General features: G+C 59.1%; 51 protein-coding genes (1 of these 51 running past the window's edge). 10 read left to right on the forward strand and 41 right to left on the reverse strand.

Annotated features, from left to right (window positions below):
- Positions 1-29 precede the first annotated feature (29 nt).
- The 8 genes from yqeH to spoVAC all read right to left on the reverse strand — a co-directional run bounded on the left by yqeH (position 30) and on the right by spoVAC (position 9,319).
- Positions 30-1,151, reverse strand: coding sequence for a ribosome biogenesis GTPase YqeH (yqeH, locus tag GE107_RS02710; RefSeq protein WP_219637916.1), 1,122 nt, complete (start codon positions 1,149-1,151; stop codon positions 30-32).
- Entirely contained in the window at positions 1,148-1,678 is a 531-nt protein-coding gene (locus tag GE107_RS02715; protein WP_219637917.1) for a YqeG family HAD IIIA-type phosphatase, read from the reverse strand. The genes yqeH and GE107_RS02715 overlap by 4 nt, the downstream gene beginning before the upstream one ends.
- Before the next feature lie 1,133 nt (positions 1,679-2,811).
- The gene (locus GE107_RS26960) at positions 2,812-5,052 is read right to left on the reverse strand and encodes a transglutaminase TgpA family protein (RefSeq protein WP_219637918.1); all 2,241 of its coding nucleotides are present in this window, start codon (positions 5,050-5,052) and stop codon (positions 2,812-2,814) included.
- A complete protein-coding gene (locus GE107_RS02725; protein ID WP_219637919.1) occupies positions 5,049-6,290 on the reverse strand; it encodes a DUF58 domain-containing protein in 1,242 nt (413 codons plus the stop codon). Before GE107_RS02725 ends, GE107_RS26960 begins: the two co-directional genes overlap by 4 nt.
- Before the next feature lie 2 nt (positions 6,291-6,292).
- Entirely contained in the window at positions 6,293-7,246 is a 954-nt protein-coding gene (locus GE107_RS02730; RefSeq protein WP_219637920.1) for an AAA family ATPase, read from the reverse strand.
- A gap of 183 nt (positions 7,247-7,429) precedes the next feature.
- A complete protein-coding gene (spoVAE, locus tag GE107_RS02735; RefSeq protein ID WP_219638021.1) occupies positions 7,430-7,780 on the reverse strand; it encodes a stage V sporulation protein AE in 351 nt (116 codons plus the stop codon).
- Positions 7,780-8,823, reverse strand: coding sequence for a stage V sporulation protein AD (gene spoVAD, locus GE107_RS02740; RefSeq protein WP_255570100.1), 1,044 nt, complete (start codon positions 8,821-8,823; stop codon positions 7,780-7,782). The genes spoVAE and spoVAD overlap by 1 nt, the downstream gene beginning before the upstream one ends.
- A 1-nt stretch (position 8,824) precedes the next feature.
- Positions 8,825-9,319: a stage V sporulation protein AC gene (gene spoVAC, locus GE107_RS02745; protein WP_219637921.1), complete on the reverse strand. Its 495-nt coding sequence runs from the start codon at positions 9,317-9,319 to the stop codon at positions 8,825-8,827.
- A 196-nt stretch (positions 9,320-9,515) separates the two neighbouring features.
- Between spoVAC and sigK the strand changes: the two genes are divergently transcribed.
- A complete protein-coding gene (sigK, locus tag GE107_RS02750; RefSeq protein WP_219637922.1) occupies positions 9,516-10,217 on the forward strand; it encodes an RNA polymerase sporulation sigma factor SigK in 702 nt (233 codons plus the stop codon).
- Positions 10,218-10,301: 84 nt separating this feature from the next.
- Here the strand turns inward: sigK and GE107_RS27370 are convergent, their stop codons facing one another.
- Entirely contained in the window at positions 10,302-11,000 is a 699-nt protein-coding gene (locus GE107_RS27370; protein WP_304516408.1) for a hypothetical protein, read from the reverse strand.
- Positions 10,994-11,560 (reverse strand): hypothetical protein, encoded by a 567-nt coding sequence (locus tag GE107_RS02760; protein ID WP_219637923.1) that lies wholly within the window; start codon positions 11,558-11,560, stop codon positions 10,994-10,996. Before GE107_RS02760 ends, GE107_RS27370 begins: the two co-directional genes overlap by 7 nt.
- A 573-nt stretch (positions 11,561-12,133) precedes the next feature.
- Here GE107_RS02760 and GE107_RS02765 point away from each other — a divergent pair.
- Together GE107_RS02765 and ilvD are read left to right on the forward strand one after the other, a co-directional pair.
- Positions 12,134-12,811: a 3'-5' exonuclease gene (locus GE107_RS02765; RefSeq protein WP_219637924.1), complete on the forward strand. Its 678-nt coding sequence runs from the start codon at positions 12,134-12,136 to the stop codon at positions 12,809-12,811.
- Positions 12,812-12,944: 133 nt separating this feature from the next.
- Positions 12,945-14,633: a dihydroxy-acid dehydratase gene (gene ilvD / locus GE107_RS02770; RefSeq protein WP_219637925.1), complete on the forward strand. Its 1,689-nt coding sequence runs from the start codon at positions 12,945-12,947 to the stop codon at positions 14,631-14,633.
- 174 nt (positions 14,634-14,807) lie between these two features.
- Here the strand turns inward: ilvD and GE107_RS02775 are convergent, their stop codons facing one another.
- On the reverse strand, positions 14,808-16,310 hold the full coding sequence (locus tag GE107_RS02775; protein ID WP_219637926.1) for a polysaccharide deacetylase family protein: 1,503 nt from the start codon (positions 16,308-16,310) through the stop codon (positions 14,808-14,810).
- 165 nt (positions 16,311-16,475) lie between these two features.
- Between GE107_RS02775 and GE107_RS02780 the strand changes: the two genes are divergently transcribed.
- Positions 16,476-17,627, forward strand: coding sequence for an AI-2E family transporter (locus GE107_RS02780; protein WP_219637927.1), 1,152 nt, complete (start codon positions 16,476-16,478; stop codon positions 17,625-17,627).
- Here GE107_RS02780 and GE107_RS02785 read toward each other — a convergent pair.
- The 15 genes from GE107_RS02785 to cymR form a co-directional block, all read right to left on the reverse strand.
- Positions 17,554-19,395, reverse strand: a complete 1,842-nt coding sequence (locus tag GE107_RS02785) for a peptidoglycan D,D-transpeptidase FtsI family protein (protein ID WP_219637928.1) — start codon at positions 19,393-19,395, stop codon at positions 17,554-17,556. The two genes, GE107_RS02780 and GE107_RS02785, sit on opposite strands and share 74 nt — an antisense overlap.
- A 140-nt stretch (positions 19,396-19,535) precedes the next feature.
- Positions 19,536-21,647 carry a methyl-accepting chemotaxis protein gene (locus GE107_RS02790; RefSeq protein WP_255570101.1) on the reverse strand — a complete coding sequence of 704 codons (2,112 nt, stop codon included), beginning with the start codon at positions 21,645-21,647 and terminating at the stop codon, positions 19,536-19,538.
- A gap of 301 nt (positions 21,648-21,948) precedes the next feature.
- Positions 21,949-23,205 (reverse strand): peptidase U32 family protein, encoded by a 1,257-nt coding sequence (locus tag GE107_RS02795; protein ID WP_219638024.1) that lies wholly within the window; start codon positions 23,203-23,205, stop codon positions 21,949-21,951.
- A 26-nt stretch (positions 23,206-23,231) separates the two neighbouring features.
- Positions 23,232-24,170: a peptidase U32 family protein gene (locus GE107_RS02800; protein ID WP_219637929.1), complete on the reverse strand. Its 939-nt coding sequence runs from the start codon at positions 24,168-24,170 to the stop codon at positions 23,232-23,234.
- A gap of 113 nt (positions 24,171-24,283) precedes the next feature.
- Entirely contained in the window at positions 24,284-25,333 is a 1,050-nt protein-coding gene (mltG, locus tag GE107_RS02805; protein ID WP_219638025.1) for an endolytic transglycosylase MltG, read from the reverse strand.
- 293 nt (positions 25,334-25,626) lie between these two features.
- The gene (locus tag GE107_RS02810; RefSeq protein ID WP_255570102.1) at positions 25,627-25,938 is read right to left on the reverse strand and encodes a DUF1292 domain-containing protein; all 312 of its coding nucleotides are present in this window, start codon (positions 25,936-25,938) and stop codon (positions 25,627-25,629) included.
- Positions 25,939-25,960: 22 nt separating this feature from the next.
- Complete coding sequence (locus GE107_RS02815) at positions 25,961-26,281, reverse strand: DUF1292 domain-containing protein (RefSeq protein WP_219637930.1); 321 nt, start codon at positions 26,279-26,281, stop codon at positions 25,961-25,963.
- A gap of 9 nt (positions 26,282-26,290) precedes the next feature.
- Positions 26,291-26,704: a Holliday junction resolvase RuvX gene (gene ruvX / locus GE107_RS02820; RefSeq protein ID WP_219637931.1), complete on the reverse strand. Its 414-nt coding sequence runs from the start codon at positions 26,702-26,704 to the stop codon at positions 26,291-26,293.
- 4 nt (positions 26,705-26,708) lie between these two features.
- On the reverse strand, positions 26,709-26,984 hold the full coding sequence (locus GE107_RS02825) for an IreB family regulatory phosphoprotein (protein ID WP_219637932.1): 276 nt from the start codon (positions 26,982-26,984) through the stop codon (positions 26,709-26,711).
- Between the two features lie 232 nt (positions 26,985-27,216).
- A complete protein-coding gene (gene alaS, locus GE107_RS02830) occupies positions 27,217-29,847 on the reverse strand; it encodes an alanine--tRNA ligase (protein ID WP_304516450.1) in 2,631 nt (876 codons plus the stop codon).
- Between the two features lie 412 nt (positions 29,848-30,259).
- Complete coding sequence (locus GE107_RS02835) at positions 30,260-31,330, reverse strand: AI-2E family transporter (RefSeq protein WP_219637934.1); 1,071 nt, start codon at positions 31,328-31,330, stop codon at positions 30,260-30,262.
- Between the two features lie 199 nt (positions 31,331-31,529).
- Positions 31,530-31,736: a hypothetical protein gene (locus tag GE107_RS02840; RefSeq protein ID WP_219637935.1), complete on the reverse strand. Its 207-nt coding sequence runs from the start codon at positions 31,734-31,736 to the stop codon at positions 31,530-31,532.
- 6 nt (positions 31,737-31,742) lie between these two features.
- Positions 31,743-32,282 carry a PRC-barrel domain-containing protein gene (locus GE107_RS02845; protein ID WP_219637936.1) on the reverse strand — a complete coding sequence of 180 codons (540 nt, stop codon included), beginning with the start codon at positions 32,280-32,282 and terminating at the stop codon, positions 31,743-31,745.
- A 27-nt stretch (positions 32,283-32,309) separates the two neighbouring features.
- Complete coding sequence (locus tag GE107_RS02850) at positions 32,310-33,461, reverse strand: cysteine desulfurase family protein (protein WP_219637937.1); 1,152 nt, start codon at positions 33,459-33,461, stop codon at positions 32,310-32,312.
- A 13-nt stretch (positions 33,462-33,474) separates the two neighbouring features.
- Positions 33,475-33,894: a cysteine metabolism transcriptional regulator CymR gene (gene cymR / locus GE107_RS02855; protein ID WP_219637938.1), complete on the reverse strand. Its 420-nt coding sequence runs from the start codon at positions 33,892-33,894 to the stop codon at positions 33,475-33,477.
- Positions 33,895-34,113: 219 nt separating this feature from the next.
- Between cymR and mnmA the strand changes: the two genes are divergently transcribed.
- Positions 34,114-35,244: a tRNA 2-thiouridine(34) synthase MnmA gene (mnmA, locus tag GE107_RS02860; protein WP_219637939.1), complete on the forward strand. Its 1,131-nt coding sequence runs from the start codon at positions 34,114-34,116 to the stop codon at positions 35,242-35,244.
- Positions 35,245-36,057: 813 nt separating this feature from the next.
- On the opposite strand, the gene GE107_RS02865 is transcribed toward mnmA, so the two are convergent.
- From GE107_RS02865 to GE107_RS02880, 4 genes are all read right to left on the reverse strand, one after another.
- A complete protein-coding gene (locus GE107_RS02865) occupies positions 36,058-36,720 on the reverse strand; it encodes a hypothetical protein (RefSeq protein WP_219637940.1) in 663 nt (220 codons plus the stop codon).
- A gap of 231 nt (positions 36,721-36,951) precedes the next feature.
- On the reverse strand, positions 36,952-37,665 hold the full coding sequence (locus tag GE107_RS02870) for a YebC/PmpR family DNA-binding transcriptional regulator (RefSeq protein WP_219637941.1): 714 nt from the start codon (positions 37,663-37,665) through the stop codon (positions 36,952-36,954).
- A 161-nt stretch (positions 37,666-37,826) separates the two neighbouring features.
- Positions 37,827-38,024, reverse strand: a complete 198-nt coding sequence (locus tag GE107_RS02875) for a cold shock domain-containing protein (protein WP_027091239.1) — start codon at positions 38,022-38,024, stop codon at positions 37,827-37,829.
- A 113-nt stretch (positions 38,025-38,137) separates the two neighbouring features.
- Complete coding sequence (locus tag GE107_RS02880) at positions 38,138-39,079, reverse strand: methyltransferase domain-containing protein (protein WP_255570103.1); 942 nt, start codon at positions 39,077-39,079, stop codon at positions 38,138-38,140.
- Positions 39,080-39,289: 210 nt separating this feature from the next.
- Here GE107_RS02880 and GE107_RS02885 point away from each other — a divergent pair, with 210 nt between their 5' ends.
- From GE107_RS02885 to pepF, 3 genes are all read left to right on the forward strand, one after another.
- The gene (locus tag GE107_RS02885) at positions 39,290-39,523 is read left to right on the forward strand and encodes a hypothetical protein (RefSeq protein WP_219637942.1); all 234 of its coding nucleotides are present in this window, start codon (positions 39,290-39,292) and stop codon (positions 39,521-39,523) included.
- Between the two features lie 30 nt (positions 39,524-39,553).
- Entirely contained in the window at positions 39,554-39,733 is a 180-nt protein-coding gene (locus GE107_RS02890) for a hypothetical protein (protein WP_219637943.1), read from the forward strand.
- A gap of 175 nt (positions 39,734-39,908) precedes the next feature.
- Positions 39,909-41,705, forward strand: coding sequence for an oligoendopeptidase F (gene pepF, locus GE107_RS02895; protein ID WP_219638028.1), 1,797 nt, complete (start codon positions 39,909-39,911; stop codon positions 41,703-41,705).
- A gap of 72 nt (positions 41,706-41,777) precedes the next feature.
- Here the strand turns inward: pepF and GE107_RS02900 are convergent, their stop codons facing one another.
- Positions 41,778-42,281 (reverse strand): DNA-deoxyinosine glycosylase, encoded by a 504-nt coding sequence (locus tag GE107_RS02900; RefSeq protein WP_219637944.1) that lies wholly within the window; start codon positions 42,279-42,281, stop codon positions 41,778-41,780.
- A 76-nt stretch (positions 42,282-42,357) separates the two neighbouring features.
- On the opposite strand from GE107_RS02900, the gene GE107_RS02905 reads away from it, so the two are divergent.
- Positions 42,358-43,689, forward strand: a complete 1,332-nt coding sequence (locus GE107_RS02905) for a TrkH family potassium uptake protein (protein ID WP_219637945.1) — start codon at positions 42,358-42,360, stop codon at positions 43,687-43,689.
- 153 nt (positions 43,690-43,842) lie between these two features.
- Here GE107_RS02905 and GE107_RS02910 read toward each other — a convergent pair whose 3' ends face one another.
- The 3 genes from GE107_RS02910 to GE107_RS02920 form a co-directional block, all read right to left on the reverse strand.
- Entirely contained in the window at positions 43,843-44,673 is an 831-nt protein-coding gene (locus GE107_RS02910) for a carbohydrate ABC transporter permease (RefSeq protein ID WP_219637946.1), read from the reverse strand.
- Positions 44,673-45,554, reverse strand: a complete 882-nt coding sequence (locus GE107_RS02915) for a carbohydrate ABC transporter permease (protein ID WP_219637947.1) — start codon at positions 45,552-45,554, stop codon at positions 44,673-44,675. The genes GE107_RS02910 and GE107_RS02915 overlap by 1 nt, the downstream gene beginning before the upstream one ends.
- An 82-nt stretch (positions 45,555-45,636) precedes the next feature.
- Positions 45,637-47,034, reverse strand: coding sequence for an extracellular solute-binding protein (locus GE107_RS02920; RefSeq protein WP_219637948.1), 1,398 nt, complete (start codon positions 47,032-47,034; stop codon positions 45,637-45,639).
- A gap of 215 nt (positions 47,035-47,249) precedes the next feature.
- On the opposite strand from GE107_RS02920, the gene GE107_RS02925 reads away from it, so the two are divergent.
- Positions 47,250-48,365, forward strand: a complete 1,116-nt coding sequence (locus tag GE107_RS02925; protein ID WP_370636220.1) for an HD domain-containing phosphohydrolase — start codon at positions 47,250-47,252, stop codon at positions 48,363-48,365.
- Positions 48,366-48,458: 93 nt separating this feature from the next.
- On the opposite strand, the gene GE107_RS02930 is transcribed toward GE107_RS02925, so the two are convergent.
- From GE107_RS02930 to mobB, 7 genes are all read right to left on the reverse strand, one after another.
- Positions 48,459-49,088, reverse strand: a complete 630-nt coding sequence (locus GE107_RS02930) for a fumarylacetoacetate hydrolase family protein (RefSeq protein WP_219638029.1) — start codon at positions 49,086-49,088, stop codon at positions 48,459-48,461.
- Between the two features lie 9 nt (positions 49,089-49,097).
- Positions 49,098-49,931 carry a glycerophosphodiester phosphodiesterase gene (locus GE107_RS02935; protein ID WP_255570104.1) on the reverse strand — a complete coding sequence of 278 codons (834 nt, stop codon included), beginning with the start codon at positions 49,929-49,931 and terminating at the stop codon, positions 49,098-49,100.
- Positions 49,915-51,303, reverse strand: a complete 1,389-nt coding sequence (locus tag GE107_RS02940) for a CapA family protein (RefSeq protein ID WP_219637950.1) — start codon at positions 51,301-51,303, stop codon at positions 49,915-49,917. The genes GE107_RS02935 and GE107_RS02940 overlap by 17 nt, the downstream gene beginning before the upstream one ends.
- Before the next feature lie 700 nt (positions 51,304-52,003).
- Positions 52,004-53,587, reverse strand: coding sequence for a beta-N-acetylhexosaminidase (nagZ, locus tag GE107_RS02945; RefSeq protein ID WP_219637951.1), 1,584 nt, complete (start codon positions 53,585-53,587; stop codon positions 52,004-52,006).
- A gap of 2 nt (positions 53,588-53,589) precedes the next feature.
- Positions 53,590-55,230: a response regulator gene (locus GE107_RS02950; RefSeq protein WP_219637952.1), complete on the reverse strand. Its 1,641-nt coding sequence runs from the start codon at positions 55,228-55,230 to the stop codon at positions 53,590-53,592.
- Positions 55,220-57,085: a sensor histidine kinase gene (locus GE107_RS02955; RefSeq protein ID WP_219637953.1), complete on the reverse strand. Its 1,866-nt coding sequence runs from the start codon at positions 57,083-57,085 to the stop codon at positions 55,220-55,222. The genes GE107_RS02950 and GE107_RS02955 overlap by 11 nt, the downstream gene beginning before the upstream one ends.
- Positions 57,086-57,267: 182 nt before the next feature.
- Positions 57,268-57,671, reverse strand: partial view of a molybdopterin-guanine dinucleotide biosynthesis protein B gene (gene mobB, locus GE107_RS02960; RefSeq protein ID WP_219637954.1) — the 3' portion only. It continues 109 nt past the right edge of the window; only the last 404 of its 513 coding nucleotides appear in the window; the start codon falls outside the window, past its right edge; it ends in the stop codon at positions 57,268-57,270.

The raw sequence follows: 57,671 nt of genomic DNA on the forward strand, positions 1-57,671 counted from the left end.
CCTCTCTGTCCTGCGACTCGCGCCGCGCTTCAAATCATGGAGTCCCGCAGCATCACCTTGATGCCTCTCGGGGCGAACACGTCCACTATGGCGCCGGAGGAGCCGTTCGCTTTGATCCAGCCCAGTCCCGAAATGAAAATATCCTGTTTCAAGCCTCTCGGAATCCGCAGCCGGTGCCGGGTCCACGGAGGCAGGGATGCCAGGTCTTCCAGGGCCGGCGGCGCGAGCATGACGCCTTTATGCTCGGCGTACAATTCGTCCGCCCGTTCGAGTTTCGTCCGATGGACGGGGATTCCGGATGACGCATAAACCGTAAAAGACTGGTGCTCCCCTTCCACGAAATCGAACCGCGCCAAAGCGCCGAAAAACAGCGTCTGCTTCTCGTTAAGCTGGAACGTGAGCGGCTTCAGCGGTTTGTCCGGCAGCACGGCGGCCAGATCGCCGCGCGGAATGATTTCGGTCAGCCGGGATTCGTAGACGATGCCCGGCGTATCGACGATATGCTTGCCATCGTCGAGCGGGATGCGGACCGCGTCGAGCGTCGTGCCCGGATAGCGGGACACGGTCAATTCCCGGCGCAAATCGCTGTAATCCGCGATCAGCCGGTTGATGAGCGTGCTCTTGCCGACGTTGGTTGCTCCGACGACATAGACGTCGCGGGTTCCCCGCAGGCGGGCCACCGATTCGACCACGCGGTCGAAACCGGTGCCTCTTCTCGCGCTGCACAGCACGATGTCGGCCACCTTGAGTCCGTTCTCTTTGGCCTGCTTCTGCACCCAGTTCCGCAGCCGGTTCCAATTGGTCACGCGAGGAAGCAGGTCGATCTTGTTCACGACGAGCAGCACTTCGTTATGGCCGACGAAGCGCTGCAGCCCCGAAATCAGGCTGCCTTCGAAATCGAACAGGTCGACGATATGGACGACGAGGCTGTCGGTCTGCCCAATGCTTCCGAGCAGCTTAAGGAACTCGTCCTGGTCCACCGTGACCGTCGACGCTTCATTGTAGTTCTTGATCCGGAAGCAGCGCTGGCAGATCGCCGGATCCCGTACCGCCGACGATTCCGGTATGTATCCGGGCTTGTCCCTGCTGACGGTTTGGAGCGGGATCCCGCAGCCGGAGCAGCGGGACAGCTCGGAAGCGGACGGGGTCATTTGCGCTCTCCCCCTTGGACCGGCCATTTGCCCTCGCGGCGGAGAACGGCCAGCGCGATTTTCTCGATCATCCGGTTGAAGCGGGTGAAAATGCCTTCCTCTCCCCGCGCGATCGGAGTGACGAGGATCGTATGCAGGCCCATTCTTTTGCCGCCGAGCATGTCCGTCATCAACTGGTCCCCGACCACGACCGCGTCGTCCGCCTCGAGCTCCAGCTTCTGCAACGCTTTCCGGAAGGCCCTGCCTGCCGGTTTGCGCGCCATGGGAATGTAAGGAATCCCGAGAGGGTCCGCGAACCGGGATACCCTCGTCAGGTTATTGTTGGATAAAATGACGACTTTGAAGCCGGCATCCTTGACTTTGTCAAGCCATGCCGCCAGCTCCGGCGTCGCGAGCGCGGTCTTGGCGCTCACCAGCGTATTGTCCAAATCGGTGATGATTCCCCGGACTTTCCGGGCTTTCAATTCGTTCAAATCGATATCGAAAACGGTGTTCACGATTTGATCGGGCAGCAATCGCTCGAACATCCACCAATCTCCTGTCGTTGCCATGAATTCCGCAAAGGATGAACAAAATATACCATACCCCATCGGGCAAGTAAAACGGCTGCGCCGTCCTTTTCGGGCGGATGGGCGTGTTATCGAAGATCAATCCGAGATGAATAACCAATATTAATAAATTGCGTTTGATCAAGTATAACCGCTTCGCTATCCTTTTCGGGCGGCGGATGGGCGTGTTATCGGCGTGATTCAGAAAAGTATGGCCTGTTTTCGGCTGTTTGAATCGTATTGCAAAAACGTCGGCTGATTCCATTCGTACATAACGCTCATGCCAACGCAGCTATCCGATCAAACTGTGATCACGATGACTCTCGTATTAAATTCATATAGAATCAACGCCCGCCCGTTTAATATCATTCTGCTTGAGGGCGTAGCCCAAGCGAAGGCGCGGGAGCGAGACTTGTCCTTTACACTGGATAGCGTTCGTTCCACATTTCCCCAAACACAACCTTCGTATCAGGATCTACTACCCCCTCGAACCTCTGTACTCGCACGTTAAGCTCCTCCCGCAAGCTTATCTCATCCCCGGCACTCCCACGCCCCACGTTAAGCTCCTCCCACAAGCTTATCTCACCCTCCACACCTCCGTACTCGCACGTTTAGCTCCTCCCGCGAGCTTATCTCATCCCCGGCACTCCCACGCCCACGTTAAGCTCCTCCCGCAAGCTTATCTCATCCCCGGCACTTCCACGCCCCCACGTTAAGCTCCTTCCGCAAGCTTATCTCATCCCAGGCACTTCCACGCCCCCACGTTAAGCTCCTTCCGCAAGCTTATCTCATCCCCGGCACTCCCACGCCCCACGTTAAGCTCCTCCCGCAAGCTTATCTCATCCTCCACACCTCCGTACTCGCACTAAGCTCCTCCCGCAAGCTTATCTCATCCCCGGCACTCCCACGCCCCACGTTAAGCTCCTCCCGCAAGCTTATCTCATCCCGGGCACTCCCACGCCCCACGTTAAGCTCCTCCCGCAAACAATCACGACCATGACCTTATTCCCCGAAAACTTATAAGCTCTTTCATTTCAACAGAAAAAACGGGAAAGCCCCGAAGGGCTTTCCCGTTCGCCGCAGGCGCCGCGGATCACCACGTCCGCCGCGGATCACAGCGCTTTGCGCAGTTTGGCAACCGCAGCCGCGAATTCGCGCGCATCCGTCTCGCCGCCATCGTCCTTGCCGTAGCGTGCGCGCTCGAAGCGAACGAGGATGCCGTCGAAATCCGTCCGCAGCGAAGAGAATTTATCCCCCCAGCGCCGGAAGGATTCGCGCATCGTCTCGTGCGCTTCCCGCTTGAGGCCTCGCCGTTTCAGGAACTTCAGCAGCCGTTCCATGTCGCGGATGATGCGCTGGTCGGGAGACGCCCCGGCGTAGCGGATCCGGTTCCACAGGAGATGTCCCTTGCGTTTTCTCGCGAGGAAGAACGCGGCCGCGGCGGCAAGCACGACGCCCGCGCCGGCGGCGGGAAGCCCCCAGCCGATCGATTCCGGTTCGTCCGCGGCGGCTTCGGGCGCTTTGGAGGCTGCCGGATCGGTCTCGAGTTCAAGCGGAGCATCGGCCGGTACCGGCAGCGGCACGGAGAAGCCCGCCGTCGGCTCGAAAGGAATCCAACCGTAGCCCTCGAAGTACACCTCCGCCCAAGAGTGGGCGTCCGCGTTGCGGACCGTGTAGGTGCCCGGTCCGTCCGGGTCATCCGGAACGCCGCCGAATCGCAGGCTTTCGGTCTTGGCCGGGTCGACGCCGGACGCATAGCCTTTGACCCATCGCGCCGGAATGCCGAGCGAGCGTGCCATGACGACGAAAGCGGTGGAATAATAGTCGCAATAGCCTTCCCGGATTTCGAACAGGAAAGCGTCCGTTACGTCGGCGCTCTTGCGCTTGCTCAAATCCGGCTTATTGTTGTACGGATACGTTTTTTTCAAATAGCCTTCGAGAAGCTCGGCTTTGTCGAACGGATTCGTCCCGGCGGCGGTGACCTTGGCGGCCAATTCCTTGACGCGGGAAGGCAAGCTGTCCGGAAGCTGCAGGTACGGAGAGAGGTCGATCGATGCGGCTCCCTGCGCCGGGACGGCGACGCCGCGGAGCGCACGGCGGTCCAGCATCGTGACCTCGGATTCGACCGTATATGTCTGGACGCGCGCCGGCCTGCGGAACTTCAGCTCCCATTCCTCGGGGTTCAAGATAAGGCTGCCGTTGGCGTCGCTTTCGAGGTCTCCTACGCGGGTCGCCGGTCCGGCCGCGAACAGGACAGGCAGCCGATCCTTGCGCAAAATCGTGACCGTTTGCGTGATCTTCTCGGTTTTCGCGTTCTCCGAGCGCCCAGGGATGAAGAAATTCGTCGCTCCCCCATTTCCGAGGGGAAAGGAGACCGGTTGCCGGAGGTCCCCCCAGCCCTTGCCGGTATAGACGGCTTTCGTCTCTCCGCGCCAGTAGCTTCTCCGGTTCGTCTGCACGGTCATGACGGGCGAATAATCGAAGTCGAAGCCCCCGCCGATGTTGCGGTCGTCCCTTCCGTAGCCGGAAGACGCGGAGCCGCTCTTCACCGACGATCCGGAGCTGCTGCCCAGAACGCCGCCTTCGCCGGCCAGCGAAGGAACCTCGCGTCCTTGGGCTTCGGACCAGATCGTATAAGGATCTTCCAGGAGCGCGGGCGCCCTTGGCATGAAGACGCCGGAAAGCAGAAGCAGGGAAATGACGGCCACCGCCGGCAGCGCGAGATCGATCGGCCTTTCCGCGAGCGCCTCCCAGCTGTCGGGATGGCGCGCCCGGAGCTCCCTCAGGTGAAGGATGACCAACCAGCCGAGCCCCGCCGAGACGATCCAGGCGATGTTATGCCACAGCTCTAGCGGGAAGAAGGAATCGACCGTCGCCATGACCCCGATGGAAGTCATCAGGACGGTCAGCATGAGACTGCGGTTCCGTCCGATCCGTGAGAGGAAATGGACGGTCAGCACGGCCCCGACCGCGAGCTCGAAGAATGGATGGAGCGAAGCGATATGGGATTCGTAAAACAGGTTCCATTGCGCCGCTTGCTTCCAGTTGTCCGGCCAGCCAATCCATTGGTAGAAGGGAGAATATGCGGCCGCAAGCACGATCGCCGCCGCCGTTTCCAAAGCCAGCCGGACGCCGTACCAGCGGGTAAAGGCGAGCTCGCAAACCGCGGTCACGGCCAGAACGCCGTACAGAACCGAATACGTTTCCTCCCACCAATAATCTCGGAAACATTGGAAGAGCTGCAGCAAAATGACGATGACGAACAAACGGTGGACCCGGTCCAGGACCAGCTGCCCCCAGAATCCGGAGCCCCACCTCACGCCGGGCCGGACGCCTGAGCTCCCTCTGTTCACGCAGACACCACCCCTAGCGCCGCGGGCAATTCTTCCAATCGGGACACCGAATTGCAATCCCATTGCTTGGCTTTGCTCAGCTGCTGCCAACCGCGGAGCTTGCGTTTCTGCTCGTCGCTCGGCGCCGCTTCGGCGATGTGCAGCAGCGAAGGGATCATCCGCTTGGCTTCGAGCGCGGTGAACGCCATGGACAGCTGCTCGTCGGCGATCGGGCTGATCACGACGACCTGCACGCCGGGCTCGAATCTCTCCGCCGCTTGGGCGATCCATCCGGCGAGCGGCATGGTGCCGTCCGCTTCCACGTCCACCAGGTGCCGGAGCACCTCATCGCGGGAAACCGGAGCCCGTTCCGCGCCGAACCAGCCCGGCTTGAGCCCGGCCGATACGAACCCGAGCGGCATTCCTCTCTGTACGACCAGCTCCAGCAAGGAGGCCGCGACCGACACCGCCAGCTCGAACTGATCGGCGGACCGGTAGGATCCGACGCTCCGGTCGAGCAGGAAAACGATGCGCGGCAACGCTTCCCGCTCGAACTCCTTCGATTTCCAATGGCCGGTTTTGGCCGTCGCGTTCCAATGGATCCTCGAAAGCCGGTCTCCGTGGATGTATTCCCGAACCCCGTCGATCTGCGTCGTTTCCTTCGCCCACTTCGAAGTGAACGTATGCTGGAATACCCCTCTCTGCGAACGCCTCAGCATTTGCCAATCCTTGAGCGCGATCATGCGGGGATACACTTGCAGGTCCAGCGGTTCGGTGAACTTGCCCTGGTGCTCGAAGAGCCCGAAAATATCACGCGTGGAGCACTCGGTCGTCTGAAACCGGTATCGCCCGCGCCGCAGCGGTGCCGTTTCGTAGAACACTTCTCCCCGGCGCCGGTAGTCGGGCACGAAGGAAAGCTCGTAAGTTTGCGACTCGTCCGATACCGGCCGAACGAGACGGTCCCGAACGATCACGTAAGGCACCGGCCAGAAACCGGGAATTTGCATGCGCAGCTTGACTTGCACCCGCATGCCGGCCGTGAGGTAAGCCGTATCCCCGGCGTTCGAGACGATCGTTCTCGTTCCCTGGACGCCGCCGATGCCGCTCCAGCGCCCGAGCAGCAAGTACAGAATCAAGGCGTTCAGCATGACGAAAAGCATAAGCGACGTTTTGCCGCCCTGGAACAGCACGTAGAAGGCGGAACACCCATACAGCGCCGCTCCGGGAAGCCATACGCGCGATAGAGGTAAGCCTCTCATGGTCAGCGCTCCAGACCGACCGGAACCGGCAGTCGTCCCAGGATGTCCTGGAGCACGCCGACCGCCTGATTCCCCTGCATGCGGGCTTCGGAGCGAAGGTGCAGGCGGTGGCTGAGCACAAGCGGCGCCATCGCCTTGATGTCGTCGGGCAGCACGAACGTGCGGTGATGCAGGAAGGCGTAAGCCTTCGCCGCGGATGCAAGCGCTACCGCGGCACGGGGACTTGCGCCGAGCAGGACGGAAGCATGCGTTCTCGTTCCCCTGACCAGGGAAATCAAATAATCGGCCACGACGGCTTCCAAGTGGATGTCTTCAACCATTTTCTGCATGCGTGCCACGTCATCCACCGTTGCCACTTGGCTGAGCGATTCGGCCGCCCGTCCGGCATGGGGCTCCAGCACAAGCCGTTTCTCGGAGGCTTCGTCCGGATAACCGAGCTTGATTTTCATCAAGAAGCGGTCGAGCTGCGCCTCCGGCAGCGTGTAGGTGCCTTCGAAATCGATCGGATTCTGGGTGGCGAACAGAATGAACGGATTCGGAAGCGCATACGTTTGTCCGTCTACGGACACCCTGCGCTCCTCCATCGCCTCCAGCAGGGCGGATTGCGTTTTGGTCGTGGCCCGGTTGATCTCGTCCGCGAGGAGCATGTTCGCCATGACCGGCCCCGGACGGAACACGAATTCTTCCTGTTTCGGGTGATAAATGGAAACTCCAGTAATATCTGTAGGAAGCAAATCCGGGTTGCATTGGATTCGGTGGAACACGCCGCCGACCGACATGGCGAGCGCTTTCACCAATTGGGTTTTGCCGGTGCCCGGCACGTCTTCGATGAGCACATGGCCTCCGGCGAGCAAAGCGGTAAGCATCCAAGCGATTTCGTCTTTTTTGCCGTAAATGCAAGATTCCATATTCGTTCGTATCTGATCCAATAATTGCGCAGCTTCGCGATGATCCATTTTGCCGCTATCCTCCTATGGAATCATGTGATGAAAAAACGGTTTCCCTCTCATTATACCGAAATTTGGATGTGACCGTAAATTTTAGAATCCTACAAAAAACAATAGCAAAAAAGCCAAACCGATTGAACCGGTTTGGCGGATTTCCTGCAAATTCCTTCAATAACGAGCCCGTTTGGCGCGCTAACCTTTCGGTCTCACGACCAAGGCGGCCAGGAACGAGAAGATGATCGCGGCCGAGATGCCCGCGCTCGTGACCTCGAATATCCCCGTGATCACGCCGATCCACCCGTCCCGCTGAAGCTCCGTGAGAGCCCCGTGCACGAGGGCGTTGCCGAAGCTGGTGATCGGCACCGTGGCGCCGGCGCCGGCGAACTTGATGAGCGGATCGTACCAGCCCAGGCCGTCCACGACCGCGCCTAGCACGACCAGCAAGGACATCGTATGCGCAGGGGTCAGCTTGCCGACGTCGAACAGCAACTGGCCAAGCAGGCAAATGCCGCCTCCGATCAGGAATGCCCACAGGTATTGCATCATGCGTTAGTTCCTCCTTGTCCGGCGCCTGGCGCCTGCGCTTCGATAGAGACCGCGTGCGCGATGCACGGAATGGATTCTCCCTGCTGGTAGGAAAGCGGACTGAGCAGCGCTCCCGTCGCCACGACGAGAATCCGCTTCAGATCCCCCCGGGCCATCCGCTTGAGCAAATGTCCATACGTGACCGCCGCCGAACAGGCGCAGCCGCTTCCTCCCGCCTGCACGTTCTGTTTGGCCGTATCGTAAATCATGAGGCCGCAGTCCAGAAACCTGGTTTCCTCCATCGGCACTCCATTCCGGCGCAGCAGCTCGGATGCGATCGGATGTCCCACCCCGGCCAAATCCCCCGTGACAATCAAATCGTAATATCCCGGGCTCCTCTCCATGTCCTGGAGGTGAGCCTGGATCGTATCCACGGCGGCCGGCGCCATCGCCGCCCCCATGTTGAACGGATCCTTGATGCCCAAATCGACGATTTTGCCGACGGTCGCCCCGGTAACGAAGGGACCGTCGCCTTCGCGGGACAATACCGCCGCGCCGGCTCCCGTTACGGTGTACTGGGCGGTTGGCGGCTTCTGCGAGCCGTACTCCGTCGGATATCGGAATTGTTTCTCCGCGGTACAGTTATGGCTGCAGGTCCCCGCAAGCACCCGGTCCGCGGCACCGGAGGCGACCAGCAGGGCGGCCAAGGCCAGCGACTCCATTGAAGTGGAGCACGCGCCGAAAACCCCCAGATAAGGAACGCCCAGCTTGCGGGCGGCGAACGTGTTGCTGATGATCTGGTTCATCAAATCTCCGCCGATGAAGAAATGGATTTCTTCCTTGGCTGTGTTCGCATGCTGCATCGCGATATCGGCGGCCTGCTCGAGCAGCACCCGCTCGGACTTCTCCCAGCTGGGCTGACCGATTTCGAGGTCCGGGTGCACGAGATCGAAATCCCCGGCGAGCGGCCCTTCTCCCTCGTCGGGACCGACGACGGTACCCGTTCCGATGATGACCGGCGGCTGCGGAAACGACCAGCTTCTCTCGCCCTGCCGGATCATGTCAGCTCCATATTCCGATCAGCCAGTGAACGATGCCGATCAGGAAAGCCGCGACCACGCCGAATACGATGACGGAACCGGCAAGCTTGAACATGTTGGCGCCCACTCCGAGCACTAGTCCTTCGCTCCGGTGCTCGATCGCCGCGGAAGCCATGGAGTTGGCGAATCCGGTCACCGGCACGGCCGTGCCGGCCCCCGCCCACTGCGCGATTTTGTCATAGACGCCCAAACACGTCAGGATGACGGAGATCAGGATCAAGACGGCTACGGTCGGGTTCCCCGCTTCCTTGGACGTCATATCGAACGCAGTCATGAAAAAACGCTGAATGCCCTGACCGATAAGGCAGATCGTACCGCCGACCAGAAACGCCCGAAGCGCGTTCGCCAGGACGGACCTTGACGGCTCCCGGGCTTTGGCGAAAGCTTTGTACTCCTTCGGGGACATGGACAGCGGTTTGTAAGCTTTGTTGCCGCTCGGCGCGGACTTCACGGCCATGGCGAAACGCCCCCTCTGCAGCGATGGTTACCCCATCATTATCTGCCGTGGAACTACGTTCTATGTAAGACTTGCCGCCGTTCCGCCGCTTAGGAGCGCGTCCGGTAAATTAACTGGCACGCGTGGGCCTTTATCCTCATAGAATGGTAACAATTCTCCTCGCAACATCGATCACACTGCCGGAGGTGGCTTCTGCGTGCCCGGTTTCATCGCTTCCGTTGCGCTGTTCCTCAAACAGCTCTCGCTTCTCGTTTCGTACGTCAAGAACAACGCGTTTCCCCAGCCTCTGACCGATGAAGAGGAAGCCCTGCATTTGCAGCGGATGGGAAATGGAGACCCGCACTCCCGAAACCTCCTGATCGAGCACAATCTCCGGCTTGTCGCCCACATCGTCAAGAAGTTCGACAACACCGGGGAAGACCTGGAGGACCTGATCTCCATCGGCACGATCGGACTCATCAAAGCGATCGAAAGCTTCCAGGTGGGCAAGGGGACGAAGCTCGCGACATTCGCCGCCCGATGTATCGAAAACGAGATCCTGATGCATTTGCGTTCCTTGAAGAAAACCCGCAAGGACGTCTCGCTGCACGATCCCATCGGAACCGACAAGGAAGGCAACGAGATTACCCTGCAAGATATTCTGGGCACGGAAACCGACGAAGTCGTCGATAAGGTGCAATTGAAAATCGAAAAAAGCAAAATCTACCGAAACCTGGACATTCTGGACGAACGGGAGCAAGAGGTGATCCGGGGGCGATTCGGCCTGGACGGCGGCGGGGACGAGCGGACGCAGCGGGAAATCGCGCGGGAGCTCGGGATCAGCCGCTCGTACGTGTCGCGCATCGAGAAGCGCGCGCTCATGAAGCTGTACCATGAGTTTTACAAGTCGAAGCGTTGAGAAAAGCAGTAAAGTGAAAAACCGACGAATTTGCTGGCGATGCAGCGAGAACGTCGGTTTTTTTAGTCAATGCAATTTTCTTGTTTAGCGGGGAATCGATTGAGTTGAATGGTTTATTCCGCCGGAAAACGACAAGGAAGGCAATGGGAGACCGCTGCGGGATTTACCGGGCTCAAACCGAACAGCATTTCTTGAACTTCTTCCCGCTTCCGCAAGGACACGGGTCGTTCCGGCCACTTTCTGCTTGTTTTGGAAGGAAAAGACCTCCGCCTTGCGGGGCGGCCGGGCCATGACGTTTGCCGGTGTGCCGTCGTCGATCCCGTTTCGGCGGGCGGCGGGCAGTTCATCCGGAGAGTATCCTTTCAGCATCCACATCTTCGTACTGTTCCATAAGGGAACCAATTGGTCCATGATCGCCGACATCGTCTCCTCATCCCCGATCTCGACGGAATCCTGCATGACTTGCAGAACTTCGCCGAGAGAAGCACCGTTTTGGACGGCATCGATGCAATCCTCCACGACGAATTCGGCTTCTTCGCGATCGAAATCGTAATGCGAAAGCAAATAACGAACCAGGTCGTTGTACGGCTTGTTCTTCACGTAGAAGTCAGCCTGTTTGCCGGCCTGAAGAATCTGCTCCCTCGTAAACGGGTAAAAATCGAGACCGCTTCTCATCGCCTGCTCTCGTTGGATGCGGTCGGGGTCGACGACCCGGGAATCGGAAAAGCCTCCGGACGGATTCGTGCTTATTTCGTCATAGTAGTACGCAGCGTCGATCAGCACTTCCGGCAAATCCCGGAATCCGATCCTTTTACGGGCATGCGACTGGAGCATCTGCTGCAGTTGGGTAGTCGATAAAGTCCCATAATCATGCAGGAGCCCGCGCGCAAGCTGAATCCACTCCGAATTTCGATTGACGATACCATGATCGCGGAACAAGTCGGCATTTTGAAACCAAGCGACCAACTCCGCCGGCATGAGCAGCGTTTTTTGCCGTTCACCGTTCCCGGAAACAGAATTCCGCGAACTCGAAAGTAATCGTACTGCTGGATTTCGAGCAGCGGCTTCTCCCATCGGCCGTTGTTGCGCACCATGTTCTGGATGAGCGTAAGCCGATCCCGATCCCAGAGGGGAAATGTCTCATAGATGGAGTCAGGTATTCGCGTTTGGAGCTTATCGATCAGGGACGATTTGTCGAGCGTGCTGATGCTGCTGATTTGCAAATGCTGCCGGATGCTCGTCAATTCCGCTTTCGTTAGCGTTCCGAGCGCATCCTTGAACGACAGCGGATAGGTCAAACCAGGCCAGAATTTCGCGAGCGGGTCTTGCGGATTTTTCGGCATTTTCATTTCCTCGCTGAAGCCCTGCGGGCGAATGTTGAAGTCATTGTAACCCCTTATCGCTTGAACAGCCAAGCTTCGAAACGTTGAAACGACGGACAATCGGCGAAAGGATCCAGCACTCGGTCGCTGCCTTCGACGGTAATGGCGGGAAGCTTCCAGCGGAACAGTCGTAGTGGATTTTGGCCATTCCGTCCCGATGCCCAGCAGCTAGACGTTGTCCTTGATTCGCGCGGCCCGCCCAAGTCGACCGAACCCTGAACGGGGGTTCTTTTTTTTCTACCTCCTTCTGATGGTATGGAAAGAGTTCCATGACCTGTCGTTGCCCGAGGATGGGGTTGAGGCGACGGAATTGGCCGACAGAATTTTGACATTCGGGCCAAAATAGAGTGCGGACGAGGGGACGGGTGCAAAATCGAGTTGCCGAATCTAGAGGGGAGATCAATCCGATAGCGGTTGACTTGCTGTTGTATGCGAATGGGTCAACCGTAGTTTTTTTACCCTGACAAATCGCCGGCGGGGGACTATAATACAAAGGTACGCAATTTTCTCCGGACGAAGTTCGAGGTGTTTGACTTGACTTATATCGTATACGATCTGGAAATGACGGTGCGGCGCAAAAGAGGCCAGGTAGCGGAAATCATCGAAATCGGCGCGGTCAAGGTCGAAGCCGAGGGAGGAATCCCCCGCGAAGTCTCCACGTTCCAATCCTTTGTCAAGCCGGTCATCGTCCCGCTTCTCACGGCTGACACCACGGCGTTTACCGGCATCGGGCAGCAGGACGTGAGCGGAGCGGGAACGCTGGCGGAAGTGCTCCGTTCCTTCGTGGAATGGATCGGTCCGGGAGAGTATTTCCTTTGCGCTTGGGGGCCTGACGACCAGCGGCAGCTCGTCCAGGAATGCCGGCAGCACGGAATTCCGACGGACTGGATCGTGAACCATAACAACCTGCAAAAGATGCTGTCCAAGATTTTCAAGCTGGAGAAGCACCAGCAAATGGGACTGAAGAATGCGCTCGAAATGCTGGAGATTCCGTTCTCGGGATCCCATCACCGGGCGCTGGACGATGCGCAGAACACCGCCCGGATCATGGTCAAGCTGTTCGACAAGCTTCAGTTCAAACGGAACAAGATCACGGACGATGCCAAGGTCGAAACCGAAGTCGTCTATAAAACCGCCCATTTCGAAAACTTGCCGTTCGCCGGATTGGCCGGCCTGTTTCCGGGCCAGAGGCCGCCCCAGGAGGAAGACTGAGGGCGGTCGTTGCGCTCTTTCGGACGATTCGATGGGAGGACCAGCCATCATTGCAATCTGTCCATGCCGCCATAAATATGATAGACTCTAGGGAATGGCAAACCGCATAACATAGCGAAAGAGAGGGACTCCCGTGTCCGCATCGAAGAAAATGAGATCCGACATGATCAAAAAAGGTTTCGACCGCGCTCCCCACCGCAGCTTGCTCCGCGCGGCCGGCGTGAAGGAAGAGGATTTCGGCAAGCCGTTCATCGCCGTTTGCAACTCTTATATCGACATCGTTCCCGGCCACGTCCACCTGCAGGAATTCGGCAAAATCGTCAAGGAAGCGATCCGCGAAGCCGGCGGCGTCCCGTTCGAATTCAATACGATCGGCGTCGACGACGGCATCGCCATGGGCCACATCGGCATGCGCTATTCGCTGGCGAGCCGCGAAATCATCGCGGACTCCGTCGAAACGGTCGTGAACGCGCACTGGTTCGACGGCATGGTCTGCATTCCGAACTGCGACAAGATCACCCCCGGCATGCTGATGGCCGCCCTGCGCATCAACATCCCGACGATCGTCGTCAGCGGCGGTCCGATGAAAGCGGGCCGGACAAGCGACGGCCGGGCGATCTCCCTCACGTCGGTGTTCGAGGGCGTGGGCGCCTACATGTCGGGCAAAATCGACGAGAAAAGCCTGACCGAGCTCGAACAATACGGCTGCCCGACTTGCGGCTCCTGCTCCGGCATGTTCACGGCCAACTCGATGAACTGCCTGTCCGAAGTGCTCGGACTCGCCCTGCCGGGCAACGGCACGATTCTCGCCGTCGATCCGGAGCGCCGCGAGTTCGTCAAGCGATCCGCCCGCCAGCTGATGGAGCTCATCAAGCTGGACCTCAAGCCGCGCGACATCGTGACGAAGGAATCGATCGACAACGCCTTCGCCCTCGACATGGCCATGGGCGGCTCCACCAATACGGTCCTTCATACGCTTGCGCTGGCTCACGAGGCGGACATCGAATACCCGATCGAACGCATTAACGAAGTCGCGAAACGGGTGCCTTACCTGTCCAAGCTGGCGCCCGCTTCCGACCATCATATCGAAGATTTGCACCGCGCGGGCGGCGTCAGCGCCATCATCCATGAGCTGCTCAAGAAAGAAGGCGCCCTGAACGGCGAATCGATGACGGTATCCGGCAAGACGCTTCGGGAGAACGTCGAAGGCTGCGAAATCCTGGACAAAACGGTCATCCGCCCGCTTGACGATCCGCACAGCAAGGAAGGCGGCTTGTCCGTCCTGTTCGGGAACCTCGCGCCGGGCGGCTCCATCATCAAGGTGGGCGCGGTCGACAAGTCCGTCGGCGGCTACCACCGCGGTCCCGCGATCTGCTTCGACTCCCAGGACGAAGCGCTGGCCGGTATCGCGGGCGGCAAAGTGAAGGAAGGCCACGTCGTCATCATCCGCTACGAAGGGCCCAAAGGCGGTCCCGGCATGCCGGAGATGCTCGCCCCGACATCGCAGATCGTCGGCATGGGCCTCGGCACGAAAGTCGGCCTCGTCACCGACGGCCGCTTCTCGGGCGCGTCCCGCGGCATCTCGATCGGACACGTGTCGCCGGAAGCCGCGGAAGGCGGACCGATCGCCTTCGTCCGCGACGGCGACATGATCGAGCTCGACATGAACAACCGCACGATCACGCTCGAAGTGAGCGAAGAAGAGCTGGCCGAACGCCGCGCGGAATGGAAAGGCTTCGAGCCGAAAATCAAACGCGGCTACCTCGCCCGTTACTCCGCGATGGTGACGAACGCCAGCAGCGGCGGCGTCATGAAAATCTAAAAACGAATCCCCCTGCCTCGGATGAGAACAGGGGGATTTTGGGTTAATTCGGAAAGTAAAAAATCTGCCATACTTTTCTGAATCACTTCGATATAACGGCTGCGCCGTCCGAAAAGGACGGCGCAGCCGTTTTACTTAGCTCGGTGTATTGCCAACACATCGAGTTGCGCTTTGCTATATCGTCCGGCCGATCTGGTCGGCGCCTATCGCGGGATCCACCGGCATGGGCACCGACGACGGCGCAGCCGCCTTCGACGCGCGGGACGGACGCTGCTTGCCCGTGCGGTCCTTCCAAGCCAGTAAATCGCTTCGTTCCATGACGAGCATTCTCGGGGTTAACCGCTCCCCGTTCTCCCGAAGCCGTTTGCCGCCGTCGGGGTTAATGACCGACAGCATGAACCTCAGGTAGAGTTGGGTCAACCAAGAGAACAACCCTTTCGGCAGGTCGAACACTTGAAAGCCGAGCCCTTCCGAACCGCGGTGAATGATCGAGATGCCGTACAGGGCCGAGACCTTGTCTCCGTTCGGATCGGTTTCCAGCGCTCTCGCCAGATCCGGCAGCCCCCGCTCCACTTCGCGCACGAGCCGGATGGCGGTATGGACCGACGAACGGGAGTTCATGCCCATTTCGTACAGCATTTTGTTCTCGAAGTGCATTTCCATCACATAGTCGCCTGACCGAAGGCTTTGACCGTCCCTCAGCGGCAGCGTCGGACCCGCATATTTGCGTACCCGGTAGTTAAAGGAAGTGCCATCCCCGGCCGGCCGCAGCCGGAACAGAACGTGGAAGATCTTCTCCCACAGCATCCAGAGCGCGACCGCGGCCTTCTTGGCGGGCCCGGACTTATGTACCGGCTTCGCCGGCGCTGCCGACTCTTCCCGGCCTTCATTCGGATTCATGCGTGGATCACCGCCTGAAGCGATACTCATTGCCGGAGACGGCTGCGATGCCGAAACCCCGGCTTTGGCGTTCCGTTCGGTGAGCGCGATCATTTCGTCGATGCCGACGAACCGGTATCCCTGTTCGCGTCCTTCGGCCAAAATCCTCTCCAGCGCCTCGATCGTTTGGGCGGGAGCGTCTTCGTCGGCTCCGAACGTGCGGCCGCAGTCATGCAGCACGAACACCTCGCCCGGCTTCAGCTTGCGCCGCATCCTGCGGTAGAGCTTCTCCGCGCCGACGCGAACCCGCCAATCCCCGAAAATCGAAGTCCAGAGCACGATTTGAAGATGGCCGAGCCTCCGGTAATCGAACAGGTTCACGATTCCCCACGGAGGCCTGTAATATACCGGCCGGGCTCCCGTGATGCGCTTGATGATCTCGGAAGTCCGCAATATCTGTTTCCGGACCGTCTTGGGGCGCATGAGCCAATTGGAATGATGAACGTAATTGTGAATCCCGATCACATGCCCCTCTTCATGGATCCGCGCGACGATGTCCGGCCATTGCTCCGCGTGCGAACCGACGAGGAAGAACGTCCCCTTGGCGCCGTAGCGCTTGAGCAAATCGAGCAGCTGCGGGGTGTAGACCGGATCCGGCCCGTCATCGAACGTCAGGGCGATTTCCCGGTCCGTCCGCCCCCGCGCGAACACGCGGAAACCGAAAATCCGGCTGACGAGAGCCGGAAGCAAAGCGTAAAACGTCATGAAATAAAAGCCGATCCAAAGAAAGTATTCCATGCCTTCCCCACCATCTTGTAGCGAATGTAGGAGCGAGCGGTTCGTGCCTGAGTCCTATTTTACCATACCTCCCGCCAAATGGGGCCGGCGCCGGGCATCTTTTTTCCGGGTCGCAAAACTGGTATCATCTTCTTGACCTTATCGTGGACAAGGAGAAATGGCCGCATGCTTCCTTTTTACAAGAAATATTGGCGAACCGCGTTCGATCTTGCCGTAATCGCGTTTACGGTTTGGCTCACGATGTTCGTTTTCAGCTATCTGTACAAAATCGCGACCCCGGTGTTCCTTTCTTTCCTCATCTTCCTCTGCATCGAACCGCTGGCGAAACGGTTGAACCGGTGGGGGATGAAAAAATCGATCGCGACCGCCATCAGCATGATGCTTTTCATCCTCGTCGTGCTTAGCGTGCTTGCCGGCTTGGGTTATATTTTCTACCTTCAAATGGACCAGCTCGCCAATAAGCTTCCCGAATACCAGAAACTGTTGACGAGGCAAGCGACGGCCATCGCCGCCGATTGGCAAACGCGCTTCAAATCGCTGCCGCCGGATTGGGTGAGCCGGATCAGCGACGCCTTCTCCAAAGTGACGGAGTGGGGCAGCAATTTGGCCGGCAATTTGCTGAAAGGTCTTGTCGGCTCCTTGAAGTCGGTTTCGACGTTCGTCTTCAATTTTTCCATCGCGCTGATCCTGGCCTACTTCTTGAGCCTCGAAATCGACACGTGGAAAAAAATCGGCGCCGAGCGTTCGCCCAAAACGCTGAAAGCGGCTTTTGACTTTTTGCGCGAGAACGTGTTCAAGGGCATCTCGACTTACCTGAAATCGCAAGGTATCCTGATCAGCATTACGTTCGCCGTTATTTTCGTCGCCTTGCTGATCCTTCGCGTGCCCAACGCGTTCGCCATCTCCCTGCTGGCCGGCATTTTCGATATTTTGCCGCTGCTTGGCGTCCAAACGCTGTTCATCCCGTGGATCATCTACCTGTTCATCGTGGGGGACAACGAACTCGCGCTTTGGCTCGCCGGACTGCTGGTCGTCGTCAACACCACCCGCCAGGTGCTCGAGCCGCGGATCACAGGCCAGACGGTCGGCGTATCCGCCTTCACGATGCTCGCCTTCGCGATGGTTTCCATGTCCCTGTTCGGAGTCGCGGGATTGATCCTGGCTCCGATCCTGATGATTTTGCTGAAAGCTTTGTACGACCAAGGATACTTCCACCGCTGGATCCGTCTGCCGAGGGAGGAGTTCACCGTTTCTCCGCTCCAGCCGCAGTCCCAGGAACCGGAAGGCGCCGATCCGAAAGCCTCAGCCGCTCCATAAGCTCGCCGAACGCGGCAGCGGCCTTGTTCCGGAGTCCGGCCGGCTGTTCCTCGATCAAGATCGCAACCGCATACTTGGGTTTTCCCTTCGCAGGCCCGTAACCGACAAACCAATGGTCGCGCCTAGCCTTCGATTTGCCCGCCAGCTCGGCCGTGCCCGATTTGCCGGCAAGCGGCCAACGGGACGATGCCAGCGCCCCGCGAGCCGTTCCTTCCGTGACGACGGCCCTCATCGCAGTCAGCACCGCGGCCGCCGTCTCCGGACGGATCTTGCCGTACCGGGACGGCGAAGCTTGCGGGGAGATCGAGGCGGCCAGCCCTCCGTCCGCGTAACGAATCTCCGATACGATCCGGGGGGCGAAGACGCGGCCGCCGTGCAACAGGGACACGACGAGGTTCGCCGCCTGCAGCGGCGACACGCGCACGTCCCGTTGCCCGATCCCCGTTCCCGTCCGGACGCCTCCGTCTTGTGCCGCCTTCTTGCTCGCAAATATCGTGCCGGGCTCTTCTTCCCCGAGCAGGCGGAGCGGTTTTCCATCTATGAACGAATCCGCGAACCAGCCGACCTTCCTTCCGAGTCCGAGCCGATCCGCGGTAATCTGGATCCAAGCCGGATCCAGCCGTTCCGCCAGCGCCGCGAACGCCACGTTGCACGATTCCGCGAACGCCTCCTCCAGCGTCAGCTCGCCGTGTCCCTCATGCCGCCAGCACTTGAGCCCGTAGCGGCCGTACGCGCCGTCGCACCGGAACTTGGTTCCGAGATCGGCCTTCCCGGATTCCAGCGCGGCCGCCAGCGTAACCGCCTTGAAGACCGAGCCGGGAGGGAAGGCCGTAATCGCGTGGTTTCTCTCGTCCGTACCCGGCTCCCCGATGGCATAAGGATTCATCCGCGGCAACGACACCATCGCGAGAATATCCGCGTCCGCGGCATCGAGCACGACGGCCGCGCCTTGGCGAACGCCGGCTGCCGCCAGCGCCTCCTCCGCTTCCCGCTGGATGTCCAAATCCAGCGTGGTCCGGACCTGCAGCGGATAGTGCGGATTGCCGGGGCCGCTCGTGCGAAGGCCAAGCCCCGAGAGCGGCCGCCCGGCGGCGTCGGCGAATTGGCTCACGACGGTAGGGCCGAGGCCGTGAAGAAAGCGGTCCAGCGATTTCTCCATTCCGGCTCCCCCGATAAGCTCCGTCCGCTGGAAGCGGTGGTCCGCGAGCTTGTCCGGATACAAACGGCTAAGCCTCGCGGGATCCTGCGACAAATAGCCGATCGCGTGCAGAGGCAAGGGTTGAGCCGGATAACGGTTCCGGTATGGGAGCACGGAGACGCCGAGCAGACCGGCGCGGCGGACCGCCTCGGCTTGGTCTTCGGTCAGGGCGGCGGCGCCCGGCGACTCCGAAGCTCTCCAAGCCTCCGGAAATTCAAGCTTTTTCAACCATTGTTCCAGCTTGTCCGGGGACGTGCCCAGCGCTTTCGCCGCCTGCCGAAGGGCGGAACGGGATCCTCTGGGCATGCCGTAATCGGGAAAGGCCACGAAGCTTCTTATGGGAACTCCGGTAATGGGACGGCCCTTGCGGTCCGCGAACTGTCCCCTGCCGCTGTCCACGGCGAAGCCTTCCGACCTCTGGGTCACGGATCGGCGGGAGAGGGCCGGTTCGGAGCCGAATCCGCTGCCCAAGCCAAGCTGCATCCAGGCCAATCTCGCGCATGCGGCGCAGAATAGCAGCGACAGCAGCAGCAGCAGATGTAGCAATCTTCGTCTTCCGTAGCGATCCAATGGACGCCCTTCCTCCCGTCACCTCTTTCTTCTCCTATTTTTCCATGTCTGCCGACGTTATAAACCGTTCGTCAACCCGCAAACACCAAAAAGCCCCGGCAATTGCCGGGGCGGAAAAAGGTATGGCTGGATGCGTCGGATCAGGAAACGGTGAATCTCGAGAGGGACTCGCGAAGCTGGTTCGATACCGTCTCCAAGCGGTTCGACAGCTGCACGAGGCCGTCGCTGATGCCAAGCTGTTCATTGCTGAGGGAAGCGACCTGCTCGGACGTCGCCGAGGCTTGTTGGGCAACCGCGCTCACGTTCGTCATGGCAAGAGTGAGCGTGGATTGCGCTTCTTCGAGCTGCCGGACGGACTCGGTCGCCGAATCCAGCCGGCTTACGAAGCCGTTCATGTTATCCTGCACCGTCATGAAGATTTCGTTCGCTTCGCGGACCGCTTCGATTTGCTCCCGGAAAATCGGGTACGCCTCCGACAGGACGGACACCGTCTCGTCGATTTCGCGTTGGATCGTTTCCACGATTTCGCCTACGACCCCGATCGATTGGCGGGATTGGTCGGCCAGCTTGCGGATTTCGTCGGCAACGACCATGAAGCCTTTGCCCGCCGCACCCGCGCGGGCCGCTTCGATCGTGGCGTTCAGGGACAGAATGTTCGTCTGCTTGGTCATGTTTCCGAGCACGTCGAGAATTTTGCGGATCGAACGGGTGCTATCCTTCAGCTTGTCCACTTTTTCGACCATCGAACGGGTCATTTCTTCGGTCTGTCCCGTCTTCTCGGTCAGCGCGCCCATGTAATCCGAACCCCTGCGGCTCGCTTCCTCGACATCGCCTGCCGCCTGGCCCATCTCCGCGTTCGAGGCGATGACGGACTGCACTTGGGTCCCGATTTGAACCGTCAAATCGCTGCCCCGCTCGGATTCGACCGCCAGGTTTGTCGCCCCGCTCGCGATTTCTTCCGTCGCGACGGCGATCTCCTTCGCCGCGCCGGCCGTTTTGCGGGATGCGTCCGTCAGGGACGTTGCCGTCTCCAGCACTTCCTGGGCGGATTGGTTCGTCTTGCGGACAAGGCCCGTGATCTCTTCCATCATGCGGTTGAAGCTATCGGCCACTTGGCCGATCTCGTCCTTCTTGCGGATCGTCGAACGGACGGTCAGGTTGCCTTTCTCCCCTTCGTTCATCAGCGTGCGAAGCTGGGCGAGGGGACGTCCGACGGACAGAAACACAAGCACGCCGATGGCACCGGCGATGAGAATCGCTACGATCGACATGATGACGGTCAGATTGCGGATTTGCTTGGCGTCCTTCACCAGCTCGGAAACCGGAATATTGCCGATCAGCTTCCAGCCGTTCGCCTCAATCGTACCGGCGGAAGACAGCGAATTGACTCCTCCTACGTCGAGGGTTTCCGAACCGTCCGGCACTTTGTTTTCGTATTTCGTCCCCAGCTTCGCATCATCCGGACCGTACACGATCGTGCCGTCGGGCGAGACGACATAAGCGGAGCCGTTCTGTCCGAACTTGACCGTTTTCAGCTCCTCCGCCAACACTTTCTCCCTGATCTCCAGCAGCAGGATCTGCGCTTTGCCTTGGTTCAGCAATCGGCCTACCGCGAACGTAGGCGACGTGCGGGTGCCGTCCATGCCCTTGACCTGGGTCGGGATCCAAACCGCCTTGCCGTTCCCTTGCTTGATCTGCTCGAGGAACGGCGATTTCATCAGACGGTCTTTGTCTAAGGAGGATCCGGTTGAAATCAGTTGGCCTTGCGGATCTCCGAGCGGAATAAGCGAGATCGATTCCAGGGAATTGTCGGCCATCGACACGCGGCTCAGCTTCTCGGTGAGCTGGCGGGCGGTGTCGAACTTCTCGAAATCGTCCGTCGATATGCCCAGCGTATTAAGCAGGCTCATGAAATCGTTGTCGGTGATGAACTGCAGCGACTGGCGCTCGTAGCCGGCCAGCAGGAGGTTCAGTTTGCCTGCGGTCTGCAGCGCTGTCTGGGCGCTTGCGTCGGCCACTTTGGACTTGATGATGGAGCTGGATTTGTTATAGGAGAAAATTCCGAGCAGCAGAACGCATACGAGGATGCTGCTGATGATCAGCAGAAACAGCTTCATGCCCACGGATCGGATCGGATTTTCGATTTTTGCGCCTTTGAACTGTTCTCCGACTTTGTGGCCCAAGCCGCCGACCGCCTCGACCCCTTCTTTCCATTTAACCGTTTTCATCAAGTCACGCCACGTTTTTTTCATTTGATGTATACCCCCCGGCTTGAGATGTGACGAATCGTTTTATTTGTGCATGAAGCAAAAAAACTGCCGAATCCCCAAGATCTGGCGTCGGGTCCGGTAAAAACGGCTTTCGTCGTCCGCGCGACGGGCATGTCGTTTTTTTCGGAAATCCATCCGGGAAAATGGAACGCATCCGTCCGGACTGACCCTTATGGCCTATCGATCTTTGGAGTAAATTCGACAGTTTCCTTTAAAATCCTCTCACTTGCGAAATAGATTTTCTTATTTTTCTCATCCCTTATCGTCCGATAGGACCTTGGCCTTACCCGGTCCGCTTCCGCATCAGATCGAGCGGCTCGACCGGATGGTCCGTCCGAAGCCGGATCGATTGCAAGGGATGCCGCGCGACGTCGAGAGCTTGCCCGTCCCTGTCCGTCATTTCGCCAATGACCTGCGAGAAGCGGCGGCCTCCCGGGCCGATGAACTCCACTTCCATGCCCGGCCTGAACGGGCTGCGTTGCTGCACCGTCGCGATGCCGGAGGCGGGATCGTACTCCGTGACGACGGCCGCGAAATCGTATGGGGCCGGTTTTTCCTCCGGCTCGTAAATATGCTCGGACGCGCCCGGCGTTCCGTAGAAGAAACCGGTATTGAGCGGGCGGTTCGCGGCTTTGCCGATTTCCTCCACCCATTCCCGGCGAAGCGTATAACCGGCGGGATCGGCGAAATAGGCGTCGATCGCCTGGCGGTACGCGTTCACGACGGACGCGACATAGTGGACGCTTTTCATCCGGCCTTCGATTTTGAAGCTGTCGACTCCCGTTTCGATGAGATCGGGCAAGTGTTCGATCATGCACAGGTCCTTGGAGCTCATGGTGAACAGATTCTGCCCGGGCTCCGAGACGGAGCGGTCGTCGGCATGCAAATCATATTTCCATCGGCAAGACTGGCAGCAGCCGCCGCGGTTGGAATCCCGGTCCGTAAAATGGTTGGACAGCACGCAGCGGCCGGACACCGAGGAGCACATCGCCCCGTGGATGAACACCTCCAACTCGATATCGACGCGCGCCTTCATTTCGCGGATCTCGTCCATCGTCGCTTCCCTGGCCAGCACGACCCGCGGAAGCCCTTCTTCCTTCCAGAACTTCACCGCCTGCCAGTTCATCGTGGACTGCTGCGTGCTCAAGTGGACCTCCAGCCGGGGCGCCGCCCTCTGGGCCGTCTCCACGATCGCCGGATCGGCCGTGATGATCGCCGAGATGCCGGCGTCTTCGATTTCGCGCAGGTAGTCGGCGATCCCGGGCAAGTCTTCCTGGTGCGCGTAAATGTTGGTGGCCACGAACACTTTGGCGCCGTACCGGGATGCGAATTCGACGCCCTGGCGCATCTGATCGATGCTGAAATTGTCGGCATTCGAACGGAGCCCGTACTTCTGTCCGCCGATATAGACCGCATCCGCCCCATAATGGACGGCGAATTTCAATTTCTCCAGGCTGCCCGCGGGCGCCAGGAGCTCCGGCTTGGCGAGTCGCACTCGCTTGCCGCCGCCGTGCGGCACATGTTGCAATAGGGTCACGATAACCCCTCCTTTCCGTCTGATTTCTTTTAGTAAACCTGTTCTTTGTACAAAAAGCCGAACCCGAGCTCGCGCTCCGGATCCTGCAGAAGGCGGATATCTTCAAGCCATGCGGGGTCCATCGCGTAAGCCGCGGGGTCTGCCGCCATGCGGTCCAGCGCCGCGCGGTAGCTTCGAAGAACGGTTTCGTTATAGGCGTCCGATTTGAGAAGCGGCTCCACGTACATGCTGTCCACCCCTGCGGCTACCAGTTCGGGAAGCGCCTCGATCAGGCAAATGTCGTCCGGGCTCATCACATGGGTGCCGGTCTCGTCCTCATAAACGGGAAAACGCTCGCCCGGCCTCTCGGTTTCGACCAGATAAAGGCTCCGGTCCGGGCCGCGCCGGACGAGAGACGCCTCGCGCCCCAAATGCTCCATGTAGCTCTGCAGCAAATTGCGGTGCGAATGGTAAATGTTCGTCATTCCGTGCACCTGCACCTGGATGTCCAGCGCGGTGCCGCGTTTGAAGCTCGCGATTTCCTCTTCGTTCAGCTCCCGGGCCAGCACGGCGCGCACCGCTCCCCGCCGGCCCCAATAGTCGGCGGCCGCCGAATTCGTCCCGGTCATTTCCGCATTCCAATGCAAGGGCAAACCCGGCGCATGCTCCCGGACGTTCAGCAGAACGGCCGGGTCCCCGAACGTGACGGCGTCGGCTCTCGCCGCGGCGACTGCCTTCAAGTAATCCGGCAGCTCCGGAAGCTCGTCGTTCCGGAACAGCTTATTCATATTGATATAGGCTTTGGCTCCGAGCGCATGCAGGCGCGAGACCGCTTCAGCCAGCTGACTGGCCGGTATCGTCCCCGGCTGCCGCATGCCGAACCTCGGTTCCCCGATGAGGACGGCGTCGGCGCCGGCGCGGATATAACGCTCCGCCTGTTCGATCGATCCGGCCGCGGTCAGCAGCTCGGGCTTTGCTGCGGAAGACATGTGTGGCACCTCCGATAAGTCCGCGACCCGGCAACCGCCCGCGATCCTGCGCCTGCAGGAATGCGGGAAGGTTGTGCCGGGTCGGGGCACGCCTGGCCGGCGCGCTGGTCGATTTACTTTTTGACGTTCCGGTTGCTGAGCTGGATGTTTCTCTGGTGCTGCTTGTAGGTGACGGCGAACAGATGCCCGTTCGTTCCGTCTTTCTTGGTGACGTAATAATAATAGTCGGTTTTGTCCGGGTACAAGGCGGCCTCGATCGATTTCAGGCTCGGGCTCGCGATCGGTCCGGGCGGAAGCCCCGCGTGCAAGTATGTGTTGTAAGGACTGTCCACCTTCAAATCCTCTTGCGTCAGCTTTTCCTTCTGTTTGCCAAGCAAATATTGAATCGTCGCGTCGATCTGCAGCGGCATTTTCTTGTTCAACCGGTTCTCGATGACGCTGGCCACGATCGGCCGCTCGTCGTCGATGACGACCTCCCGTTCGACGAGCGAGGCGATCGTCAGCAGCTGATGGAGGGTTAACCCGCGCTCCTGCATCGTCGTCTGCCAATCTTCGGGCAGCTGGTTGAGTTTCTTGTCGAGCTCCGCCAGCATCCGGTTGATAATGTCGGCCTCGGAGCTGCCCGAACGCATCTCGTACGTTTCGGGAAACAAGTACCCTTCCAGCGGAAAGCGCAGCTTCGCGTCCTGCGGGATTTGCGCCGCCCAGACGGATCCGGACCAAACGGCCGGGTTCGCCGCCGCCTGCAGGAACGCGTCCTTCTTGGCCTGCCCGGCTTGCGCGAGCCGGTCCGCTATCTGTTGGACCGTAAAACCCTCGGGAATCGTGAACCGGAACGTTGCAGCGGCCACGATGTCGCCGTGGTTCAGCTTATCCACGATCTCTTCCCGCGTCATGCCCGGCGTCAGCTCGTACACGCCCGCCTGGAACCTGGCGCCCTCTCCCTTCAGCTTCAACCATCCGCTGAACAGCTTGGCGTCGCGGATCAACCCGCTGGCTTGCAGCACTTCCGCCACTTTCTGGGCGCGCATGCCTTTGTCGATCGTGACCCGGACCGGAGTACCCGAAGGTGCCGTCGGACGAAGGCCGTTCCATACGTATAAGAATGCGCCCCCGGCAACCGAGAGAACGAGACCCAAAGCGATCAGAAAAGACCACAGCATGACGCGGGGCTTGCGCGCCGGCGCTTCGTCCCCCGGCTCTTCCTCCGGTACTTCCGGCGCTGCCGCATACCGGACGGAGCGGCTGCGCACTCCCGCGGATGGTTCCTCCTCGAACGTTTCCTCCGCCCTGCCCCCGTCTTCCGCACCCGAATGTTCTTTGAATGGCTCTTTGCCGTATATGGATTTCCATCCTTCCGGCCTGGATCCGTTTTGTCTGTCCACGTCATTTCCCCCTAGAGCCGGCTCCGGACACGGCCAAAAAGAGCGGTTGCCCGCTCTTCATGATACACGATTCAGGGCCGTTCGTCGCTGCCGAATTGCATGTCGTCGTATGCTTCGGCCGCACGCTCCCACTCTTCGTCGTCCTCCACCGTTTCGAGCTGAAGGCGATCTTCTCCGTCCTCGCTTACCCGAAAGACCTCGATATCGCCTTCCTTTCGCATGGATTCCGATTGGAGCACCGCGTACCGGCGCCCCCCGATCATAAGCTCGGCCATGATGCGATAGGCTTCCGGCGCGCCGCCGTCCCCTTCGAGCTCCACGAAATCGCCGAAGGCTTCCTTCAAGGTAGAAGGACCGATCCGTCCGTTTCCTTCCTGCGTCAAACCGGCAACCTCCCGCCTCGGATCAGCTTTTGCCCTGCGCGTCTTCTTCGGCTTCGCCGAATTCGCTCATCAGGGTGTTGAACGTCTCCTCCACGATATCCCATTCTTCCTGCTCCTCGATCGGGAACAGCTGGATTTCGTCATTCTCTTCCTCATAGCGGAACGCGAACACTTCCTGCTCTTCGTCGGTGTCCTCTTCCGCCGGGACGACCATCAAATATTTGCGGTCGGTTCCGTCATCCAGTTCAAACCGCATGATGACTTCGAAGGCCTCTTCGTTGCCCTCGTCATCGGGAATGTAAATGATCTCCGCCTCTTCCTGCGGAATCCGTTCGTCCGCCATCTCGATTCCTCATTTCCCTCGGGAGTCCAAATAATTTTGCAGCAGCAGGGCCGCCGCCATTTTGTCCACCACCATCTTGCGTTTGCGGCGGCTGACGTCCGCCTCGAGCAGCGTGCGGGTCGCCGCCACCGTGGTGAGCCGTTCGTCCCAGAGATGAACGGGCAAAGATAAGTTTTGCCTTAATTCCTCCGCGAATGCCATGCAAATTTCCCCACGGGGACCGACGGTGCCGTTCATGTTCTTCGGCAGACCGACGACGATCTCTTCCACCCCGTGCTCCTTCACCAGCTCGGCGATGCGTCGGATGTCTTCGCCTTCCCGCTTGCGCTCGATCATTTCGAGTCCCTGCGCCGTCCAGCCGAAAGCGTCGCTAAGCGCTACCCCGATGCGCTTGTCGCCGTAATCCAAACCCAGAATCCTCATTCCGTTACCGCTGCCGCTGAAGATAAAAGCGAACGAGTTCCTCGATGAGTTCGTCGCGTTCTTTTTTCCGGATCAGGCTTCTCGCGTTGTTATGTCGGGGAATGTAGGCCGGATCCCCCGACAGCAGGTAGCCGACGATCTGGTTGATGGGGTGGTAATCTTTCTCCACGAGCGCGTCGTGCACCTGGAGCAGAATGTCCCGTGAGGACAACTCCTGCGGATCCGCCACGACATCGAACTGAACCGTCTTGTCCATTTGGTTTTTGTCCGCCATGCTCATCTCCGGCACCTCGCTTTCGAAAATCCTGCCAATGTGACTGATTCCATCATAACATATTCAAACGCGGACAGGAAATTCGTGCCTGGCGGGAACTTTTGCCGAACGGCCGGAAGTTGCGTCGAAACCGGAAGCCTTGCGTCGATTATTCCGTCTTACGGAGCGCAATGCCCCGGATCGATTTCTCGCAAGACGGATTATCCGCCTTGCGAGAGCGGCGTTCCCAGCTTAGCCGTCAGGAGAGCTGCGCGAGCACGATCCGCTCGGCGGCTTCCAGCGCTTCGCCGAGCTTCGAAGGATCCTTGCCCCCGGCTTGCGCGAGCTCCGGCTTGCCGCCCCCGCCGCCGCCGCAAATCGCGGCGAGCTCCTTGACAAGCTTGCCCGCGTGCAGCCCGCGTCCGGTCAAATCCGGCGTCACCGCGGCCACCAGGTTCACCTTGTCTCCGTCCACGGCCCCGAGCGCCAGCACGGCCGATCCGAGCTTGGCCTTCAGCTCGTCCGCGACGCCCCGCAAGGCGTCCATGCCGCCCGCGTTCACGCGCGCCGCAAGCAAGGTGACGCCGTCTACCGTTATCGCGCGGCTGACCAGTTCGGCGGCTTCCAGCCGGCCGAGCTTGCTTTGCAGCGACTCCACTTCGCGCTGCAGCAGGCGGACGTCCGCCTGCACCGCCTCCACCCGCTTCGGCACGTCGGCCGCCGCGCTCTTAAGCAGCGCTGCCGCCTGCTTCAGCGTGCCGAACTGTTCATCCAGATAAACGTAAGCATGGCGCCCGGTCAGCGCTTCGATCCGGCGCACGCCGGAGCCGATTCCGCTTTCGCTCACCAGCTTGAACAAGCCGATCTGCGCCGTGTTCCGCACGTGGCAGCCGCCGCACAGCTCCAGCGAGTAATCGCCGACGCGCACGACGCGCACGATGTCCCCGTATTTCTCGCCGAATAGGGCCATCGCCCCCATCGCCTTCGCTTCCGCAATCGGGCGCAGGCTGATATCCACGTCCGTGCCGAGCCAAATCTGCTCGTTCACGCGGCGTTCGACGTCCGCCAATTCTTCCGGCGTAATCGCGCCGAAATGGCTGAAGTCGAACCGCAGCCGCTCCGGCTCCACAAGCGATCCCGCTTGATTCACGTGCTCGCCGAGCACTTCCTTGAGCGCCTTGTGCAGCAAATGGGTGGCGGTATGATTGCGGACGATGTCGGCTCGCTCCGCCTGATCGACCGACGCCGTCACCGTATCTCCCTTCCGGAGCGATCCCCCCGTAACGACCACCTGATGGACGTGCTGGCCGTGAGGCGCTTTGCTCATCCCGACGACGGTCGCGGTGACCCCGCTGCCCGTCAAGATGCCGCGGTCGCTCACCTGGCCGCCGCTCTCGGCGTAGAAAGGCGTCCGGTCGAGCACGACCAGAACCGTTTCGTCGTCCCCTGCCGCGTCCACGAACCGGTCGTCGGCCACGATCGCCAGAACCTTCGCCTCCGCCGTCAACGTTTCGTAGCCTACGAACTGGCTGGCTTCCGCGTAGTCCGCCAGCGCGCCCCCCTGCACTTTCATGCTTTCGGTCTCCTGGCGGGCGGAACGCGCGCGAACCCGTTGCTCCTCCATGGAGGCGTCGAAGCCTTCCCGGTCGACCGTCATCCCTTGCTCCGCCGCGTAGTCTTCCGTCAGATCGAACGGGAAGCCGTACGTGTCGTACAGCTTGAACGCGTCCGGCCCCGAAATCGCCGATTCCCCGGCCGCCTTTGCTTTCTGGCACAATTCCGACAGGATCGCGAGCCCTTCGCTCAGCGTTTCATGGAACCGTTCTTCTTCGGTGCGGATCACTTTTTCGATGAACTCGCGTTTCTCGACGACTTCCGGATAGAAATCGCCCATGATCTCCCCGACGGTGGAGACGAGTTCCCACAGGAACGGCCGGTCGATGCCGATCACTTTGCCGTAGCGAACGGCGCGGCGCAGCAAGCGGCGGATGACGTAGCCCCGTCCTTCGTTTGACGGCAGGACGCCGTCGCCGACGGAGAACGTCACGGTGCGGATGTGGTCCGCGATGACTTTGAGCGCAATGTCGGTTTCTTCGTTCGTTTTGTACTTCACGCCGGCGATGGCGGCCGTCTTCTGGATGATCGGCTGGAACAGGTCCGTGTCGAAGTTGGAATCGACATCCTGCAGAATGGACGCGAAACGCTCGAGCCCGGCTCCGGTATCGATGTTCTTGTTCGGAAGCGGCGTGTAGCTGCCGTCCTTATTGTGGTTGTACTGCGAGAACACGTTGTTCCAGACTTCCAGGAATCGCTCGTTCTCGCCGCCCGGCCAGCATTCCGGATCGTTCAGGTCGCCGTATTTGTCGCCGCGGTCGTAGAAAATTTCGGTGCAAGGTCCGCACGGGCCTTCGCCGATATCCCAGAAATTGTCGTCCTCCAGCCGGTAAATCCGCTCGGCCGGAAGGCCGATCTTCTCGTTCCACAGCCGGTAGGCTTCCTCATCGTCCTTGTGCACCGTAACCGAGATCCGGTCCGGCTCGAAGCCGATCCACTGCGGGCTGGTCAGGAACTCCCAAGCCCAGGTGATCGCCTCCTCCTTGAAATAGTCGCCGATGCTGAAGTTGCCGAGCATTTCGAAAAAGGTATGGTGGCGGCGGGTCTTGCCCACGTTCTCGATGTCGTTCGTGCGGATGCATTTCTGCGAGTTGGCGATCCGCGGGTTCTCCGGCTTCACCCGGCCGTCGAAATACGGCTTCAGCGGCGCCATGCCGGCGTTGATCCAAAGCAGCGACGGGTCATTGTGCGGAACGAGCGAGGCGCTCGGTTCGATATGGTGGCCCTTGCCGGCGAAAAACTCCAGCCATTTGGCCCTTATTTCTGCGGCTTTCATCGGTTTCATCTTGAAATTTCCTCCTTGTAATTGGGGCTTCTCCAAAAGGAATCGGAATTCGCTTCATAGCGACGCTTCACTTTTGGGGGAAAAAAATAAAACGCCCCTGACATGTCAGGGACGAATGACTTCGCGGTACCACCCTGGTTATCGCGGCTTGGCCTAAAACGTGCAGGAACCATGCGCAATCTCCTTCAGGGGCTGTAACGGACCCGACCGGCGGCTTTCAAGGCCGCGCTCCGAAACCGGCTTCCCCCGTCCTTCGCGCGAAGGTTCTTCCACCCGCGCCGCCCGATCCGGACGGACACGGAACCTTCTCTCTGTTTCGCGGTCTACGGCGTACTCATGTTTCGTCAACGCTTTCGCGGGATTGCAATTCAAACATGATTATATCGATCCGCTTTCCCCGCTGTCAAACGGTTTTTCGCCTGATGTAGTACGAAAAGACATGCTGGGCGATCACCTTCAGCGCCGCGTAAACCGGCACGGCGAGGATCATCCCGACGACCCCCGCGAGCTCCCCTCCGACGAGAAGCACGAAAATGAGGGTAAGCGGATGGACATGCATCGAACGGCCGACGACCTGCGGACTGATCACGTTGCTCTCCAGGTTCTGGCAAACCGTGTTGACGATGACGACGAACAGCACCATTTTCCAGGAAATCGTCGATGCCACGATGAGGGCGGGCAATGCCCCGAGAAAAGGGCCCAAGTACGGGATGATGTCGAACAGCGACACGAAACCCGCCATCAGGAGCGGATAAGGCAAGCCGATGATCAGGTACCCGATATACGCGAGGACGCCGATGCAGAGGGAGACGATGAATTGGCCGCGGATGTAGCTCCCCAGCGCTTCGTCTATGTCTTTGAGCAGCCGCACCGTCATCTTGCGCCTTGCCCGGGGGACGTACTGCAGCGCCGCTTTTTCGAAGAGATCCATGTCTTTCATCATGTAGAAAGCGAGAAAGGGCACGATCATGACCATGAACAACGCGTTCACGATCGCCCCCAGGTTGTTCAGGAAATCCGTCACGGCCTTCGTGAGCTGCCTCTCGAACTGCGCGACCGCGCGGTTGATCCCTTCCCGGATACTGTTCGGCATGACCATGTGGTGGTTAAAATGGTCGGCCAGCGTTTGCGCCCGCATCGTCAGCTCCGGAACGTGTTCGTTCAGCTCTTCGACCTGCTCGAGGAACATCGGGATCACGTTCATGAGGATGACGGCGCAGCAGGCGATGAAAACGGCGTAAATCAGCAGCACCGCCGCAGTCCGCGGCACTTTCCTGTCGTGCAGCAAATTGACCACCGGATTCAGCACGTACGATATGATCAGGGCGATTAGGAAGGGCGTGAGCACCGCTTTGAAAAATCCGTACACGGACCATAGCATCGGCCTTACGAGGACGAGCAGGTATAAAGCCGTCAGGCCGAGGATGACGTACACGAGAGCGGCGAACACGCGACTCTGGGCAAACCGGTTCATGACTCCACCCCCGGGACAGGCGCTCTCTCCCAGTATATGTACATGCTCCCTTCCTTAAACCTGACTAAACATGCCCCTGGGCCGTGTTCCCTATTTTGGGGTGACAACCGGCCTCCGGTTGCCCGCAATAAACAAAAACAGCCCGGCTTCCCACTTGGAGAAACCGGGCATTCTTTCGTCCCAAACGCAGCGCGTCCGCTTACATTCCGTTCGCTTGCATGGGAGCCGGAACCGTTTCGTTGAAAAACAGATCGTCCAGCGAACTGAGCGTACCGTCCTCTTCGACCTGGTAAACCGACATTTTTTCCCCGTTGACCGTCAATTCGATAAAGCAGCTCCAGCAATAATATTGATGGGAACCGATTTTCCCGATATCCTTGGAATTGCAGTTCGGGCATCTCATCATCCGTCATCACCTGTCACTTTCCGCGTTACGCGCATGTTCTCTCGTCAATACCCGCTCATAAGACGCGGGAACCAAGATGGCGTCCTCCCCTAATGTGATTTGTTCGGGCCCTTCCGGAAGCAGAAGCCTCCGCCGCCCTTCAAGCACATCGGATAGAAAACCGTCCGTCAGTTCGTAACCTATTAAAGGTGTACCCTCGGACTCTTTAAAATAAACATCGGAAATGCGTCCTAATTCCTGACCGTGTACCGTATAGACCGGCATGTCCTTCAAACGCACGACGCCGCCGTGGAAAGAACGCAGCATCTGGGATTTGTCCATTTTCACGATCGCTTGGCGGTCCCGGATGATCAGCGCGTCCTCGCCGCAGGCATCGATGTCCCGCCAGCGGATGCATTTGAAAGTTTTGCGCTGCCAAACCCGCGTGTCGAGCACGATCCCCGCCATGCTCCAAAATTCGTCGAACCATACATCCTTGACTTCTCCCGCCTTCTTCCCGCTTTGCAGCAGAACCGGCAGACCGAGCAGGGATTGGATCCTCAGCAAGCGGCATCCCCTTCGCGCAGGCGCCTGTTAACTAATACGTAACCGCGCCGAAATGGTTGCAATGATTTTTGCCGTTTTTTCCGCTTCTTGCCTAGTATTGCCCATTCCGAAGCTGAAACGCACGGCGGATTGCAACCTTTCGGGGGGGAGACGCATGGCGGTCAACACGTGCGACGGCTGCAGCGAGCCCGACGTGCATGCGGAACCGCCCGAGGCGGCCACGCCCGCCAAATCGAGGTTCATGAGCATGTTTTCCGACGTAATCCCAGGAAAACTCAGATTGGCGATATGCGGCAGCCGAAGCTCGGCATGCCCGTTGAGGCGGAACGCTTCTTCGCCGAGATCGGTCCGGAGCGCGTTCAGGAACGCGTCCCGAACGTCCTCGACTAGGCGGATACGCGCATCCATATCCCGGAACGCGATTTTCGCCGCTTCCGCGAACGCCGCGATGCCCGGCACGTTCTCGGTGCCCGCGCGACGCGCCCGTTCCTGCGTGCCGCCGAACAGAAGCGGCTGGAAGGGCGTCCCCCGGCGGACGTACAACAGTCCGACCCCCTGGGGCCCGTTGATTTTGTGGGCGGACAGGCTGAGCATATCGATCGGCAGCCGTTTCAAGTCCCACCGCTCATAGCCGAACGCCTGCACGGCGTCCACGTGCATGACGGCGCCCCGTTCGCGGGCGATGTCGCCGATTTCCGCGTAGGGCTGCAGCGTTCCGGTCTCGTTGTTGCCGGCCATGACGCTGACGACGGCCGTCGTCTCGTCGATGGCAGCCGACGCGTCGGCTGCGGAAACGCGTCCCGTCTCGTCCGCCGGCAGCAAGGTCAGGCGAAATCCCCGCTTCTCCAGCTGCAGGCAGGCGTTCAGTACGGCGTGATGCTCGACGGACGTCGTGACGATTCCCGTACGGCCCCTGGCGCGCTGAGCCTCCGCCGCCCCGAAGAGGGCGGCGTTGTCGCTCTCGGTGCCGCTGCCGGTAAAGACGAGCTCGGCGGCCGAACAGCCGAGCAAATCCGCAAGCGCGTCGCGCGCCGCCGTCACCCTGCTTCTCGCCGCCCGTCCGAAGGCGTGGAGGCTCGACGGGTTGCCGAGCCCCGCGCCAGCGGCCTCCGCATAAGCGGCCGCCGCTTCCGGGATCATCGGCGTCGTCGCCGCGTGGTCGAAATAAATGGAGGCCATGCTGTCCCCTCGCTTAGATGTAGAACATATAGCTGTCCGGCGCACCCTCGTCCTTGTAGTTGATCAAGTCGGACAAGGTCGTGGAATCGAGCACTTCCGCGATGCTGTCGCGGATGCGGAGCCACAAATCCCGCTTGGCCGGATCGTCTTCTTCGGTGAAATCCACCGGGCTGATCGGTCCCTCCAGAATGCGGATGACGTCGCCGGAAGTGATGCTTTCCGGTTCTTTGGACAGCACATATCCACCGTATGCTCCCCGCACGCTTTTGACGAGTCCCGCGTTGCGGAGCGGAGCGATCAATTGTTCGAGGTAATGCTCGGAAAGCCCGTTTCTCTCGGCGATGCTCTTCAATGATGTCGGTCCTTCGCCGAATTTGGCCGCCAGTTCCATCATGATCGTTAAGCCGTAGCGGCCTTTGGTCGATATTTTCAAGAGCGAACACCCGCTTTCTTGCCGACGACAGCACATAATGATGAGGAAGCGAAAAGGACAGTATCCCCATTATTAATCTATGGTAACACAACTACTCTCTTTGTGGTCAAAAAAAACTTGACATATTCATGAATCCGCCCATGCGGATGAGAAAGGTCCGCGATTTGTGTTAAAATAGGAGCACTTGCGGACACGTCCGCAAGGAAGGAGGCGTAGGAAATGAACGACAATCGGTTCGAGGATCCTTCCAAAGTCCGCGTCGTCGTCGGCATGTCCGGAGGCGTCGATTCCTCGGTCACGGCGCTGCTGCTCAAAAGGCAGGGCTTCGATGTCATCGGCGTGTTCATGAAAAACTGGGACGACACGGACGAAAACGGCGTTTGCACGGCGGAGGAGGACGCGGAGGACGTCCGCCGGGTATGCGACCAGATCGGGATCCCTTATTATACGGTGAACTTCGAAGAACAATATTACGACAAAGTTTTCGAATATTTTCTGGAGGAGTATCGGCGAGGGCGGACGCCCAATCCCGACGTGATGTGCAACCGGGAAATCAAGTTCGGCGAATTTTTGCAGAAAGCGCTGGCGTTGGGAGCGGACGTCGTCGCCATGGGCCATTACGCGCGCGTCGAGCTGCGCGACGGGGAGTACCGGCTTCTGCGAGGGGCGGACCCGGGCAAAGACCAGACTTATTTCCTGCATCAGCTGGATCAGGCTCAGCTCTCGCGAGCGATGTTTCCGATCGGCCATCTGCAGAAGCCGGAAGTCCGGAGGATCGCCGAAGAGGCGGGTCTCCATACCGCGAAGAAGAAAGACAGCACCGGCGTCTGCTTCATCGGCGAACGGAATTTCAAGGAATTCCTGAGCCACTATTTGCCGGCCAAACCCGGCGACATGGTCGACATCGCCACCGGCGAGGTTAAAGGCCGCCACGACGGACTGATGTACTATACGCTCGGCCAACGGCAAGGGCTCGGCATCGGCGGCTCCGGCACCGGCGAACCGTGGTTCGTGGCGGACAAGGATTTGGAGCGTAATGTGCTGTACGTCGTGCAGGGCGAGGGGCATCACAGCCTGTACTCGGTCGGATTGACCGCGACGGGCGTAAACTGGATCGGCGCCCAGCCTTGCGAGCCGTTCCGCTGTACGGCGAAGTTCCGCTACCGCCAGCCGGACCAAGGCGTAACCGTAACGCCGCTCGGCGGCGGAGAATGCCGCGTCGACTTCGACCAGCCGCAGAAGGCGGTCACCCCGGGCCAAGCCGTCGTATTCTACGACGGGGAAGCGTGCCTCGGCGGCGGCACGATCGACAAGATCCGCAAGCTCGAGCCCTCCGCAGCAGGCGTGTGAGGGGCTCGAACATGCCTTTGGAGGCAGAACTAACATGCTCATGCTCGAGTCATCTGCTCCGGCGTGAAGCAAGTACAAACCAGTACAGAATGGGGCCTGTTTGGGCCCCATTTATTGCGTTCATACGTCCCTTTGTAACCTCAACTCCACCCGTCCGAGGATTAAGTCCGTTTGTATCTCAACTCTGGCTCTCCCATGCGGTTTTGACCGAGTTAAGTCCCTTTCTACCTCAACTCTGGCTCTCCCATGCGGTTTTGACCGAGTTAAGTCCCTTTGTACCTCAACTCTGGCTCTCCCACGCATTTTCAGCCGAATTAAGTCCCTTTGTACCTCAACTTCAGCTCTCCCACACATTTTCAGCCGAATTAAGTCCCTTTGTACCTCAACTTCAGCTCTCCCACGCATTTTCAGCCGAGTTAAGTCCCTTTGTACCTCAACTTCAGCTCTCCCACGCATTTTCAGCCGAATTAAGTCCCTTTGTACCTCAACTCTGGCTCTCCCATGCGGTTTTGACCGAGTTAAGTCCCTTTGTACCTCAACTCTGGCCCTCCCATGCGGTTTTGACCGAGATAAGTCCCTTTGTACCTCAACTCTGGCTCTCCCACGCATTTTCAGCCGAATTAAGTCCCTTTGTACCTCAACTCCAGCCCTCCCACGCATTTTCAGCCGAATTAAGTCCCTTTGTACCTCAACTCCAGCCCTCCCACGCATTTTCAGCCGAATTAAGTCCCTTTGTACCTCAACTTCGGCTCTCCCACTCGATTTCGAGGGAGGCCCCTCTGGCTTATGTGGCGTCTCCATTCCCCAATCCGCTCACAACTTGCGAACGGCTTCCATGGAGAGACGGAATTTGTGGAATCGCTTCGACCCTCCTCCTTCCATGACCAACAAATGTTTATCCACGAGACTGCTCAACGCTTTTCGAACGGGTCTCGGACCCGATTGGAGCCACCTGCAAGCATCGGAGAAGGAGAACGGCCCGGGGTGGACCGCGGCGCTTCGAATGATTTCTCTCTCGTATACGGGAAGTTCCATCCATCCCCCGCCCCCGGGGTCGCCGAATCTCCCCAGCAACTCGAATACGGACCTTTTGCAGGCTTCAGGCTTTTTGTCCAGTTCATCCCAGCTAAACGGCATGTGTTTGAAATCGTATTTCGTAAACGTTCTTTCCCGCATCTTTTCGAAGGAATGTCGTTCGCGCGTGATTTTATCCGCGTGAACCGCATAGCCTTCTGCTTCGAACGCGATTCGCAAGACCCTGTGATATACATCAATATAGATCTTGATGCCGGTCTCGCTAACCACCTCGTATTCCAAGATCAAATCGTCAAAAGAGCCAAACACCTGCCATAGCGCCTCGCACAGCTTCTTCGTACCCGTCAAATCCCGGTCGAGCATCTCCCGGCGCATGCCGGTCGCCTCTTGCTTCTGCAGAGTCAAAAAAGCCTCGAACGCATCATTAAACTTGGTCATCATTCCATCTCCTCCTGAGAAATGAAAAAACGCCGCCGGCCCTCATCGGGCTGGCGGCGTGTGCTTCACGCTGCAAGATATGGTTACTGCGGTTACTGCGGTTACTGCGGTTACTGCGGTTGCTGCGGTTACTGCGGTTACTGCGATTACTGCGATTACTGCGGTTACTGCGGTTACTGCGGTTACTGCGGTTACTGCGGTTACTGCGGTTACTGCGGTTGCTGCCACCTCAAATCAAAGATCGACGTTGTGGTACACCTGCTGCACGTCTTCCAGGTCTTCCAGCGCGTCGATCAGCTTCTCGAACGAGGCAAGCGCCTCTTCGGGAAGCTCGACATCCGTTTGCGGCAGCATCGTGATTTCCGCGACGGTGAATTCCGTTACGCCGGCACGCTTGAACGCTTCCTGAACGGCATGGAACTGCTCGGGAGCGGCATAAACGATGACGGAGTCCTCTTCCTCCACGATGTCGCGCGCGTCGACGTCGGCTTCGAGCATGAACTCGAGCACCTCTTCCGCCGACTTTCCCGCTACCCCGATGACGGCCGTCTCGTCGAACATATACGCGACGGAGCCGTTCACTCCCATGTTCCCGCCGTTCTTGTTGAAAGCCGAGCGTACGTTCGCCGCCGTACGGTTCACGTTGTTCGTCAGCGCGTCCACGATCACCATCGATCCGCTCGGGCCGAAGCCTTCATAGCGAAGCTCCACGTAGTTCTCGTCGGAAGAGCCTTTCGCCTTCTCGAGCGCCCGGTCGATGATCGTTCTGGGCACGTTGTACGTTTTCGCCCGTTCCAGCACGACCTTCAAGGCCCGGTTCGCTTCCGGATCCGGTTCGCCCTTTCTGGCCGCTACGTAAATTTCGATGCCGAATTTGGCGTATACTCGGCTCGTATTCGCGTCTTTCGACGCTTTTTTGGCTTTAATGTTGTTCCATTTGCGTCCCATGGTTTCAATCTCGCTTTCTATGCTAGGCTTTACGGACAATCCTTATTTATTTTAACAGAAGATTTCAAAAAGAAAACAATACAAAGCCGAAAACCCCCGGCGTTCAGCCGGGGGTTTCGTGCTCTGTTCGTGATATGAATCAGTCTAGGCTTCCGCTAGACTTACAGTTTCACCACGTTGGATGCTTGAGGACCACGGTTGCCTTGCGTGATTTCGAATTCAACCGCTTGGCCTTCTTCCAAAGTTTTGAAGCCTTCGCCTTGGATGGCAGAGAAGTGAACGAATACGTCGTTGCCGTTCTCTACGGAGATGAAGCCGTAGCCTTTCTCTGCGTTAAACCACTTAACTGTTCCTCTCAAATGAAAAACCTCCTAAAATCTCGCCGTCATCGGCGAATGAGGTAATTATAACCGAATCCGCCTGAAGTTGCAATATCCCGGAAAACGATTGTTTTCCGCGCCCCGCTTGGGGTTCAGCCGATTTTGACGAGACGAAGAACCTCGCTTCGGACCGGCGTGAACGGGAGCCGGGTCGGCACCGTACCGACGTCCGCCAGACGTTCCAAGGACGACAACAAGGCGGGCAGGTACGGACTGGACTCCCACCGCAAGGAAACGAGCGGATATACGCGCACTTCCCCGCCCGGCCGTACCACGCGGAGCAGCTCGGCCAGCGCCTCCCGGTGAAACGTTTCGCCGAACGCGTCCGCGTACAGGAACAGAAAGTGGCTGCATAGCGCCAAGCGGAACGTCCCGTCCGCGAAAGGCAGCCGCGGAAGCGACGCCGCGACGTACCTGGGCCGCGCGTCCTCGCGAACGTAATCGGCAGCGAACAAGGCGAAGGAGTTTTCCCTCATTTCGCGATGCCGCTGGGGAGAACCGTAATAACCCCAATCGAAGGAAGCGGCTGCCGCGGCGATTTTAGCCGACGAAACTTCGATTTCCGTCCGTGCGTCCGCCAGCACGTCTTCCGTCCGTCGGCCATAGAACGGGTCCGCCGCCACGGCGGGGATCCCCATCCCGCGAAGCTGCGCCGTGAACGACGATGCGCCTCCCGCAACGTCCAGAACGGGACCATCATTTAGATCCTCTTCCTCCAGACCGAACATGTCCATGTATTCCCGGTACGACCTGCACGTGTTGGCTACGCCCGTCTGAGGATAAGCCTCCGGCTTGCCGGCATTCTCTCCAGACAGCTCTGCCTCCATCCTCCCCGTTTCCGTCCGTTCGGTGTACCTCCGCTCCGTATCCGTCCGCTCCGTATGCGTCCGTTCGGTGTACCTCCGCTCCGTTCCCGTCCGTCCCGCGTCCGTCCGCTCCATGTGCGTCCCGTCCGCATCCGTCCGGTCCGTTTCCGTCCGTCCGTTTCTCCGCTCACCGCTACTAGTCTGACCGTTTTTCACCGTTTCACTCATCTCGTCTCGGCTCTTCTCCTCTCGGCTCTCGCTCGTCTCCACTCGTCTCTTCTGAAATGCCCACCCTTTCGGATTTCACCCATCATCCCATGGTTTCCCCGCCCCCGTCAATGTCCTCGCCCTCCGTCGACCGCCTGGACGTTGATTTCTGCGCCCATCTCTTCTATGATGAGAAAAACGGCAAACGTTGCCAAACCCAGGAGCGTCCCCATGTTCGAAAAACATACGGTATACAAGCTCGACAACTACAACATGCTGACCGTGGAAGTACAAGGCAAAACGCTGGTCGTGCGGGAAATCTCGGACCAATGGGGCGAGGACACCCACAAATTCCTGAGCCGTCCCGAGATGATGGATTGGGCGCAGAAACGGTTTCGGCCGGAGGATTTCCCGGGGGGAGAAGAAGAGTACCGGAAAGTGATGGACACGCTGCGGGCGATATAAGCCCCCGCCGGGACAGGAGGATACGGAACGTTGGCCAACAGCTCAACGCTTATTTTCATTATTTCCGCTTTCGCGCTTGGCGTCATCTTGATTCTCAGCCGCGATAAAATTCCCGCCAGGCTAAGGCGCGGGATGGCGATCGCCTCGATTCTGCTTATCCTGTTCGCGTTTTTCCTCATCGTTTACAGCTTATTTACGGCGGGGACTTAGCCTCCCGGTGTCGTCCCCGTCTTAAAGCGATTCCGCAGGGACATACTAATCCGGCATCCATTTCCATCCAGCCGGAGGCCGCAACATGAAGCCGAGAGCCCTGCCGATCGCCGCCGCCCTGGCGGCTTTGTCTTTATTGTGCATGACCCTAATCCCAAGGAGGGAACCCGCCCTGATGAACCACGTACCCAAAAGAAGCGAAGTCTCCAAAGAAAACGCATGGCGCCTGGAAGATCTGTTTCCGAACCAGGAAGCGTGGAACGACGAATACGCGAAGGTCAAGAAGCTGACCTCCGAGATCGCGGATTTCCAAGGAAAGCTGAAGGACGGGGATTCCATCTCCCGCTGCTTCGCGCTGGAGGACGAAATTTCCCTCCACACGGAACGCCTGTACGTCTACGCGAACATGCATCACCACGAGGATACGGCCGAACCGACATATCAAGCATTGTCGGACAAATCGAAGAAGCTCAGCGTCGAGGTCGGAGAGGCGCTGTCCTTCATAACTCCGGAAATCCTCAGCCTGCCTGTGGACGCGCTGCGCAGCCTGATCGCCGATCCGGCCTTGGCGAAGTACAAGCGGACGCTCGAGGAAATGCTCCGGCAGAAGCCGCACGTGTTGTCGAAGAGCGAAGAAGCGCTGCTCGCCCAAGTCGGCAACGTGTCGCAGGCACCCGGTACGATTTTCGGCATGATGAACAACGCGGACATGAAATTTCCGAAAGTCGTAAACGACAAAGGCGAGGAAGTCGAGCTTACCCACGGCAGCTACATCCAGTTCCTCGAAAGCCGCAACCAAGACGTCCGCCGCAATGCGTTCAAAGCGATGTACGACACGTACGCGAAGTGGAAGAACACGCTCGCGTCGACGCTGAACGCCAACGTGACGAAGAACATTTTTTACGCCAAAGCCCGCAAATACCCGTCCGCGCTGGAAATGTCCCTGTTCGGCGACAACATTCCGAAGGCGGTCTACGACAATCTGATCGCCGCGATCCACGAAAACCTGCCGCTCATGCACCGCTACATGGCGCTCCGCAAGAAGCTGCTGAAGCTGGATGAGCTGCATATGTACGATCTGTTCACGCCGCTCGTCGAAGAATTCGATATGGACATCACTTACGACGAGGCGAAGAAAACGGTATACGACAGCCTGTCCCCTCTCGGCGAGGAATACCGCAAAGCGCTTCAAGAAGGCTTCGAGAACCGTTGGATCGATGTGTACGAGAACGAAGGCAAGCGCAGCGGCGCCTACAGCTGGGGTGCGTACGGCACCCATCCTTACGTGCTGCTGAACCATAAAGACAATCTGAACAGCATGTTTACGCTAACCCATGAGATGGGCCACGCCCTGCATTCCTATTTCTCGGACGCGAGCAACGAATACCGGGACGCCCAGTACACGATTTTCCTCGCGGAGGTCGCCTCTACTCTGAACGAGGCGCTGCTCATGCACTACCTGCTGGAAAAATCGACCGATCCGAAGGAAAAAATGTACCTGCTCACCTACTATGCCGACCAATTCCGCACGACGGTGTTCCGCCAAACGATGTTCGCGGAATTCGAGAAGATCATCCACGAGAAGGCGGAGCAGGGCGAAGCCCTCACCCCGCAGGAGCTGTCGAAGATCTACTACGACCTGAACCTCAAGTATTACGGGGACGACATGGTGGTCGACAGGGACATCGAGATGGAGTGGGCGCGGATCCCCCATTTTTACAACAGCTTCTACGTCTACAAGTACGCGACCGGCTTCTCCGCGGCCACCAGCTTCGCCAAGCAGATCACGGAAGAAGGCAAGCCGGCGGTCGACCGTTATCTCGGCTTCCTGAGAAGCGGCGGCAACGACTATTCCATCAACATCCTGAAAAAAGCCGGTGTCGACATGTCCTCGCCCGAGCCGATCCGGCAGGCGATGAGCGTGTTCGAAGGACTGATCGAGGAAATGGAAAAGCTGACGGCGGCGAAATAACCGGCGGCGGCAGACGCGGGAAGGCTTGGAAGATCCGATCCTCCGGGACGGGGCTTTCAAGCCTTCTTCGCTTTACGCCAAGTCCGTGATCGCCCTCCATGCCTCAAGCTTGTCCCGGAATCCCCGAAACCGCGCCGTCGGCACGGGGCTCGTGGACGGCATCTTGACGACGATGCGGCTCGCGATTTCCGGAGCCGCTCCGTGATGCTTCGTCAATTCGGCGTACGATTTGTTTCCGTTGCAGACCACGGCGCGAACCTGCGGATACCGGCGCAGCAGACCCGGAATGTCGTTCGGCACCACGTCCTTGATGCCGGCGTCCAGACTCCCTTCCCGCTCGCAGGCGGCGATCGAATCCCACAGCGCGATCCCGTGGTCCAACGCGAACGCCAGGCGCCGCTCATAGTCCGGATCGGGCTCGCGTCCCGCGAACAGCGCGTACAGGATCGGCCAAAAATGGTTGCGCGGATGGCCGTAATATTGGTGGGCCCGGAGCGAAGCAACCCCGGGCATGCTTCCCAAGATGAGCAGCTTCGACCGCTCGTCGATGACGGGCGGAAACGAAAACACGATCATGGCTGGCTCCTCCGTTTCAGATACGCTACAATACCAAAATAACCTACCATTTTCAAAATAGAAACGGGATGTTCCTTTGAAAAAGCGCTCATCCGTCTCCAGGCGGTCCCCCCAGCAGGTGCTCGTCTTGGGATTCGCCCTGCTTATCGCGGCCGGCACTGTGCTGCTGTCGCTGCCCTTTGCCTATGAAGAAGGCCGATCGCTCAGCTTCCAGGACACGCTGTTCACCGCCACCTCGGCCGCCAGCGTGACCGGGCTCGTCGTCGCTGATACCGGCCAGACGTTTTCTTATTTCGGCGAAATCGTTCTGCTGGCGCTGATTCAGGCCGGAGGAATCGGCTTCATGACGATGACGACCCTGTTCGCCCTCATGATCGGCAAGAAAATTTCGTTCCGTGACCGGCTCGTGCTGAAGGAATCGATGAATCAGCTCAGCACGGAGGGAATCGTGCGCCTGATCCGCAAGGTCATCCTCTACTCGCTGGTGATCGAAGCGGTCGGAACGGTGCTGTTCGCCGTCCATTGGATGGCGGACATGCCGGTCGGCCAGGCGCTGTACCATGGCCTCTTCCACGCCGTCTCGATATTCAACAACTCCGGCTTCGACCTGATCGGAGGCTTGACTCCCTACGTCTCAGACGTCTACTTCAACGCGGTGTCGTTCGCGCTCATTTTCCTCGGCAGCGTAGGCTTTATCGTGCTCGCGGATCTGATCGACTATCCGAAAACCCGGATCATTTCGCTGCACAGCAAGGTGGTCCTCCTATTCTCCGGGACGTTGATCGTCGCCGGCGCCGTCGTCATCTTTCTGTTCGAATTCACCAACCCGCTCTCGACGGGGCATTTGAACACGGCGGAGAAGGCGCTGGCGTCTCTGTTCCAATCGACGAGCCTCCGCTCCTCCGGGACCAGCACGCTGGACATCGAATCGCTGCGGCAAGCGACGCATTTTTTCATGGTGATCATGATGTTCATCGGCGCTTCCCCGGGGTCGACGGGCGGCGGCATCAAGGTGACTACCTTCGCGATCATGCTGGCCGCCTTCGTCACGATGGTCCGCGGGAAGCAGGACGTCGACCTGTTCCGCAGACGGATATCTCAGTCGCTCGTCTACAAGGCGATCACCGTCATGTTCGTCGCCCTGTTCATCGTCGTCAGCGCCACGATCGTCCTTTCTTTCACGGAAAACCAGCCGTTCCTGACGGTGCTGTACGAGACGACCTCCGCATTCGGCACGGTCGGCTTCAGCGCGGGACTGACGCAGGAGCTGACCGGCTTCGGAAAAACGGTCATCATGCTGCTTATGTTCGCCGGACGGCTCGGTCCGTTCACGATTGCCCTGGCGCTTCAGTCCAAAGCCAAGAAAGAGCATTACCGCTACCCGGAAGGGAAAATCATTCTGGGATAAGCAAAACGTCCATCCGTCCTTTTCGGACGGATGGACGTTTTATCGAAGGTGATTCGGAAAAGTATGGCGGATATTTATACTTTCTGAACACTGAAAAAGCGCCTGTCCCCGCATGCGGGGGACGGGCGCTTCGCATTTCGGAAGCAGCGGAAGTCAGCCTTTGACGCTGCCCGCGGTTAAGCCTTCGATGATTTTCTGCTGCAGGAAAGCATACAGGACGAGCACGGGCAACACGGAAAACACGATGCCCGTGCAAATGAGCGGGTAGTTCGTCTGGTAGGCGTCGCGGAAGCCGACCATGCCTGTCGGAAGCGTTTTGAGCCTGTCCGTGCTGATGAAGAAGTTCGACAGCAGGTATTCGTTCCAGTTACCCAGATAGTTGATGATGAACACCGTGACCAGGGCCGGCAGCGTCAGGGGCAGAATGATGCGGAAGAACAAGCCCGGAGAGCTTAATCCGTCCACGATCGCCGCCTCCTCCAGCTCCGCGGGAACCGAACGCATGAACGCCGAGATCAGCAGCACGCTGAACGGGATCGCGCCGGCCGTGTAAGGCAGCAGCAATGCCCAGGGGGAATCCAGCAGATGCAGGTCTTTGATCAAAATATACTGCGATATGAACAGCACATTGCCCGGGATGAGCATGCCGATCAAGACGAACTGATAGATCCATTTGCTTGTGCGCGCGAATTTCATCCGCGTCAAGGCGAACGCCGTGGCAGCCGCGAGCAGAACGCCCGCCACGGAAGCCGACAGGGAAATGTACAGGCTGTTGAAGAAATACACGTTGATTTTCGCCTGTTTCCAGGCTTTCACGTAGTTGTCGAAGAACAGCTCCTTCGGAAACCCGAGCGGATGGGCCGCGACTTCGGCGTTGGACTCCTTCAGGGAGGAGAACACGACGATGACGAAAGGGATCAAAATAACCGCTACGTACGCAAGCAGGATGACGTGGGGGACGGTTTTGCGGATCGCGGCCGGCATCAGTAATCGATCCTTTCGATTTTTCTGGCGAACGTGATTTGGTAAAGGGCCGTAAGAAGGAGCGCAATCGCGAAAATGAGAATCGACAATGCCATCGCGTATCCATATTCGCCGTACCGGGTACCCTGATTGACCATATAGGAGGCCATCACTTCGGTAGCGCCCGCCGGACCGCCGTTCGTCATGACGAGCACGATGTCGACGACCCGCATGGCTCCCGCAATGGACAGCATGATCACGACGGAAATGATCGGCATGATGAGGGGGACGGTAATGCGGGCCGCGCGCTGGAAGCCCGACGCCCCGTCGATGGCCGCCGCCTCATTGATTTCTTTGGGAAGGGAAATGATCGCGGCCAAGATCAGCACGATGTAGAAGCCCATCCATTGCCAAGCGTTCGTGATCAAGATCGAAACCATCGCCCATTTGGTATCCCCGAGCCACATGATCGGTTCCGCGCCGAACAGCTCGAGCACTTTGTTGAACAAGCCGTCATTCGGATGGTACAAGAACCCCCACAGGATGCCGATGATCGAGGTCGACAGAATGGACGGCATGAACACCGTCGTTTTGTACAAGCCCTGCAGCCGCTTGACGCCGCTGATGAGCAGCGAGAAGAAGAGGATGAGCGGAACCTGGAGAAAGACGGAGAACAGAATGAAATACAGGTTGTTCTTGACCGCCACCCAGAAGTCGGAATCCGCGAACGCCTGCCGGAAATTGGCCAGACCCGTGTAGCGTGCCGGCTCGAGCGCATTCCAATCCGTGAAACCGTAGCCGACCGAAGTCAGCAAGGTATAGATGAAGAACAGGAAATACAGCGCCAAACTCGGCAGCACGAACGCCCAGTAAACCGCGGGATTTTTCATTGTGTTTTTCATGGCTTCCCCACCCGTCGATAAGAAAGGGCGCCACTTCATGCAGCCGAGCGGCGCCTTTCGAATTCCTTTCGTTTACGATGTTTTACTTCGCGGCGGCCAGTTCGGCTTCCGAGACTTTCTGGATGGCGTCTGTGACCTGCTGCGCGGTGGCTTTGCTCGCGATCAGAAGCTGGATTTGCTTTTCGACTTCCCCGTTGACTTTGGAAACGACCAGGGAGTCGAAGTGCGGGAATACGGTGGTCGCGGCCTTGTTCGCCTCGAGGATTTTGGAAATGACGGGATCGTCGCTCGTCAATTGGTCGGCCGGCACTTTCATGGAAGGCAGCACGCCGTCTTCCTTGAAGCCGCGGATTTGGAACTCATCGGTGTACATGTTTTTGATGAACGCTTTGATCGCCTTCAGCTCGTTCCCGTTCACGTCGGCGGAGAAGCCGTAGCCGTTGTTTTGGTTGTAGTTCACGGCCGTCTGGTCTCCTTTGCCGCCGGTCACAGACGGGAACGCGATGTAGCCCACTTTGCCGGCCAGCGCTTTGCCGATCGCGTCTCCATCGGCTTTGAAGGAGGAAGCGCGCCATGTGCCGTCGAACAGCATGCCCGCTTTGCCGGTGATGAATTGATCCGTTTGGCCGGCGTAATCGATGCCCAGCTCGCCCTTGGTGAAGTAGCCTTTTTTGACCCATTCTTCGTACTTGGCGAAGGCGGCGACCACTTCTGGCTCATTCCATTTGCGCGTTCCGTTGCCAAGACCCGCTTGGATGTCCGGACCTGCGTAACGGGCCATCATCGTATTGACCATCATGAGCGGAACCCAAGCGGCCGAAGAGCCCATCGCGAACGGCGTGATGCCGTTTTTCTTCAGCGTTTCCGCAGCGGCTTCCAGCTCCTCCAACGTTTTCGGAGGGTTGATGCCGTATTGGGTAAAAATCTCGGTGTTGTAGAACAGCCCTTCGGAGCTGGCGCCGATCGGCAGGCCGTACACTTTGCCGTCTATGACGAACGTGGAGAAGTCCGTGAACTTATCCTTGATGCCGAGTTCGTCCAGAATCGGGGTCAAATCGAGCAGTTTGCCGGCTTTGGCGTATTTCTGGCCGTCCCCGGGGCCGCCGAACAGGTCGAATATTTTCGGAGGATTGCCGGCCGCCATCTCCGCGGGAAGCTTCGTCCAGCGGTTGACGGAATCCTCCACTGCGTCGTATTCGAAATTGGCGCCGGGAACTTCGGCTTCCGCGCGCTTGACGACTTCGTCCAGGATCGCTTTGCGGAATTGCTGGGCTTGGCCGACTTGGATGTGTCGCAGGGAAATGTCGAATTTCTCCGCCTTCGCCGGTTCGGATTCGCTGGGCGAGGGGCTGGCGCTGAAGCTGGGTGCCGGCGCGGAGGACGACGGACTGGATGCCGATTTGTCGGTGCCGCCGCAGGCGGCCAGAATGGTCGAGAACAAGAGCATTGCCGAGATGACCAGAATCAATTTTCTTTTCACGCGGATGACCCTCCCAGGGGTATAGTGTTTGATTCCTGCCTACGCCTTTATTGTAAAAGGAAACTTTGACGAAGTAAGGGAGTCATTCCCCTAAAGAGGGATAGAATTCTCTTGACGATTTTCCCCCGCACCGACTTGAAGGAAAATTGTCCGGGGAGCAGGATTCGACACGATTCGGCGCGAATAGGAAAGAGAACAGGTTAGGAGTGGATCTCGTGTTCAAAGAAGAGCTGTCCCCGGAGCAGCTGCTGAAAATCATTTTCGAATATACCGCGAAAATCGCCAGCGAGACCGAGCTCAAGAGGGTGCTGGTGCTGATGGCGAACATGGGACGCGAAATGATCCTAAGCGACCGCTGTACCGTGTGGCTGATCGACGACGTTCACAGCGAGCTCTACACGACGGTGGCGCACGGGGTGGACGAAATCCGGATACCGTACGGTACGGGTCTCGTCGGGTCCGCCATCACCACGGGCGAATCGATCATCATCAAAGACGCTTATCACGATCCCCGCCACAACGCGGACAACGACAGGAAAACCGGCTATCATACGAAATCGATCATCACCGTTCCTTTCCGGAACAACGACGGCGAAATCATCGGCGCTTACCAAGCCGTCAACAAACTCACCGAAATCGATTATTTCACCGAGAGAGACTTGGAAATGCTGACGCTCGCGGCCTCCTATGCCGGCAAATCGCTGGAATCGGTCATGCTCCATCAGGAGATCGTCGACACGCAGCGGGAGATCATCTCCACGATGGGCGAAATCGGCGAGATCCGCTCCAAGGAAACGGGCAATCACGTCAAACGCGTGGCGGAATACTCTTACGTCCTCGCGCTGGGCCTCGGGATGGATCCCGCGGAGGCGGAGGTGCTTCGCACGGTATCCCCGATGCACGATATCGGGAAAGTCGCGATTCCCGACGCCGTGCTGAATAAACCCGGCAAGCTCACTGATGAGGAATACGACCTGATCAAATCCCATACCCAAATCGGCTACCAGCTGCTCAAAGGTTCCAAGCGGAAGCTGCTCAGCGCGGCGGCGATCGTCGCGGAGCAGCACCATGAGAAATGGGACGGCAACGGATATCCCAACGGCCGCAAAGGCGAAGAAATCCATATCTTCGGCCGGATTACGGCGGTTGCGGACGTCTTCGACGCGCTGAGCGCCGAGCGGGTGTACAAGGCGGCTTGGCCGCTTGAGAGGATCGAGGCGTTGTTCCGCGAGGAACGGGGCAGGCATTTCGACCCCAAAGTGGTGGACGTGTTCTTCCGCGAGCTTCCCAAGCTGCTCGAGATCCGGGACCGGCTGACGGACGTCGAATAACGGGGTAGCAGGATTTCTTCGAAATAAAGGACCTCTTCCTCCGCTTAGCCGCTGGAATTTGAGGTCCTTTCGTTTTCACGATTCGCGATCAAATTACGGGTCCATGCAGACTTTCGCCTGTCCGAGCGTCCGATCCCCGTACCACCATTCCAGTACGTCCCCGTCGGAGAGCGAGCCGACTCCTGCCGGCGTCCCGGTAAACAGGATGTCGCCAGGCCCCAGGCCGAAAGCTTGTCCGACGAAATCGGCCAGCTCGCGGAGTCCGAACACCATATCCTTCGCATTGCCGCGCTGGACCTCCCGCCCATTCAATCTCAAGCCGAAATCTTGACCGGCAAGTGAAGCTTCCCCGGGATATGCCAACCACCGCCCTAGCGGAGCGGAGTTGCGGAAGCCTTTGGCCGACAGCCATGGCAGTCCCTTCGCCTTCAGCTCGTCCTGCAGGCTGCGAAGCGTAAGATCGAGTCCCACCGTCAGATGGGAGAACAATTCGTCCGGCGCCATCCCCGGCCGGTAAGGCTGTCCGATTCGAACGACGAGCTCCGCCTCGTAATGGACCGAGCCTTGGGTACCGGGAACGCGGAGAATCCCTTCCACCGTCTGGACGGCTGCATGGGACGGTTTCATGAACAGCATCGGTGCGGACGGCACGTCATTGCCGAGCTCCGCGGCGTGCAGCCGGTAGTTGCGCCCCACGCAATACACGTTATGAATTTCCACGATGAGCCTCCTCTAACGGGATACGGCCGCCAGCCAGCGGTCCGGATAGTTGGTGCAGATCATGATCGGTTCGGACCGGTCCGCCAGGATCCGCAGATCGCGCGGCTGGTTCACGGTCCAGGCCATGACCGTCACGTCCGCTTCTTCCGCTTGCCGCAGCAAGGCGGAGGTCAAATGATAGTATCCGATGGAAAGGAAAGAACAGCCGAGCGACTGTACGGTACTTATGAGCCCCGCCGGTTGATCTTCGATGATGAGCCCCGTGCGGATGGAATCGGTGATGTCGCGGACCGCCGTCAGAATCTCCGGACGGAACGACGTAATCACGACATCCTGTTCCATATTCCGGGCCGCAATGGCGTCGACGACTCGGCGGGCGGCCAGTCCCGGCGGGGAATCCTCTCCCTTGATCTCCACATTCAATCGGCAGCGCCCCGCGGCAAGAGCAAGAACGTCGTCGAGCGGCGGGATTCCTTCCTCCGAGAATGACGGGGCGAACCAACTCCCGGCGTCGAACCGGGCCAGCTGTGCCGCCGTGTATTCGGAAACCCGCCCTTGGGTTCTGGCCGTTCTTTTCAAGGTAGGGTCATGGATGACGAAGGGAATTTCGTCCCGCGACAGATGAACGTCAAGCTCCATCCATTGCACCGCGGATTCACTCAGGGCCAACCGGAACGCCGCCATCGTATTTTCGGGCGCTTTGCCCGACCATCCCCTGTGCGCAACGCAGGGATGAAGGGCCATACGGTCCAATTCCGTGAGCGGCATAACATCCGTCCTTTCTTTTAACCAGCGTTTGCGGCGGTCCCAAACCCGCTTGATTCCGTATTTAACGTTTCGCCACAATTTGCCCGTTCTCCTCCACTTCCGCCGCCGTCGATACCGCTGACAACCGAGCCAGCAGCGCTTTTCCGGCCTGTTCGTCCATCGGGGCGGGCTGCGCGTTTTGGGCCAGCATCGGATGGAGCGTCAAAGCGCAGGATCCGTCCTTGCCGCATTCGGCGATCAGCACGCCCGTCTCCGCCGATTTCGGCGACTTGGTCGCGGAAAACACGAAATTTCCGAGACTGTAGGCGATCCATTTCCCCTTGTAAGCTTCGAAGCCTTGCAGCACGTGGGGGTGGCTTCCGATGACCAAGTCCGCTCCCGCGTCGATAAATTTGCGCCCGTTGTTCGTCTGTTCGGCGATGGGCTTATCGGTATATTCGTCTCCCCAATGGACCATCACGACAACGATGTCCGCGTTGTTCTTCGCTTCCCGGATCGCGGCGATCGCCCGCGTCGGATTGTACGTTTCCGCGACGCCAGGATGGTTCCTGTCGGCCTTCCAGGAAACATTGGGAACGACGTGGCTGACGCCGATGAACGCGACGGTAATCCCTTGCGCTTCCACATAGGCCGGCGTGAAAGCCTCCTGATCGTCGTTCCCGGAACCCATATGATGGATCTGGTTGTCGTCCAATGCGTCCATCGTGTCCTGAAGGCCGACCCATCCGTAATCCAGCGTATGGTTGTTGGCGAGGCTTAAGACGTCGAATCCGGCTTCCCGTATCGCCGGCAGTGCAAGGGCGGAACCTCGGTACAGATACTGCTTGTTCTTCTCCGGCGTCCCCCGGTCCGTAATGGCCGACTCGAGATTTCCCGCCGCGATGTCGGCGGATTGAAGCAGGCCGCTTACGGCCCGATATGGATAATCGTATCCGTTCTTCTCCAGGAGACGGGCCACGCTGCTTGCGGGGAGAATGTCTCCCACGAACGCCATCGAGATTTGCCCGTTACCGGCCGTTCCCTCTCCGGAGGCCCCTGGGCTCCGGTTAGGTTCGCCGGCGTCGGCAGACGCGGAGGGAGTATCTTTGGAGGCGGGATCCGCGCCGGCGGATGCCGACTCGCTTCCAGTTGACTCCCGGCCGGCGGATAGCGATTCGCTGCCAGCGGGTTCCGCGCCGGCGTCGGAAGATGTTTCTGCGGGGAGGGACAGGGACGATCTTGGTGAAGAGGTTGCCGCAGCATCCCTCGGGGAAGCGGCAGATTTCGAACCGTCCGTTGATCCCGCATCCGAAGGCGCGAACCCGCCGGAGTCGCGTGCGGCGAGAAACCACACGGCGGCGACCGCAGCAATCAGACCTAACATGACGACATTCAGCGTGGCCAAATAACGAAAGCGGCCTCTTCGGCGCGAGCGCTTCTTCTCGTACGTACGGGAGCGGGAATAGGACATGGGGCTGCGTACCTCCAATTATGTCTTCCGGGCCATTATACCATCCGCCCGGGACTGATCATATATGCGGAAAGGCACAAGAGAGGCGGCCCCTTGGCCGCCCCTCTCTTTTCTATTTTCATGGTAAGGATGCAGCTATCCCCTTCGCTCAGGTCCGCAAATCGCTCTTTTTCACGCAGCTGTCCGATTCACTTGGAGCGGAGAAGTTCACCACTCTCGCAGACAGTTATGATATTGTTCCGCTCTTCACTATAGCCACTATCCCCTTCACTCAGGATGATCGCTATTCCTGAGCGAGAGGGATAGTGGTCATAGTAAGCAGGCGCATGGAAAGCCATCTACCGCGGTTATCCCCTTCACTCAGGCGGAAATCGCCATCCCTGAGCGAGAGGGATAGTGGTCATAGTAACCAGGCGCATGGAAAGCCATCTACCGCGGTTATCCCCTTCACTCAGGTGGAAATCGCCATCCCTGAGCGAGAGGGATAGTGGTCATAGTAAGCAGGCGCATGGAAAGCCATCTACCGCGGTTATCTCCTGCGCTCAGGCGGATCCACATCCCTGAGCGAGAGGGATAGTGGTCATAGTAAGCAGGCGCTATGGAAAGCCATCTACCGCGGTTATCCCCTTCACTCAGGCGGAAATCGCCATCCCTGAGCGAGAGGGATAGCGGTCATAGCGTCGAGAGCCGCGAAGAACCTTCAGCTGCCTCGGTGGTAGCGGCCGATCGTGACCGGAAGTCGGGCGGTGGCGCTCAACCTGCCCGACAATACGCCGGCGACCGCGGACATCATCAGCGGTTTGTTCTCGTAAGCGCATAGATAAACCGGAACGTCGGGCGCTGTCAGCAGATCGTACGGAGTTCTCCCGGCGACGAGCGCGAATTTGCGGTCCGGCCGCTCCGCCAATGCGTGGATCAGCCTGGATTGGGCCGGGGAGAATCCGGCATCGTAAGAGACGAATACGACCGTTCCGCTTCCTTCCGCAGCCAGGAAACAGGACTCCGCTTCCCGATGCGTCGGTTCGATGCCGATACGCACTTCGCGCACCGCGTACCCTTCCGCTTCAAGCGCTGCCCCTAACGTCCACCGCTGGGCAATCACCTCGATGACTTCCGTTCCCTTGCGCGCTTCCGTCCAAATCACCGTAACGGTTCCGTTTTTCGGCAGGGGCAGCTCCGATCTTCCTTTTACGACGGTAACGGCTTTCTCGCTAAGCCGGCGGGCGACTTCGCCCGCAGCCGCCCTATCGGCGACCTGCGCTATGTCTCCGAATAGTCCGCGCGATTCCTTCAGCTTCCAAATCCGTTCCACGGCGTCGTCGATGCGCGATTCCGGGATCTCCCCTGCGTGCACGGCTTCCAAGACTGCCTCCAGCGCGGCGATCTGACGGTCGATCCGATGGCTGACAAGCACCAGGTCCGCGCCGGCTTGAATGGCCTGAACGGCGCCCCGAGCGACGCCGATCGTCTCCGATATCGCGTTCATTTCCAGGCAATCCGTCACGATGACGCCTTCGAAGCCGAGTTGTTCGCGGAGCAAGCCGGTCAATATCCGGCGGGACAGCGTAGCCGGTACCCCGTCCTCCTCGAATGCCGGAAAGACGACGTGGGCCGTCATGATCGAGTCGACGCCGCGTTCGATCGCCTTCCGGAACGGGACCAACTCGACCTGATCCAGCCGCTCCCGGTCATGCGGGACGACGGGCAGCTCGTAATGGGAATCCGAGGCCGTGTCCCCATGGCCGGGAAAATGCTTGGCCACGGCTGCCACCCCGCCACTTTGGTAGCCGGCGGCGGCCTCAGATCCCAGCCGGGCGACCTGCGCCGGATCCTCCCCGTACGACCGGACGCCGATCACCGGATTCCGGGGATTATTGTTGACGTCCAGGCAAGGGGCGAAGTTCATGTTGATGCCGATCGCCCGGAGCTCGGCAGCGGCCTGCTTCGCGGCTTCGAAGGTCAGACGCTCGTCGTCGGCCGCTCCTTGGGCCATGGCGCCCGGCATCACGGTGACGCCCTCCTCCAGCCGGACCACCATGCCGCCTTCCTGGTCGATGGAGAGGAACAGGGGCGTCTTCGCCGCTGCTTGAAGCCGTTCGGACAAAGCGGCGACCTGCGCCGCATCCTTCAGATTCCGGCGAAAATAAATGACGCCTCCGATCCCGTACTTCCGGATCAGCTCCAGAATGCCTTCATCCGGCTCCGTCCCTGCGAATCCGCACATGAACAGCTGCCCGATTTTTTCCCGAAGCTCCAATTGCCGCCAATCGATCCGCTCCGCCATGATTACCGTTCTCCTCCCGAAGGCCATGACGGCCGTGCCGCCATTTCGCCCTGCTTTTGATGCATTTCGCGAAATTCCGATGGAAGCATGCCCGTGTATTTGCTGAATACCCGGGTAAAATAGCGCCTCTCGGCGTATCCGACCATTTGGCCGACTTGGGTGACGCTTTTGTCGCTTAGCGCGAGCAGGGATTTCGCCATCTCCATCCGCTGCCTCGTCACGTATTCGACGAACGTTTCGCCGAAGTGCTGTTTGAAGAGCAGGCTGAAATAGCTCCCGCTGATCCCGAGATAATCGGCCAGCGTATCGATGCTGAGGTCCGAGGACAGGCTGCGTTCGATGAAATCCCGGGCGGAGAGCATGAGGACGTCGCTCGTTTTCTTCTTCATGACGCTGTCGAGCGAGCGGTCCACCAGTTGATTGATCACGGCCAGCGTATCCCGGACGCCAGGATTCCGGTCGATCCGCCTCCAGATCTCCGCCTCTTCTTCCCGCGACAGAACGTCGATCGCCCGCATTTCCCGAAACAGATGCAGGCAGAGGTAGTGAAGGATCGGCTCCGCCCGTTCCGCGGAAACGTCCGGCAGCCTGCGGAAGCTGTCGTTCAGCTCCTTGAGCGCGGTCTCCGTCCTTATCCGGTCGCACCTTTTGAGGCCGGTGACCATTTCTTCGATCCAATTCCACAGCAACTGGGACGACGAGTCCTCGGCAGCCCGGCTTTTCTCCGGCACGATGATGCCCACCGAAGTGGCCGGGGACAGGTTCAACTGCCTCTGCAGCGCTTTATGCGCTTGAGCCAATCGCTCGATCGGCACGGGCGCCGGGTGCAAGGCCACCCGGATGCCGAGCTTCAAATAATTGTCCACGGACGAAAGAAGCAGCTCCGCCCATTCGAGGATCCGGTTGCGGTCGAAAGGGTCGGACGGCCTCCGCTCGACGAGCACGCACCATTCCCCGCTCCGTACCTGCAGAACGGAATGGGGCAGGCTGAGGGAAGCGAGGCTCTCCTGCAAAATGTTTTGCACCGCGAAGTTCCATAGCTTCCGCTCCTTCTCCTCCCACGTGTGCTCCTTTTTGGAATAATCGGCGACGTCCACGAGCATCATCGCGAATGTCAGGCCTTCCTCCTCGGCTTCCCGCATCCGGAGGAACGAGCGCGCCGTCCCGCCTCCAAGATCGACAAGCAAATCGTACAGCACCTTCTCGTATGCGAGGTGAAAGACCCGCCGCCACTCCCTCTGCATCGTCTGCTGCTCATAGTTGCGCTCGCGGATTCCGTTCGCCAATCGTTCGACCGTGCGGGACAGCTCCTCATAATCGATGGGCTTCAGGATGTAGTCCTTCACCTCGTACCGGATCACCGAGCGGACGTAGCTGAAATCCTGGTATCCGGTCATCATCACGACTTCCGCTTCCGTATCGAAATCCCTCAGCTCCTCGAGAAACCGAATCCCGTCCATCACCGGCATGCGGATGTCGCAAAGGATGATCTCCGGCCGCTCGCGGCGGGCGATTTCGACCGCTTGTTCTCCGTTGCGCGCGATCCCGGCCACCTCGATGTCCAACGCTTCCCACGGAATGACCGCCTGCAAATTTTTGAGGATATTCGCCTCGTCATCCACCAGAAGCGCTTTAAGCCTCATGCGTATCGCCTCCCGCCGTTTTCGGAATGACGCATTTGATCACCGTGCCGAAGCCGGGAGAGCTGCACAAGATAAGCCCGCATGACGGACCGTAGTGGATGCGCAGCCGGTCGGCCACGTTGCCTAACCCAAGTCCCCGCCGTTCTCCGCTTTCCGGCGACTCCCCGTATATTTCCTCCAAGGACGTCTCCCCCCGCATGGCGAACAAAGCCAGCCGTTCCTCCGGGATTCCGATCCCGTTGTCTTCGACGAAAAAGGCAATACGGCCGCCTTCCTCCCTCGCCGTCACCCGGATGCGCCCCATATAGCCGATCCCTTCGAAACCGTGCTGGATGCTGTTCTCCACGAGCGGCTGCAGCGTCAGCTTCAGGATGTGCTCGCCAAGCAAATGCAGAGGCACGTCAATCTCGTACTCGAATAAATCGTCGAAACGGTATTTTTGGATTTCCAAGTAGCTGTGCAGATGCTCGAGCTCCTGTTCGACCCGGATTTCTTCCTTCTGCTGGATGCTGATCCTTAAAATTTTGGCGAGCATCCGTACCATCTTGCTGACTTTGCGCCCTTCGTTCTGAATGGCCAGAATGTTGATGGACTCCAGCGCATTGAACAGAAAATGGGGTTTGATCTGGGCCTGCAGCAGCATCATTTCGGCTTTGCGCTTGCGCCTCTGCTCCTGCTTGACGTCCTCGAGCAGTTCCGATACCCTGCGGACAAGGCGGTTGAAGCCCTTGGAAAGGCTAGTCGTCTCGTCGTTGCCCATCACCGGCACCTGCGTCGTCAAATCGCCCCGCTCCACGCGGCGCATCGCCTTGACGACCCGGTTGATGAACGAGATCGTCCGCCGGACGAACAACCGGTGAAACAGGACGGCGCAAGCGAGCGTGGCGATCATGATCGCCGCCATCCACCGGAGCACGATTTCCATGTCTCCGGACAAGTACCGCCACGGCGTGACGGACACGAGCTTCCAGCCATCGCGGATGCCCAAGCGCTTCAAATCTTGCAGGTCGGCGACGGACACCAGGCTTTTGACGCCTTGGAACGCGAGCGTTTTGCTCTGGTACTCGGCGGTCGAGAGATCCAGCCCCTGCTTGGAGGAGGTATCCGTCAAATCGGGAAAACGGGCCCCTTCGAGCGAGGCGAGCGAATCGTAGAGGACCGTGCCGTTCTTCCCGACGATCAAATAGCGGCGGTCGAGCTTGCTCTCGTTGCTGCCGTAAAAATCGAAAATTCGGTTCAGTTCCCTCATCTGGTAACGGATGACGAGAATGCCTTTATTCTTCAGCGTATCGACGTCCAGAAGGACGCGGATCTGCGTAAAGAGGTTGTTCGCGCCCGTAAGTCTGCTGTCCTCATAGGGGGCGATCCAGACCGGCGCGCCGTTTTTGCGGAGGACTTCTTCGTAAACCGGATTCGACTCCAATTCCTCAAGAGGGATCGTCGTGTCGGGAATGTAGTTGACCTTGATAATCCGTTTGTCGTTGCGGTACAGCGTCACGGACTTCAGGTCCGGGCTGGTAAGAAGCACCCGGCGCCTGAGCAGCTCCTGCTCGCGCAGGCTCTCGTACTCCTGGTTCTGCTTTTTCGCTTCCTCGCTGACGGCGCTCGGGTCGTACGCCCCTTGCAGGCTTTCCACGCTGTCTTTGGTCGTCACCCAGAAATCGGAGAACGCGTTGGCTTCCCGGATCATGTTGTTGATGTTGCGCCCGATCGCCTTGAGCGTCATTTCGGTCTGCTCGGCGTATTTGTCCTGATTGATATGCTGGAATACAAGATAGGAAACGCTTCCCAGAACGAACATCGGAACGATGATAAAAGCGATGAAGGCGGCGAAAATGCGTTTGGATAAACTCATGCAGCTGGTTCCCCTCCCTCTCCGTCGGGTCGTTCCATGTCCATTATAACAGGACGGTTTGCGACATTATCGTGATCGAGGGATAAAATTCTATCATGGGATCCCGAAATCTTACGCGGAAAATGCAAAAAAGCGGACCGAGGTCCGCTTGGAATTGTCGAAATACCATCTTGATCCCATGATTACTCGGGTAAGAAACGTTCCCGGACGTATTGCAGCAGCGGGCCGAACTGCCGCCCTTCCGTTCGGAACACAGGCCAGCCGCCCGCCAAGGCCGCTTGCTCCGCGACCGGCGACGGCCCCCGGAGAACGACGCCGATGATACCGTCCAGCCGGAGCAGCTCCGCATCCTCGTCGCTTCTTAAGAGAACGAGTTTCGGGCAGGGAGCGCCCTTAAACCCTTCGACGATGACGGCGTCCGCCCCCTCCTCTTCCATCGCGGCCAGCAGCTCTTCCAGAGACGCCGGCCGTTCCCGAACCCACGACGTCCGGGAGTCCGAGGCGAGCGCGGTCATGCACGCTCCCGCCTCCCTATGCCGCCTCGTATCGGCGCCTTCCGGCTCGGGATCGGCGTCGTGGGCGTCCC

The organism is Cohnella sp. CFH 77786 (genome assembly GCF_019400745.1).
Lineage (GTDB): Bacteria > Bacillota > Bacilli > Paenibacillales > Paenibacillaceae > Cohnella.

Coding starts and splice junctions, on each gene's coding strand:
- GE107_RS02900 (WP_219637944.1), bottom strand. CDS start 42,281: ATGATCGTGTTTTCGTTTCCGCCCGTCATCGACGAGCGGTCGAAGCTG.
- alaS (WP_304516450.1), bottom strand. CDS start 29,847: ATGAAAGCCGCAGAAATAAGGGCCAAATGGCTGGAGTTTTTCGCCGGC.
- GE107_RS02825 (WP_219637932.1), bottom strand. CDS start 26,984: ATGAGCATGGCGGACAAAAACCAAATGGACAAGACGGTTCAGTTCGAT.
- GE107_RS02790 (WP_255570101.1), bottom strand. CDS start 21,647: ATGAAAAAAACGTGGCGTGACTTGATGAAAACGGTTAAATGGAAAGAA.
- GE107_RS02880 (WP_255570103.1), bottom strand. CDS start 39,079: ATGAGTGAAACGGTGAAAAACGGTCAGACTAGTAGCGGTGAGCGGAGA.
- yqeH (WP_219637916.1), bottom strand. CDS start 1,151: ATGACCCCGTCCGCTTCCGAGCTGTCCCGCTGCTCCGGCTGCGGGATC.
- mltG (WP_219638025.1), bottom strand. CDS start 25,333: ATGCTGTGGTCTTTTCTGATCGCTTTGGGTCTCGTTCTCTCGGTTGCC.
- GE107_RS02950 (WP_219637952.1), bottom strand. CDS start 55,230: ATGAGGCTTAAAGCGCTTCTGGTGGATGACGAGGCGAATATCCTCAAA.
- GE107_RS02730 (WP_219637920.1), bottom strand. CDS start 7,246: ATGGATCATCGCGAAGCTGCGCAATTATTGGATCAGATACGAACGAAT.
- GE107_RS02865 (WP_219637940.1), bottom strand. CDS start 36,720: ATGATGACCAAGTTTAATGATGCGTTCGAGGCTTTTTTGACTCTGCAG.
- GE107_RS02885 (WP_219637942.1), top strand. CDS start 39,290: ATGTTCGAAAAACATACGGTATACAAGCTCGACAACTACAACATGCTG.
- GE107_RS02800 (WP_219637929.1), bottom strand. CDS start 24,170: ATGTCTTCCGCAGCAAAGCCCGAGCTGCTGACCGCGGCCGGATCGATC.
- pepF (WP_219638028.1), top strand. CDS start 39,909: ATGAACCACGTACCCAAAAGAAGCGAAGTCTCCAAAGAAAACGCATGG.
- nagZ (WP_219637951.1), bottom strand. CDS start 53,587: ATGGCGGAGCGGATCGATTGGCGGCAATTGGAGCTTCGGGAAAAAATC.
- GE107_RS02910 (WP_219637946.1), bottom strand. CDS start 44,673: ATGCCGGCCGCGATCCGCAAAACCGTCCCCCACGTCATCCTGCTTGCG.
- GE107_RS02815 (WP_219637930.1), bottom strand. CDS start 26,281: ATGGCGGACGAACGGATTCCGCAGGAAGAGGCGGAGATCATTTACATT.
- mnmA (WP_219637939.1), top strand. CDS start 34,114: ATGAACGACAATCGGTTCGAGGATCCTTCCAAAGTCCGCGTCGTCGTC.
- GE107_RS02840 (WP_219637935.1), bottom strand. CDS start 31,736: ATGATGAGATGCCCGAACTGCAATTCCAAGGATATCGGGAAAATCGGT.
- GE107_RS02915 (WP_219637947.1), bottom strand. CDS start 45,554: ATGAAAAACACAATGAAAAATCCCGCGGTTTACTGGGCGTTCGTGCTG.
- GE107_RS02940 (WP_219637950.1), bottom strand. CDS start 51,303: ATGTCCTATTCCCGCTCCCGTACGTACGAGAAGAAGCGCTCGCGCCGA.
- spoVAD (WP_255570100.1), bottom strand. CDS start 8,823: ATGATCCGGCAGGGCGAGAGAAGCTGGTCGTTTCCGCAGCCGCCGGTC.
- GE107_RS02760 (WP_219637923.1), bottom strand. CDS start 11,560: ATGCCGAAAAATCCGCAAGACCCGCTCGCGAAATTCTGGCCTGGTTTG.
- GE107_RS02955 (WP_219637953.1), bottom strand. CDS start 57,085: ATGAGTTTATCCAAACGCATTTTCGCCGCCTTCATCGCTTTTATCATC.
- GE107_RS02835 (WP_219637934.1), bottom strand. CDS start 31,330: ATGAACCGGTTTGCCCAGAGTCGCGTGTTCGCCGCTCTCGTGTACGTC.
- GE107_RS02715 (WP_219637917.1), bottom strand. CDS start 1,678: ATGTTCGAGCGATTGCTGCCCGATCAAATCGTGAACACCGTTTTCGAT.
- ruvX (WP_219637931.1), bottom strand. CDS start 26,704: ATGAGGATTCTGGGTTTGGATTACGGCGACAAGCGCATCGGGGTAGCG.
- GE107_RS02775 (WP_219637926.1), bottom strand. CDS start 16,310: ATGGAATACTTTCTTTGGATCGGCTTTTATTTCATGACGTTTTACGCT.
- GE107_RS02850 (WP_219637937.1), bottom strand. CDS start 33,461: ATGGCCTCCATTTATTTCGACCACGCGGCGACGACGCCGATGATCCCG.
- GE107_RS02725 (WP_219637919.1), bottom strand. CDS start 6,290: ATGAGAGGCTTACCTCTATCGCGCGTATGGCTTCCCGGAGCGGCGCTG.
- spoVAE (WP_219638021.1), bottom strand. CDS start 7,780: ATGCAATACCTGTGGGCATTCCTGATCGGAGGCGGCATTTGCCTGCTT.
- GE107_RS02780 (WP_219637927.1), top strand. CDS start 16,476: ATGCTTCCTTTTTACAAGAAATATTGGCGAACCGCGTTCGATCTTGCC.
- spoVAC (WP_219637921.1), bottom strand. CDS start 9,319: ATGGCCGTGAAGTCCGCGCCGAGCGGCAACAAAGCTTACAAACCGCTG.
- GE107_RS02870 (WP_219637941.1), bottom strand. CDS start 37,665: ATGGGACGCAAATGGAACAACATTAAAGCCAAAAAAGCGTCGAAAGAC.